Origin of the sequence: Blautia sp. DFI.9.10, assembly GCF_024461705.1 — a bacterium.
GTDB classification, from domain to species: domain Bacteria; phylum Bacillota; class Clostridia; order Lachnospirales; family Lachnospiraceae; genus Blautia_A; species Blautia_A fusiformis.
Genome location: NZ_JANGAA010000008.1, coordinates 57,672 through 115,342 on the forward strand (window position 1 = coordinate 57,672; position 57,671 = coordinate 115,342).

Genomic DNA, 57,671 nt, shown 5'->3' on the forward strand with positions numbered 1-57,671 from the left:
GAACTACCTTTGTTTACGGAACTACCGGATATAGTGAAGAAATGGGAGATGCAGGATTAAACCCTCACGACAATTATTCCGGATGGAGCTGTCTTCGTTATGGCGTAGGAGAAACACTGTTTAAGTACAATGACAACATGGAGGTAGAGCCATGGCTTGCTACAGACTATGAATTTACAGACGATAATACAGTAAAGATCACCCTTCGTGATGGTGTGAAATTTTCCAGCGGAAGAACCATGGACGGAGAAGCGGTAAAGGAATGCCTGGAGGATCTGATCGCAAACCATGACCGTGCACCTTACGATATGAAGATCGATAAGATCGAAGCAGATGGAATGACAGTAACGATCCATACTTCCGAACCATGTCCGGCACTGATCAATTATCTCGGTGATCCATATGGTGCTATCATTGATATGGATTATGGCGTACAGGGAGAGGGAGGCTCTGCAAATGTGGCAGGAACAGGCCCTTATGTTGCAACAGAGGTATCTCCTACAGAGATCAAGCTGGTAAAAAATGAGGATTACTGGGGCGGAGATGTAAAGGTAGACAACGTTATCGTAAAATCCTTCTCAGACGGAAGTGCCCTGACAGCAGCATTACAGACAGGCGATATACAGGGAACCTATGGACTTCAGTATGATAACTATGCGCTTTTTGACGGAAATCCGGACTATCAGATCAGCTCTGTAGCAACAAGCCGATGTTTCTTCGGACAGTTTAATATGAAGTCTGAACTGATGCAGGATCAGAATGTGAGAAAAGCCATTGAGATGGGAATCGATAAGGACGGCTTCTGCAGTGTGATCATGGAAGGACGAGGTGTTCCGGCAGTGGGAGCCTTCCCAAGCAGCTTTTCCTATGGAAACGATGCAGTAAAGGCACCGTCCTATGATCCGGAAGAGGCGAAAAAGCTTCTGGAAGAATCCGGATGGACAGATACGGATGGAGATGGCTATGCAGATAAGGACGGAAAGAAGCTGTCCATCACATGGCTGACCTATCCAACCCGTCTGGAACAGCCTAAGCTTGCAGAATATGCACAGTCCACTTTAAAGGACATCGGAATTGAGGTCGATGTCAACAATACAGCAGACCATGCGACGTATGCAAAGAATGGAGAATTTGATGTATATGTAAGCTCGCTTACAACTGCACCTACCGGCGATCCGGAATATTTCTTCACAAGTACAGTTGTATCTGACGCTGCCAAAAATTATGGCAAATACAGCAATTCGGATCTTGATGATATCGTAGCGAAGCTGCATGAGACCTTTGATACAGATGAGAGAGGCAAGCTTGCTGTGGAAGCACAGCAGACCATTCTGGATGATGATGCGTATTTCTTTGTTTCTCATCTGAATATGGGACTTGTGTCAAAGTCAAATGTATCAGGGCTGACTGCTCACCCATGTGATTATTACGAGATCACGGCAGATCTGGAAGTGAAATAAGATGGAATTATTGTTGAAGCTTGAGCATGTGACGATCTGTTACAACGGAGAACCGGTTGTACATGATGTGGATCTGGAACTGAATAAAGGGGAGATCCTGGGGGTGGTAGGCGAATCCGGAAGCGGAAAAAGTACCATCATCAAGGCAATCATGGGACTTCTGGGAAATGAAGGCACGGTGACAGAAGGGGATATCTGGTACAAAGGAAAAAATGTGGTGGATATGCCGGAAAAAGAATTATGCAGACTTCTGGGTCCTGAGATCGCCATGGTCTTTCAGGATTCAGGAGCAGCCCTTTGTCCCATCCGCACCGTAGGCGATCAGATCTATGAGAGTATGCGGGAGCATGAAAGGATCAGCCGTAAGGAATGTGCGGAGCGTGCCGTCCGGATGATGGCTAAGATTGGTCTCAAGGATGGGGAACGTGTTTTGCAAAGCTACCCATTTGAATTGTCCGGCGGTATGAATCAGCGTGTGGGAATCTGTATTTCCATGCTGCAGAATCCGTCGCTTCTTCTGGCAGATGAGCCTACCAGTGCCCTGGATGTAACCATACAGAAACAGGTGGTTGAGGAAATGCTGCTGATGCGTAAGGAATACGGAACAGCCATGATCGTTGTCACACACAACATCGGTGTGGTGGAAAAAATGTCAGATAAGGTTCTGGTACTGAAAAACGGAAAGGTGAGGGAATACGGAAAAACAGCTCAGGTTCTGACAGATCCGGAGGATCCCTATACAAAAGAGCTTATGAGTTCGGTACCTCGTTTGAAACGTACAGGTACCGGAAATGGAGGCAGATGATGACAGAAAATAAAAATATTCTGGAAGTACATCATTTGAAAAAAAGCTTCACCACCGGTAAAAAATCCTTCACGGCTGTAGAAGACGTAAGCTTTTCTCTGAAAACGGGGGAAGTATTAGGAATCGTAGGTGAATCCGGCTCAGGAAAAAGCACTGTGGCGAAGATGATCACACATCTGACAGAACCCACCGCCGGAGAAATTTTTCTCATGGAAAAGGATATCACACATGCAAGGGGAAAAAATCTCCGGGAAATCTACCGGGAAATGCAGATGATTTTTCAGACACCGGCAGAATCCTTTGACCCCAGATGCACTCTTGGGGACGGAATCGGGGAAAGTCTCCGGAATATGGGGATAAGTAAGAAGGAAACCAGGAACCGTGTGGAAAAGCTTCTGCTTACCTGCGGACTGACTCCGGAATATGCAGATCGGTATCCCCATCAGGTCAGCGGAGGGGAGTGCCAGAGAGCGGCTATTGCCAGAGCCCTGGCTGTGGAACCCAGAGTGCTGATCTGTGATGAAGCAACCAGCGCCCTGGATGTGACTGTGCAGAAACAGATCATGGAGCTGCTTCAGAAGTTAAAAAAAGAAAACCAGCTGTCCTTTCTTTTTATCTGCCATGACCTGGCCCTTGTCCAGCTGTTCTGCGACCGGGTGATCGTGATGCATGACGGACATGTGGAAGAGGAAGGGACACCGGAAGAGATCATTGAGCATCCGAAGACAGAGTATACGGAGCAGTTGATCCGGTCGGTGCTGTGATAATGACAGATAAAAACAAAAGAACGAAGCCCTCAGTAGTGCGAATACTGAGGGCTTTTTTGCAGGTTACACGTTGACGCATTTTCCCTCACCCGATATAATTAAAAAAGAATCGAAACCGGATGAAAACGGAATAAATATAGAGGAGAACACAAAAAATGGCAGAAAATTTACAGATCAGACTGGCAGATCCCGGTGAGGCGGACCGTCTGGCAGAGATCGAGGCAATCTGTTTTCCACCTGCGGAGGCAGCAAGTCATGAGGAAGTTGTGAAACGTATGGGAGCATTCCCGGAGAATTTCGTTGTAGCAGTAAAGGATGAGCAGATCGTAGGCTTTATCAACGGAGGAACCACAGATAAACCAGTACTCCCGGATGAATTTTATCATGATATCACGCTTCACAGAAAGGACGGGGAAATCCAGACGGTATTCGGACTGAATGTGATCCCGGAATACCGTCATCAGGGGATCGCCGGAGAGCTTGTGGAATATTTCAAGGAGCTTGCGAAAGAGCGCGGAAAAAAAGCTCTGATCCTTACCTGCAAGGAGCATATGATCCCATTCTATGAGAGCCACGGACTGAAGAAGCTGGGTGTGGCAGATTCCTGTCATGGCGGAGCAACCTGGTATGATATGCAGATCTGGTTCTGAGAAATGAAGACAGTAACAGAAGAAAAAAGAAGAGTCAGCTGCAGAAACAAAGGTCAGCTGAATAAGAAACCAGAGGAAAAATAAATGAGAATACGAATGTACAATGTGGGATTCGGAGACTGTTTCTGTATCCGTGACAGAAAAAGCAGCCTGCTTGTGGATTTCGGGGCAGCCAACAGCAAGATCGAAGGGCGGCCACGGAGAGAGGTCTTTGATGTGATCATCTCAGACCTTACCACTATCCGCAAAAAAAATCTGCTACTGACACATTTTCATCCGGACCATGTTTCCGGATTGCTTTATATGATGCGTTACCGAAGAGATGCCTACGAATTTGAAAAGATCTATCTTCCGGATGTATTTTCCGGTCCGGAAATGAAATACACACTGGCGCTTCTGCTCCTTGCGGATGTGACAAAAAAGGCCAGTCTTCCCGGAAGACGTGTCAGCCTTTTTGCCCTTGCAGAAGCTCTTTGCGCCAGAAGGGTAAAGATCGACCTTTTATCCAGAGGCTCAGAGTTTGAGGGGAAATATACAGCGCTTTGGCCGGATCTCAGTGAAGTCAGCCGGGAAACGGAGGACGTATTTAATTCCCTGATCGAGAATCATGAAAACGCAATGACCGAGCTTGTGAACATTGCGGAGGAGGTACGTCAGCTGTTCCTGTCCATGACAGAGGAGATGCCGGAAGCAGAGCAGAAATCTGCTCCACTGTCTGAGGCATCTTTGGTGGAAGAGGATACAGAGGGATCCGAGCGCTCTTTGACAGGACAGACAGAGCCTGGTGGGGAAAACGAAGGATATACGCAGGAGAAGCTGGAGCTTATAATGGAAGATACAGGCGCAGCAGCTGAGGATACAGCAGAGGCTCCGGAAGAAGCCGAAAAAGAGAGAGCACGTCGCCTTAAACCGGAAAAGCTGGAAAAGAAATTCCGTGAATTACAGGCAACCGAAGAATTTCAGGCACTTCTGGAAAGTGCGGAAAAACAGGGGCATTTTCTGCGTCAGTTCCGCCACAAGATCAGTCTGGCATTTCAAAATACCGGCGACGGAGAGCTGAATCTTCTGTTTACCGGAGATGTACAGCCACAGTACATGAGGATGATCGCAGAAAACTATGATGGGAGGATTCCGCTTCATGAGCATTACTGGTGTATCAAGGTACCACATCATGGTACGGAATCCCATTTCTTTGATTTCAGCAGCTTCTCCCCGGAGAATATGATGATCCCCAACGGAGCCTACTACGACAACAGCAAGAAGAAATCCAAGAATCAGCGCACTTCCATGCAGTACGGCGGTTTATTTTATATTAATGACGCGCATATGTATTGTTCCAACTGTGACTGCTGTGACAGCTATGAGAACGGATGCTCCTGCAGGGAGTATGATGTGATATCACCATCGTATTATAAAGATATCTGATCATGTTACAGATAGATTTCTGGTGAGTTATATACGATCCGGTCATTCAGGCAGACAAAGAAGACGGTAATTTCTTTGTCTGCGTTTTTGTTAAAAAAGACAGGATGTACATGTGGACAGAGGAAAAGATGATACAGGAGGAAAAGTTTTGAAACAGATCGCAGACCTGCATATACATTCCAGATATTCCATGGCAACCAGCAAAGATGGCACGCCGGAGATGCTGGATCTCTGGGCGCGGAAAAAAGGGATCACACTCCTTGGAACCGGAGATATGACACATCCCATCTGGCGGCAGGAGTTGAAGGATAAGCTGATCCCTGCGGAACAGGGACTGTTCCGGCTGAAAGAGGAATATGTTTTGCCGGAGGCAGCGCATTATCCGGGAAAAGCACCCAGGTTCGTACTGTCCGGTGAGATCAGTTCCATCTATAAAAAAGGCGGAAAAACCAGGAAGGTGCACAGCCTGATCCTGCTTCCGGGATTCAATGAGGCAGATGCTTTTGCCGCAAGGCTGGAAAAGATCGGAAATATCCATTCAGACGGACGTCCTATTTTGGGGCTACCCTGTCATGATCTTCTGGAACTGATGCTGGAGGTCAGTGAGGAGGGTATCTATATCCCCGCGCATATCTGGACCCCACATTTTTCTCTGTTCGGGGCGAAGTCCGGATTTGATACCATAGAAGAATGCTTTGAAGAACTGACACCTTACATCCATGCCCTGGAGACAGGACTTTCTTCAGATCCGGCGATGAACTGGCAGATCTCGGCGCTGGATGGCTATCAGCTGGTGTCTCATTCGGATGCACATTCACCGTCGAAGCTGGGAAGGGAAGCGGATCTTCTGGATATAGAGCTTTCCTATCAGGGATTGTGGGATGCAGTGCAGAACGGAAAGGGGCTTGAAGGGACGATTGAATTTTTTCCGGAAGAAGGAAAATATCATTTTGACGGGCACCGGAAATGCGGCGTGTGCCTGAGCCCGAAAGAAGCAGAGATGTATAACGGTATCTGCCCGGTCTGCGGAAAGAAGCTGACTATGGGTGTGAATCACCGGATCCTGCAGTTATCTGACCGTGATGAGAGTTCAGCGGCCATGCCGGAAAGCGGCCGTCCTTATGAAAGCCTGATGCCGCTGCCGGAGGTGATCTCCGCCTGCATGGGATTTTCCACGGCAAGCAAAAAAGTTCAGGGACAGTACGAGGCGATGCTTGAAAGACTGGGTGCGGAATTTACCATATTGAGAGAGGTTCCGCCGGAAGATATCCGAAAAGTCAGCGGAGAAGTTCTGGCGGAAGGCATCCGGCGGCTCCGTGCAGGAGAAGTGGTGCGGAAACCGGGATCTGACGGAGAATATGGAAAAATAGAATTGTTTTAAGTGAATCAGGTAAGTCCTCTGCGGGGTTGCGAATATCGGCTTGATCCAATTAAGAAAATTTCTGAAATAGTGTGAAAAGAAGCAGCTGTTAAATATTTATGTATTGTGAAGAGTATTGCCGGTCATAGCGTGAGCTGCAAAAGGTAAAAGGCGATAATGATAAAGGATTGGAGCAGGATAGAGATCATGAAAGAAAAAATCGGCATTATATCAGACACTCACGGTCTTCTGCGGCCTGAGGTACTGGAAATCTTAAAAGACTGCAAATACATTCTTCATGCCGGAGATGTCAATAAAGATGAGATCCTGGATGTACTGCGTTCCATGGGGAATCTCTATGTGGTCCGTGGAAATAATGATAAAGACTGGGCGGAAAATCTCCGCACCAGTCTAAGCTTTACCATTGGCGGCGTGAAATTTTTTATGGTCCATAACAAAAAAGACGTTGTGTGGGAGCTGGGGGACACACAGGTGGTCATCTTCGGGCATACTCACAAATATTTTGAGAAGATGATCGATGGCAGACTGTGGCTGAATCCGGGAAGCTGTGGAAGAAGCCGTTTTGGCGGAGAGGTTACCATGGCGGTGATGACTGTGGAGGATGGCAAATATCAGGTGGAAAAAATCATTTTGGCGGAAAATTCCAGGAAATGATCATAACCCTGTTTATAGATCCTTTTATGCAGATCTGTTTCTGTAGATTACTGGAATACGCTGATGCATAAAAGGATTTTTTGTATTTTATTGGATACAATCCTTGTAATTTTGGATTTGTAGCGTATAATAAAAAAACGTTTAAAACAAAAGTGGTCTTACCACTTTTGAAAAATTCGTTTGAGCGCAGACTGTGAACGCAGCTGCGTTCATGAGTATGCAGTAAAGCAAAATATGAATATGCGCTTTACATGAATCAGGAGGGATGCAACATGAAGCATGTGCAGCAGTTCAGCATCATCCTGTTGATTTCCGTCATTGGAGAATTACTGAAAACCTTTCTTCCGCTTCCGGTACCGGCCAGTGTCTATGGATTGATCATTATGCTGGTGGCTTTGCTCACAGGTATTCTGAAGCTGGATCAGGTCAAAGGTGCGGCAGATTTTCTGGTTGAGATCATGCCGGTGATGTTTGTGCCGGCTGGTGCGGGACTGATCACAGCCTGGAGTACTCTGAAACCGATCTGTGTACCGGTTCTCATCATGACGTTTATCAGCACGGTGATCGTAATGGTCGTAACAGGAAAAGTAACACAGGGAGTGATTCGTATGGGAAAGAGAGGAACTGAAAAATGATGGAATTCATAAAAAACTCCGCATTTTTCGGAGCAATGATAAGTCTGATCGCCTATGAGATCGGTCTGATCCTGAAAAAGAAGTTTAAAATGGCGATCTTTAATCCGCTTTTGATCTCGATCATCTGTGTTATCGGTGTTCTTTTGATCTTCCATATTGATTATGATGATTACAATGAAGGTGGAAAATATATCAGCTATCTGCTGACCCCGGCAACAGTCTGTCTGGCAGTGCCCCTTTATGAGCAGATCCATTTGCTGAAAAAAAATCTCAAGGCAGTGGCTGCCGGGATCTTTTCCGGAACGCTGGCCGGGCTTTGCAGCATTCTGCTTATGGCGAAATTGTTTGGCTTTGATCATCAGGAATATGTCACTATGCTTCCGAAGTCTATCACAACCGCTATCGGAATGGGTGTTTCCGAGGAGCTTGGCGGTATCGTGACCATCACCGTTGCTGTGATCATCATCACAGGAGTTCTGGGAAATATGCTCGCAGAGGTTGTCTACAAGATCGCAAAGATCGAGGAGCCGATCGCAAGAGGTCTTGGACTTGGAACATCTGCCCATGCTATCGGAACAGCCAAAGCCATGGAGCTTGGCCCGGTAGAAGGAGCTATGAGTAGCCTTGCCATTGCCGTAGCCGGATTGCTTACGGTTGTAGGAGCGTCTGTGTTTGCGGGAATGATGTAAAAGCAGATATCATAGGATTTCAAATGCCCTTTCAAAGTGTTACATTTTACAAGTCTGTCGTTTACGGCAGGCTTTTTTTGTGGATCTTAAAGGCGAACATATTTTTGTATAAAATAAACAAATGTTCGGAAAAACCATATTTGTACCGTTTTATTGGACTAAAAATGAGCTATAATGCAAACATACAGAAAATATGTTTGGAAAATATGTTCGATAAATCGTGAGACGAACATAGGACAGAGAGGATGGATCTTATGTGGAATACAGAGAGCAGCAGGAAGGCAGTATTGGCAGAAGGAAGATATGTGGAAGCTGAGAACGGACATTGCGGCAGACAGAAGCTTTCCTCAGGAATGGCAATGGTATTGGGCGCACTTCTTACAATGGAGATCATGCTTGGCGGGGCGATGCTGTTTAATTTTGATTTCCGCGGAGCAGATATCGTTGCTGTTGTATTGTCATTCATGGTATTATATTTTGCAGTGGTAGCATCACTGACAGACAAGTAGCAGAACGGAGGAGAAAGGATGCCAAGGGTCTTTAACCAGAAGATTAAAATTTTATATCTGATGCGCATTTTTCTGGAGCAGACGGACGAAGAGCATCCGATGTCCGTGAAGGAGCTGATCGCCTATCTGAATAGTCTGGGGATCAGTGCAGAGCGTAAGACTGTCTATGATGATATTGAAACCCTGCGTAATTTTGGAATGGATATCCTGAACCGTCGGGAGCACCCGGCCGGTTTTTATCTTGCCAGTCGGGAATTTGAGCTTCCTGAGCTGAGACTTCTGGTGGATGCAGTACAGTCCTCCAGATGTATCACCAATGGGAAATCCCGACAGCTGATCAGGAAGCTGGAGAGCCTTGCCAGTGTTTATGAGTCCAGACAGCTGCGGCGACAGGGATTTGCAGAGAATCGTATCCGGACTATAAACGAGAATGTGTATTACAGTATTGATATGATCCAGCGTGCATTAACTGAGGACAGGCAGATTTCTTTTCAATATTGTGAATGGACTGTGGAGAAGAAGCTGCGTCCGGAGAATGAGGGAGAACGATATTCGGTCAGTCCCTGGGGACTTGTATGGCAGAATGAGGAGTATTATCTGATCACTTACGACGAGAAGTGTGGAAGGGTTAAGCAGTATCAGGTAGATAAGCTCCAGCAGATCCGTATAGAGAAGGAGGTGCGACGCGGCAGAGAATTTTTTGAGAATTATGATATAGGGGAGCTGACATCCAGGACCTTCGGGATGTTTGGCGGCAGAGAAGTAACCATATGTCTGGAAGCACATAACCGCTTGATCGGGGTGGTGCTGGATCGGTTTGGCAGAGATATTATGATACACAGGAAGGATCCTGAACATTTCAAAACACTGGTTCGTGTAAATATCAGTGACCAGTTCTTTGGCTGGATAGCCAGTCTTGGCCCGGATGCGGTGATCGCGTCACCGGATGAGATTCGCGATAAGTACCGGGAATTTCTTGAGAAAAGTCTTTCTAATTACAAATGATAAATATATGATAAAGAAAATCTGTATATAATAAAGATTCAGGAAAATTCACTCCTGAGTCTGCAGGTTTTCAACAGAAATAATATATAAAAAAATAAATGAAAACAGACAAAAATGAGAAAAATCATATAATAGCTGTATCTGAAATATAAAAATAATATAGATAGCATATGTAAAAAAGATAATAGACATCGCGATGTTTAAGTGCTATAATGCTTTCGACTCTTAGGAGGGAATAAATTTTGCCATTTCAGGCAGAATACGGACGGTGAAGATATGACTGTAAAAGCAAGAATGCTGAAGCTTCTGGAGCAGCACGAGAACGAACTGATATCCGGAGAGGCGGCAGCAGCAGAACTAAACTGCACACGGGCAGCCATCTGGAAAGCTGTGAAATCCCTTCGTGAAGAGGGATATACCATAGAAGCTGGACCAAACAAAGGCTATGTGCTTCGAGGAGGCAGCCGTTTATCGGAAGAAGGAATACGGCTTTACCTCGATCATCCGGATGTCCCTGTAAAAATATACAGAGAACTGGATTCTACAAACCGGGCAGCCAAGGAGGCTGCATTTTCAGGAGAAGCAGGTCATGGTGCACTGATACTGGCGCGCAGACAGAAAAGCGGAAGAGGCCGAAGAGGCCGAAGTTTTTATTCTCCTGAAAATGCAGGACTTTATATGAGTATCGTTCTAAGACCTGACCGAACTCTGAAGGAAGGACTCCTGATCACTACAGCTGCGGCAACTGCAGTGTGCCGTGCAGTGAAGAAAATCTGCGGGATCGACCTTGGGATCAAATGGGTCAATGATCTGTATCTTCATAATAAGAAAGTGTGTGGGATACTGACAGAGGCTGTTACAGACTTTGAAAGCGGGAACATTGAGTTTGCAGTTGTAGGAATTGGTTTGAATCTGTATATGCCGGAAGATGGGTTTCCTGAAGATATACAGGAAACGGCTGGAGCATTATTTGAAAACAGGAATGACGCAGAGCATATAAACTGCAGTATTCTTGTGGCTGAGATCGTCAATCAGCTTCTCATGGAAGTGGAGACTCCGGGACTTTCCAGAGAATATACAGAAAATAATATCATTCCTGGAAACATGATCGTGATCACAGACGGACAGTGTACAAGGGAAGCTTATGCAGAATCCATAGCACCAGATGGAAGGCTTCTTGTGAGAGAACAGGATGGTTCAGAAACCCTGCTTTCTTATGGAGAAGTATCTGTACGCAGGAAGTCGGATCAAGGTTAATTGAAATGAATTGTATATTTTGTATAAAAAACAGATTCTTTTTTGTGCAAAACAGGCAAAAATAATATTGACATTCTGGAAATGCGGAGTAAAATAAAGTCAACTACAAGGCGTGGTCATACCAATTATAAAAAGATACGATCAGCGCCAAGAGAAAAGGAGGGAGAAAAACGGGAGATTTATCAAGTACACTGGCAGAAGAACTAAACAGTAAGACAGCCTTTACCATTCCGGCGTTTGGTGGAATACCAATTGCAGAATGCGTGGTAGTCACATGGGTCATCATGGCGGTTCTTGTGATTCTGTCTCTGATCTTAGTTCGGAATCTCAGTGTGGAAAATCCGGGTAAGAAGCAGTTGCTTCTGGAGACCGGGGTAAGTTTTCTTCAGGATTTCTTCATGGGTATCCTTGGAGAAGAAGGCAAACAGTATGTGCCTTATTTGATGTCAACCGTAATTTACATCGGAATAGCCAATATCGCAGGCGTATTTGGTTTTACACCACCAACGAAGGACATGAATGTTACCATTGCGCTGGCGCTGATGAGCATTATTCTGATCGAGTATGCAGGCTTTCATAAAAGGGGACTGAAGGGTTTCCTGAAAAGCTTTGCGGAGCCGGTTCCGATCATGCTTCCGATCAACATTCTGGAAATAGCGATCAGACCTACATCTCTCTGCATGCGGTTGTTCGGTAATGTTCTGGGAAGCTTCGTAGTTATGAAGCTGCTGGAGTTTGTTTGTCCGGCCATTCTTCCCATACCATTCAGCCTGTATTTTGATTTCTTCGACGGATTCATACAGGCGTATGTATTTGTATTCTTAACATCCTTGTTCATTAAGGAAGCAATTGAGTAGTGAAGCGGAAGATCCGCTTGATCTAAAAATGAAAAAAATTGTATTTTACAGGAGGAAAAAACTATGTTAATCGCAATTGGTGCAGCTATCGCAGTTCTTACAGGTATTGGAGCAGGTATTGGTATCGGTCTTGCAACATCTAAAGCAGTAGAAGCTATCGCAAGACAGCCAGAGGCAGAGAGCAAGATCAGTAAAGCACTTCTTCTTGGATGTGCTCTTGCAGAGGCAACAGCTATTTACGGTTTCGTAATCGGTCTTCTGATCATCATCATGCTTGGCTAATAGGTAAAGACGAGATACTAATTCAGGATTAAGAGAGGCAGGTGGACCAGGTGATTAAAATTGATATCAACCTTGTCTTTACTATTATAAACCTGATCGTTCTTTATCTTTTAATGAAGAAGTTCCTTTTTGGCCCGATCATTGGTGTTATGGAGAAGAGAAAAGCTATGATCGATGAGCAGTTTGCTTCAGCAGAGAAGACAACTACTGAAGCAAACCAGCTGAAAGGACAGTATGAGGATGCACTGAAATCTGCGAAGGAGGAATCCTTCAGTATTGTAGAGCAGGCTAAGGACGAGGCAAAAGTACAGGCAGACAGCATCGTGAAGAGAGCTAATGATCAGGCTGGTCAGATTCTTGAGAAAGCAAGAAGAGATATCAGCACTGAGCAGGAAGCTGCTATGAAAGCGATGGAAGGCAAAGTGGCTGAGCTGGCAATGGATGCAGCATCCAGAATCATGGGAAAAAAGAACGACGAAGCACAGGATATGTCCCTATATGACCAGTTTTTAGAAGGAGCAGGTGATCCTCATGACAGAGACGTCCATTAATTATGCAAAAGCATTATACGGTCTTTCTGTCCCGGGGGAGGCAATCTGCGAAACAGGAAGGATTTTTAAGAATACACCTGAGATAGGTAAGATGCTTGAAAATCCACTTGTTTCCCTCAAAGAAAAAGAACAGGTAATAGAGCGGGTTTTTCCGCAGGAAATGAAGAGTTTTCTTAAAGTAACGTGTAAGTATCAGAAGATTGACAGAATCGGAGAGATCCTTGAAGCTTATGATGCTTACAGCCGGGAACAGAAAGGAATTCTCAAGGCAGAGCTTCTTTATGTAACACGTCCTGCCGAAGAGCAGGAAAATAAGATGAAGGAGTTTCTCCGTAGCCAGTTTTCTGCCAGAGAAGTGGAACTTACCCTTACAGAGGATAAAAGCCTTGTAGGTGGATTTGTTCTCAGGGCAGGAGATCGTGAGTACGACTGGAGCCTCATCGGACGTTATAAGAAACTGAAACAGAAATTAACCCGGAGGTGAAATTGAATTGGGTGCAATAAATCCAGATGAAATCATTTCGATTCTCAAGGAAGAAATAAAGAACTATGACGAAATCAGCAAGGACCAGGAAGTAGGCACTGTCATCTCCGTGGGAGATGGTATCGCAACTGTTTATGGCATCGATCATGCCATGTACGGTGAGGTCGTGACCTTCGAGAATGGTCTGAAAGGTATGGTACAGGATGTCCGTGCCAACAGCATGGGATGTATTCTTTTCGGAAAGGATACAGGAATCAAGGAAGGCACCAAGGTTGCCAGAACTGGCAAGCAGGCAGGTATTCCGGTAGGGGATAAATTTATCGGAAGAATCGTGAACGCACTTGGTGAGCCTATTGATGGAAAGGGAGAGATCCAGGCAGAGGAATACCGCCCGATCGAGAACCCGGCTCCTGGAATCATCGACCGTAAGTCTGTAACTGTACCTCTGGAAACAGGAATCCTTTCCATTGATTCCATGTTCCCGATCGGCCGTGGACAGCGAGAGCTGATCATCGGCGACAGACAGACAGGTAAAACATCCATCGCAACCGATACGATCATCAACCAGAAAGGTAAGGATGTGATCTGTATCTATGTTGCTATCGGACAGAAAGCTTCTACCGTTGCAAAGGTAGTTTCCAATCTTGAAAAATACGGTGCAATGGAGTATACAACCGTATTCTCCGCAACAGCCAGCGACTGTGCACCGCTTCAGTATATTGCTCCTTATGCTGGTACTGCTCTTGCAGAGTATTTCATGTATCAGGGTAAAGACGTACTGATCGTATATGATGATCTTTCCAAGCATGCAGTGGCATATCGTGCATTGTCACTTCTGCTTGAGCGTTCTCCGGGACGTGAGGCATATCCTGGTGACGTATTCTATCTTCATTCCAGACTTCTGGAGCGTTCCAGCCGTCTGAGTGAAGAGGCAGGCGGCGGATCCATTACGGCACTTCCGATCATCGAGACACAGGCCGGTGATGTATCTGCATACATTCCTACAAACGTAATTTCCATCACAGATGGTCAGATCTTCCTGGAAAGTGATCTGTTCTTCTCAGGTATGCGTCCGGCAGTCAATGTTGGTCTTTCCGTATCCCGTGTTGGTGGTGCTGCACAGACCAAGGCTATGAAGAAAGCTTCCGGTAGTGTACGTATCGACCTGGCACAGTACAGAGAGATGGAAGTGTTCACCCAGTTCAGTTCAGATCTGGATGAGGCTACAACTGCACAGCTGAAATACGGAAGCTGTCTGATGGAGCTTCTGAAACAGCCGCTCTGCAGCCCGTTAAGTCTTCATCAGCAGGTAATTACTCTCTGCGTTGCGACTCACAAGCTGATGGTAGATGTAGAAAAGAAAGAGATCAAGAAATATCAGAAGGATCTTCTGGAGTACTTTGATAATGTATATCCTGAGATCGGCAAAGAGATCGAGACTACAAAGCAGCTCTCTGATGAGCTTGTAGAGAAAATCGTAAAGGCGGCAGAAGAATTCAGAGATAAGAGCAGGTAGGTGTTGATATGGCAAATGCAAAAGAAATACAGACTCGTATGAAAAGCATTCAGGACACCATGAAGATCACCAATGCGATGTACATGATTTCTTCTTCCAAGATGCAGAAGGCCAAGAAGATCCTGCAGGACACGGAACCATATTTCTATAATATGCAGGCTGCCATTGCCAGGATCCTCCGTCATATGCCGGACATCCAGCATCCTTTCTTCAGTGAGCGTCATCTTGTTCCGAAGGATGAAAGAAAGGTAGGTACCATTGTCATTACAGGTGATAAAGGTATGGCTGGTGCATACAATCATAATGTACAGAAAATGACAGAAGATTTCATGGAAGAGGTACCGGGACATCACAAGCTGTATGTCCTTGGTATGGTAGGGCGTCAGTATTTCGGCAAGAGAGATGTGGATATGGACGGCGGTTTTCATTATACCGTGCAGAAGCCGACTATGCACAGAGCACGCCTTATCACGGAAGAGATCGTACGGGCATTTCTTGAAAGAGAGCTGGATGAAATTCACATTGTCTATACACAGATGCTGAATGCGATGGCAATGGAAAATGTGAATATGCAGCTTTTACCGCTGAAAAAGGCTGATTTTAAGGTGGGTCAGATCCCGGCAGATATTTATCAGGAGGAGATCGTGTTATCTCCGTCTGCAGATGTACTTCTGGATACTATGATCCCCAACTATCTTACAGGTGTGATCTATGGATGTCTTGTAGAGGCATATGCCAGTGAGAACAGTGCGAGAATGACAGCAATGCAGTCCTCTACAGATAGTGCAAAGGCGATGCTGAAGGATCTTTCCATTCAGTATAATCGTGCACGTCAGGCTGCGATCACCCAGGAGATCACAGAGGTTATCAGCGGTGCTAAAGCACAAAAAAGGAAGTGATGACTATGAATAAAGGTAAGATCGTACAGGTTATGGGACCTGTTGTAGACGTTGTTTTTGAAGACGGACAGCTTCCGGATATCAAGGATGCCCTTGAAGTCGAGAACAACGGTAAGAGATGCGTTATGGAGGTGTCCCAGCACCTTGGAAATAATATCGTACGCTGCATCATGCTGGGAGCCAGCGAGGGCCTGCAGCGAGACAGAGAAGTAACAGCTACCGGAAGCGGTATCAAGGTTCCGGTTGGAGATAAAACACTTGGTCGTCTGTTCAACGTTCTTGGAGATACCGTAGATGGCGGTGATTCCCTGGACGGTGAGGAGCATTGGGTCATCCATCGTGATCCGCCTTCATTTGAGGAGCAGAAACCGGCAGTTGAGATCCTGGAAACAGGTATCAAGGTTATCGATCTTCTTGCTCCATATGCAAAAGGTGGTAAGATCGGTCTGTTCGGTGGTGCCGGTGTTGGTAAGACAGTCCTTATCCAGGAGCTGATCCAGAATATCGCTACCGAGCATGGTGGATATTCTATTTTCACCGGTGTCGGTGAGCGTTCCCGTGAGGGTAATGACCTTTGGACAGAGATGAAGGAATCCGGTGTTCTTGAAAAGACAGCCTTAGTGTTCGGACAGATGAACGAGCCGCCTGGAGCACGTATGCGTGTTGCTGAGACAGGACTTACCATGGCAGAGTATTTCCGTGATCAGGAGCACAGAGATGTACTTCTTTTCATTGATAATATCTTCCGTTTTGTACAGGCAGGATCTGAGGTTTCCGCTCTGCTTGGACGTATGCCGTCCGCAGTAGGATATCAGCCTACACTGGCAACTGAGATGGGTGAGCTTCAGGAGAGGATCGCATCTACCAAGGAAGGTTCTGTTACATCTGTACAGGCAGTATATGTACCGGCCGATGACTTAACTGACCCGGCTCCGGCAACAACATTTGCCCATCTGGATGCAACAACCGTTCTTTCCCGTAAGATCGTTGAGCAGGGTATTTATCCGGCCGTAGATCCGCTTGAGTCTACTTCCCGTATCCTGGAGGCAGATATTGTTGGTGAGGAACATTACGAGGTTGCACGTAGAGTACAGGAGATCCTTCAGAAATATAAAGAACTTCAGGACATCATTGCTATTCTTGGTATGGAGGAGCTCTCAGAGGAAGATAAGCAGACAGTATTCCGTGCAAGAAAGATCCAGAAGTTCCTTTCCCAGCCGTTCCATGTAGCTGAGAACTTCACCGGTATCAAAGGTAAATATGTACCTCTGAAAGAGACGATCCGCGGATTTAAGGCGATCATTGACGGCGAGATGGATGATTATCCGGAGAACGCATTCTTTAATGTTGGAACCATTGATGATGTAATTGCAAAAGCAAAAGCCGAGGAGAACCGGCAGTAAGGAGCAGCTATGAGTGAGACATTTGGCCTGGAAATATATGCCAGCAATAAACTGGCTTATGCAGGACGTGCTCAGAAGCTTATTATCCCGGCAGTGGATGGTGAGCAGGGATTTCTTGCCCATCATGCGAATGTTGTAGCTGCCATCATTCCCGGTGAGATGCGTTTTGAGGATGCTGACGGTAATGAGTATGTGTTTGCTGTGAGCAGCGGATTTGTTGAGATGATCAATAACCGTGCCAAGCTGTTCTGCCTCAGCGTAGAGAGTCCGGACGAGATTGATATCCGCCGTGCTCAGGAAGCAAAGGAACGTGCAGAAGAGCAGCTTCGTCAGAAACAGAGCATCCAGGAGTATCATATGAACCAGATGGCACTTGCGAGAGCGATGACACGTCTTAAAGTAACACATAAGCAGTAAATTTAAATCATATAAAAAGATCCATTGTCAGGAAACTGGCAGTGGATCTTTTTTTTCTCTGTTATTTTGTGGATGAAGCAGGATCAGATTCGGTATTTTCCGGATCAGTAATGGAAGAAGCTGTATCTTTGTCTGAGTTATCAGAAGTATGAACAGGCTTTTCTGTCAGCTGCTGATATGGACGATAGGGTTCCCAGTAATGTTCATCTTTTGTTTCGGTTTCCTGTTTCAGTTTCTTTTTCTGCTGAGTAAGAAGATAAATACCTGCAGCAATGATACCTGCAGCAATGACGATCTGCGGAAGGCTGTTGCAGATATTGTATACATAGTCGGCCATATTATTCGGTACAATGAAGTACAGAAGACTTGTGAAACGACTCCACAGGATGCAGATACCAAACAGGATCAGAACCCATGCAGCTGCACTCTGATGCTTTTGTAAGAATTTTCCCATATCACCGGAAAACTGATCCATGTGAAGAATGTAATTATCCTCTACAGAGTAGAATTCTTCTTCTGACAGGGATTTCAGATTATGGACATTAAAAAAACTATAGAACCATATCACCGGGAGAAACATGGCCAGCCATCCAAGACCGGTTATGGATGCCAGTGCGATCGATCCCCAAAACAGCAGCATAATGCTAAGTCCCTGTTTTTTAAATCCCATGTACATTTCCCCGGCACCGGGGATCAGGGAAAAGATAAATACCCAGAAACCATGTTTTTGTTTTTTCATAAATTTACTTGCCTCCGTTTATAATTTTATTCGTAAGATCGTTCAGATTATTACTGATCTTCTGAGAATGTTCACTGAGCTGGGAACCTACCTGCATGGAAAGCTGGTTTAGGCCGGAACCAATGTCAAGGGATGAAGAAATCTTAACTTTTGTTTCCGGTGAAGGATGAAGAGCCGTAAAATCTGTCTGAGATACAGAAAAAAGCATGATCAGCGCAACACCCATGCCTACGGCAGTCCGTAAGCCTGCACAGAGAAGCTTCATCCAATAAGCAGTTTCATGTATTTTTCTGGAAGCCTGAACTTCCGGAGAAGCTGCTTTTTTCAGAATTTCATCCTGCAGATAGGATGGAGCATATTCAGAAGCGGCATCTTCATTCTGAAGAAGTTCATCCAGACAGAAGTCACATTGCTCCATATGCTCCAGAAAATGGATCATTTCATCCGTATTCATGGTTCCGTCCTGGAATTTCTGTAATTCATCTTGTGGTATGTGCATCTAATCACTCCTTTCCAGCAGTGCTTTCAGCATAGATCTGGACCGGTAGATCTGCGTCTGGACTGTTTTGATATTTTTATTCTGCGCTTTTGCAATTTCTGCGGCGGTTTTTTCTTCGCAGAAATGATCAAGGGCAACCTCCCTGTAGGGGCTTTTCAGCGCTGAACATAAATGCCGGATCCGATCCTTGAAATCTTTGTCCAGAAATGCCTCCTCCGGGGAAAACTCTTTATCATGGAGCTGTTCAAAATAGGTGTCCTCTGTGGGAATGGTACGTCTGCCGGCTGCTTTCAGATGATCCAGACATTTTCTGACTGCGATCTTGCTGAGCCAGGCTTTTTCGTAGGTGCCATCAAAACGGGAGAGATTTTTGTAGGCGGAAAGAAAAACATCCTGTGTCAGATCCTCGGCGTCAAAGGGATTGCCCACCGATTTCAGACAAATGGAAAATATTAAGTTTTGGTATGTATGTATCAGATATTCCAGATATTCTTCCCGTGTAATGCAATCAGCTCCCTTCTCTTCCCGCTTCATTTATTATAACGCGGAACTTGAAGGAAAGCCTTCAGCTTTTATAGAAAAATATGTAAATCATTGGATAAATGCCGCTTTTATATAGCGGGGAGAGAAAATTTGGTCTATACTATAAGTCGTCAAAGCAGAGATGCAGAAAGGATGAGACAAATGACAGAGACGAAACGTTTATATTATGAAGATGTATATAAAAAAGAATTTACAGCCAAAGTCCTGGAGTGCAGAGAAGCAAAAAAAGGCTTTCATATCATTCTGGATGAGAGCGCTTTTTACCCGGAGGGCGGTGGACAGCCAAGCGATACCGGATATCTCAACGATGTGAAAGTAAAGGAAGTGCATGAAAAGGAGGGAGAACTTCTTCATTATACAGATCAGCCGATGGAAGCCGGAACAGAAGTACAGGGACGCATCGATTGGGCAAGAAGATTTGATCTGATGCAGCAGCATTCCGGTGAGCATATGGTGAGCGGACTGATCCACGAGGCTTACGGATACGATAATGTAGGCTTTCATATGGGAAGCGATACCATTACCATAGATCTGAATGGCCCGTTGGATGAGGCGCAGCTTGCTGAGATCGAGCGGAAAACAAACCAAAAGATATGGGAAGATACGCAGATAAAGATCATATATCCTACAGCGGAGGAACTGGAAAAAATCGACTACCGAAGCAAAAAAGAGCTCACCGGTCAGGTGCGGATCGTAGAATTTCCAGGGGTGGATATCTGTGCATGCTGCGGAACTCATGTGACACATACCGGAGAGATCGGAATGGTGAAACTTCTTTCCGTGGAAAAATTTCGTGAAGGTGTCCGTATTGAGATGATCTGCGGAAAACGTGTGCTGGATTATCTGAACATGGTCAATGACCAGAACCACCAGATTTCTGTAAAGCTTTCCGCAAAAATGGATAAGACTGCGCAGGCAGTGGAACGCCTTCAGGAAGAGAATTTCCGACTGAAAGGACAGGTTGGGCAGCTGGTAGACGACATGTGCCGGAAAGAGGCAGAGCGTTATGCAGGAAGCGGAAGCGTTCTCATCTTTATGGATGGAATGGATGCAGACAGTGTGCGGAAGCTTGCAGACGCCGTGACACAGACCTGCCAGGGCTGCTGTGCGGTTTTTTCCGGAAATGCAGACGGAAGCTACAAGTATGCAATAGGTGAAAAAGATGGCGATCTCCGTCAGTTTACAAAAGAGATGAATGCGAAATTAAACGGACGCGGAGGCGGAAAGCCGTTCTTTGTACAGGGATCGGTGCAGGCATCTGAGAAAGAGATCCGAAACTTTTTTGAACAGTGATGAAAATGTTTGGGGAATGTCATGCACATATATTTCTCAATGGCTATGATTACCGGAAAGCCGTTGAGACACAGAAAAACGGGCCCCGGGATACACTGATCCGTGCTCATTTTGAGGAATACCGGAAAAGAGGAATCCGTTTTGTGAGAGACGGAGGAGATCATTACGGTGTGTCAAAACGGGCTGCCAGATTGGCCCCGGAATATGAAATTGACTATCGCACACCGGTTTTTGCCATTTATAAAGAGGGTCATTACGGGAAGATCGTTGGAAAAAGCTTTTCAGACATGAAGGAATATCACAGAAGAGTTCTGGAAGCTGCCGCTGAAGGGGCGGATTTTATCAAGATCATGACTACAGGGCTTCTGGATTTTGCAGATCACGGGAAAATTACGGGAACGCCGCTTTCAGCAACGGATGTGAAAGAAATGGTACATATTGCTCATGAAGAGGGATTTGCCGTGATGAGCCATACGAATGGATGCTATGGCGTACAGGCAGCAGTGGAGGCTGGTGTTGACAGTATTGAGCATGGGAACTATATGGATGATGAGACGATTTCCATGCTGGCAGACAGCGAAAGCGTGTGGGTTCCGACACTTGTAACTGTGCGGAATCTTAAAGGATGCGGCAGATTTGAAGATACGATCCTTGCATCTATTATAAAGACAGGCGAGCAGAATCTGAAGAAAGCTTTTGAAAAGAAGGTTCATGTGGCAGTAGGAAGCGATGCCGGTGCATATCAGGTTCTTCACGGCCAGGGTGTACAGGATGAAAGCAGAGCTTTTTTTGATATACTGGGTGATACGCAGGCAGTACGAAGCTGGATGGAAGATGGAGAAAAAAGGATCCGTACCATCTTCTGTCACGGGTCTTCGAATTTAATACAGGTATAAATATTGGAGGTGCGTGATTTCGCAGGGTTGAAAGTAACCCGGAGATCGGCACCTTCTTCCATTCCGCTTGAGGAAAGGTCCGGAACGTTTTCACGGCTGCAGAGGATCTTTACGCCGTCGTATGTCTGGAGCAGCACGGTATTGGCGGTTGTGCCCAGGATCGTGCCGGTTACAGTAGAAGTAATGTTGCGTACTGAAAGTATGTCCGGATCCTCCCCGGTGATTCCACGGATCTTCATGCCGCTGGTGGATTCACCATTAAATTTACCGGTATAGATAATGTTTACATAAGATCCCGGAGCCATTCCTCCTTTGAAATATACAGGAACCGAGGAAAGTGAAACAGTCAGTTCCGATCCTGTGGTCTGCGGAATGACAGTCATTGTGCCGGTGCTGACATTTACGATCTTTGCACGGAGATGCTGCTCTTTTTTTTTCGGTTCAGGGGAAGGCGTAGGAGTTGCTGCAGGTACTTTCAGTGGATCCGTATCGGAGACACTGATCACTTTTGTGAAACTGCCGTCATACTGCTTGTCACCCACGAGTGTTTCGTTGATGAATTTACCGCGAAAATGGACATAGACCCACTTGCCGGCCTTGATGCCTTTTTTGTAGTATTGTCTGACACCGGTGACAGGGAAGGTTACGGTATTTCCCTTTTCTGTAACTATCACAAGGGCATTGGAGGTGAGTGATTTCACTTTGCCCTTTAAAGTGCGGTCCTCCAGAGGAGTTTCATTATGATATTTGTCGGTTATTTTGATGGGGGAAATGGCGCTGATATCTGTTCCGGAAAGCTGTCCCTGGTAGATCACACTGACCTGATCACTGGATACAACGCCGTATTTGCATTCAAGCCTTGTCTGGGAAACATCAAATACATAGGTTTCTCCATTGCTGGAAATCGTCAGGTGTGTACCGTCAAAATCCAGCAGTGTGCCGGTAAGCTCATCCATATAAACACGTTCTTCCGTGGAAGGCTCCTGATCTTCCTGTTCTGTGGAATCTGAAGCAGTAACGTCTGAAATTTTATCCTGAAGAGAAATAATATGATCATCGATCTGATCATTGCTGCAGCCTCCCGCAAAAAGGGAAAGGCCGAGAATCATACATGCAGCAGACAGTTTTTTCATTTGTGTCCTCCGACCCGGGATAACGGTCAGTCCTGTTTATCTGTAAGATCATGGGTTTCCGACGCCGGTATAAAGTCAAATATCTGGCGGAAAGAATCCCATTGCTCACGGCTGTCGATTCCATGGTTGATCAGACCCGTGCATTCAGTACAGGCATTGGTATCCAGATAATTATCGTAATAAATATGATAGGGATTTTGGGTGTTTTTTTCCTGCGGATCGTTCATCGGATCAGTCTCCTTATTGATTGATAAGGATCAGTATATGAAGGCAGGAAAGATTTTATACATATTAAGGGTATTATAGCAAAAAGATTTTTTGATTTCTACAGGGATTTACGGAAAATCCATGCATTTACTGAAAACGTGTTCCTACAGGCTGAACACGGAACCAGTAGGTATAGGAATACTGAAATCCAAGAGAGCTGTAAAGCTTTTCTGCGGAAGTATTGTTTTTTACCACCTGAAGATAAGCGTGGCTGGCGCCTCTTTTTTTGCCCTCATTGAGAAGACCGGTACAGATCTGACGGGCATATCCTCTGCGGCGATAATCTTCACGCACATGAATGGCATAGATACCGATGTAGTCGCGATCCAGGATTCCAAGACCTGTGGCAATGATCTCGCCGTTTTTTGTTATGGAAGCGCAGACAGTTTCCTTAAGAATGGCACGGTACATGGAAGGAACGACGCTTCGATGGATCGGATTTGTAGTTCTTTTCAAGTCAAAAAGGCTGTGGATCCAGAAATCCGGAATTTCATTGGAAAAAAGCACATCGGTGACAGGCGCATCCAGAACGGCATTGTCCAGGTCTACAGTCATAACATTTGTTATGTGCTGAACGGAATAGCCCCTGTTTTCCAGCATATAGTCAAAATCCGGGGATACAAGGGGGCTGATCTTAAAGATCGCAGGAGTTCCCAGACGCTTATAGACCTGTTCGCAGTAGGGGATTTTTTCGCGCCATGGAAGTGTGGAGGTTCCGAACTGTTCCACACTGTTGGTCCTGTGCGTATAGAAATAAGAAAAACGTAAGATCCATCCGTCATAAAGTTCCATTTTATGGGAAGGCCATGCGTTCAGTGACATATCTTCGATTTTTTTGATCGTTGTTTCCATAGTATTACCTTTCTGATATGATCAATTTATAAAGTTTATCTGCCAGGATCTGATGCCCCTGTGGTGTGAGATGGATACCGTCAGAAGTTATTGATGCAGGCCCGGACCGTGCAGCTTCCTGATCCAGATCGTTCTGCAGCGGGAGAAAAACGACGCCATGATCCTGACTGATCTTTTTAATATGCACGGACATCTGTGAAAGAAGGGGAGCCCAGGAAGCGTAGCAGCGTGGCCATGGAAAAACAAAGGGTTCCAGGAAATAGAGCGTTCGTTTCCTGGAGTTTGTGCAGGATAGCTTTTTTGCAAGGAGCTCATAACGGGTGACAAATTTGTTCATCAGATCCTGCTGTTGTGCAGATGAACGGCGGGTGTTCATCATGATCCCCACATCATTGATCCCGATCAGGACGGTAACAATATCCGGATCAGAGCTTTCCAGCCAGAAATCTGTGTTCTGAAGAAGCCGTTCCAGGGTGAAACCATCAATACCTCTGTTTTCAATGGAAAATCGGTGATCTGTGTTATGAAGCAGACAGGAGAGCTGCTTCACATATCCTTTTCCAAGAGGATCTGCGGAGAAAAGCCGTCCGCAATCTGTGATACTGTCTCCGAGACACAAAATGCGAGTCATCCAATTCCTTCTTTCTGTTATACCGGGCGGATCATTATCCGCAGTCGATTATTTTCGTATTGGTGCTTTGATAGTAGCACTTACACCAGCAGTGGTCAAGCGTACGAAATACCGGAAAATGGGTAAAAAACGAATAAACGTGAAAAACATGAAAATTTTTTAAAAAAATTAAAAAAAGTACTTGCATTTTGAAAGAAAGTGTTATATACTAACGAAGTCGGTTGAGGGAAACAACAAAAAACGAAATCAAACGACAGAAACAAAAGAATATGGCCAGTTGGTCAAGGGGCTAAGACGCCGCCCTCTCACGGCGGAAACACGGGTTCGATTCCCGTACTGGCTATTAACTGAAAGCAATCAGAACATGTTTCTGGTTGCTTTTTTGTTTATGATCACAAATGGGGATTTTGGGAGGTTTTACTATGATCATTGATAATGTGTATGTTTTTACACCGGACAAAGCATTTGTAAAAGGCGGGATTATCCTGGATGGGGATAAGATCCGACAGGTTTATGAAGAAAAGGATGCGCCGCAGCTTAACGGGGATGTTCTGGACGGAAAAGGCTGCTACGCCATTCCGGGACTGATCGATCTGCATTTTCATGGATGCAAGGGAGATGATTTCTGCGACGGAGACAAGGCTGCGATCGGAAGGATCGCGGAATATGAGGCATCGGTAGGAGTTACAGCGATCGCACCGGCTACTATGACTTTACCGGTAGAGGAACTGGAGCAGATCCTCCATACAGCAGCAGAATATAAAAAAGAAACAAAGGACTGCCGTAAGGCGGATTTTCTGGGGATCAATATGGAAGGGCCTTTTATCAGCCCGGCGAAAAAAGGGGCACAGGACGCAAGAAATATCCTGCCATGTAATGTGGAAATCTGTGACCGTTTTTTAAAGGCCTCGGAAGGTCTGGTAAAATTTATAGGGATTGCACCTGAAGAAAGTGAGCATGCAGTAGAATTTATCCGGGAAGTTCATGAAAGGGTCAATGTTTCTCTGGCACATACCAATGCAGATTACGATACAGCAATGGAAGCATGCAGAGCAGGGGCAAACCATGCAGTCCATCTGTATAACGCAATGCCTGCGTTTACGCATCGTGCACCAGGCGTCGTAGGTGCTGTTTTTGATAATAAGGATGTTATGGCAGAGATCATCTGTGACGGGATCCATATCCATCCGTCTGTTGTTCGAGCTACCTTTCAGATGATGGGAGCTGACAGGATGATCCTGATCAGCGACAGTATGAGAGCTACCGGTATGCCGGACGGCCAGTATACACTGGGCGGACTGGATGTTAAGGTTGTGGGAAGACTTGCCACGCTGGTATCTGACGGTGCGATCGCAGGATCTGCCACAAATCTGATGGATTGTATGCGTACAGTTGTTAAAAAGATGGATCTTCCGCTGGAAACAGCCGTGGCCTGCGCGACTATAAATCCGGCCAGAAGCCTTGGTGTGGAAGAACAGTACGGATCTCTGGAAGCAGGTAAAAAAGCTCATGTGGTACTGCTGGATCAGGATCTGGAACTGAAAGCAGTGATCAAGGACGGAGTAAAGATCCGATAGGATCATAGAAGATAAAACGATAAAAAATAAAAAGATAAAAAGAATTTCAGGAGCAGATGACAGCAAAATTCGTGTCAGAATTTGTCGAACGAAAATGCTGGACAAAATGCTCCTGAAATTCTATAATTAATTTCACCAGAGATCTTCTGGTATCGATCACCGCCAGGTCAGGCGGGAAATCCCATTTTTATCATAACTGAATAAACATATATTTTAAGAAGGAAAGGGGGCGTGTATGTTTCTTTATGGAGAATTATCCGTGGTGATATCTGCGATGGCGGTCTGGATGGATCTTAAAGATGCATCTGTAGACAATGGATGGATCCTTTTTTCTTTTATGATTGGTTTCCTGATCCAGATCACAGAAAACGGGCCGAAAGGTGGAGTGATCTTTTTGGCAGGAGTGGCCGTGCCGGTGCTTCTTTTGGGAATCCTTTTTATATTCCATATGATCGGTGCCGGAGATATCAAGCTTCTGTGCGCACTTGGCGGAATCATGGGGCCGCGGACAGTTATGGAATGTATTGTTTATTCTTTGCTTGCAGGTGCAGGCATTTCTCTGGCAATTCTTATTTCTACAGGCGGTATCCGCCGACGATTCCTTTATTTATATCAGTATATGAATGAGTTTTACTGTACCGGTGAGATACGTCCTTATTACAGAAAGGGGATGAGCTTTCCGGAGAACTTTCATTTTACGGTACCCATATTTTTGAGTGCGGTGCTTTATGCAGGAGGTGTGTATTGAAGAAAAACATATTTGCAGTCTGTGATCTGGAGGTGGATTATGCTTTCAATTTTATGGATTATCTGAACCAGAAAAAGAATCTTCCGTTTGAGATCCAGGCATTTACCACGGCAGAAAGTCTCATTGCCTACGGAAAAGAAAATCATATTGAGTTGCTGCTGATTTCCGATAAAGCAATGCGAAAAGAAGTCCGTGACCTTGGCATCGGAAAGATCATCATTCTTTCAGAGGGTGTGCATCCTCCGGAACTGGATCAGTATTCAAGCGTGTATAAATATCAATCTTCCTCAGATGTGATAAGGGAGGTGATGGCCTGCTATGGAGAAGAGAAGTCTCTTGATCCGGTAACTTTTCCTGTGTTGAAAAAGACAATGGAGATCATCGGTGTTTTTTCTCCTCTTGGCAGATGTCTGAAGACATCCTTTGCACTTGCGCTGGGACAGATACTGGCGAAAGAACGTGCCGTTCTTTATCTGAATCTGGAATCCTATTCTGGTTTTGAGGAACTTCTTGGGAAAAAATTTCCGGCTAATCTGAGTGATCTGTTTTATTATGTTCGCCAGGGAAATGAAAACCTGATCCATAGAATGAACGGAATGATCCAGACAGTAAACAATCTGGATTTTATACCGCCTGTAAGAACACCTTCAGATATCCGGACCGTGGACTGGGAAGACTGGGAGCAGCTGTTGCAGGAGATCGTACTTCACAGTTCCTATGAAGTGCTGATCCTGGATATGGGAGAAAATGGAGATGAGGATTTCCGGCTTCTGGAAATGTGCAGAAAAATCTATATGCCGGTTTTGAATGACACACTTTCTGTCTGTAAGGTGACACAATTCGAAAATCTTCTGCGTATCTGGAATAAAGAAAAGATCTTGGAAAAAACAGAAAAGGTGCATCTGCCCTTTCATATGGATAGGATCTCTTCTGACGCTTACGTAGAACAGCTGGTCTGGAGTGAACTGGGAGATTATATCCGTGAACTTTTGAGAAAGGAGCGGTCATGAACAGAGAAAAATTCCGGGAAATGTATGATCTGCTCATGGAACAGCTGGATGTTTCCAGAGAGCTGTCCGATGATGAGATCCTGGGGGTGATCGATGAATTGATATTAACTCAGGCAAGGGAACTGTTTCTTTCACTGAAGGAGAAAGTAGAGCTCAGACAGGAGCTGTTCTGTTCTGTGCGCAAGCTGGATGTTCTGCAGGAACTGATCGATGATGAAAGTGTTACGGAGATCATGGTAAATGGTCCGGATCATATTTTTGTGGAACGGGGAGGAAAACTGACCAGATGGAATAAGGTCTTCACGTCAGAAGAGAAGCTGGAGGATGTGATCCAGCAGATCGTAGGGCGCTGTAACCGGGTTGTCAACGAGTCCATGCCCATTGTAGATGCAAGGCTGGAAAACGGAGCACGTGTGAATGCAGTGGTTTATCCGGTTGCTCTGAATGGTCCGATCCTGACGATCCGTCGTTTTCCGGATGATCCTATCACAATGGAAAAACTGATCGCTTTTGGAAGCATCACCGAAGAATGTGCACAGTTTTTAAAAAAACTTGTTCAGGCAAGATATTCTATTGTGATTGGTGGAGGTACAGGCAGTGGAAAAACAACATTCCTTGGAGCTGTTACAGAATATATTCCAAAAGATGAGCGCCTGATCACCATTGAAGATAATGCGGAGCTTAAGATCCGGGGAATTGATAACCTGGTATGTCTGGAGGCAAAAATGGCCAATATGGCGGGCGCGGTGTCAGTAACGATCCGAGATCTGATCCGGTCAGCCCTTCGAATGAGGCCGGACAGGATAATTGTAGGGGAAGTCCGTGGAGGAGAGGCAGTGGATATGCTGCAGAGCCTGAATACGGGACATGATGGAAGCCTTTCAACACTTCATGCAAACAGCAGTCAGGATATGCTTTCCAGAATTGAAACGATGACATTGATGGGGATCGATCTTCCCCTGGAAGCAATCCGAAGGCAGATCGCTTCCGGGGTAGACATTCTGGTACATCTCGGGCGTATGCGGGATAAAAGCAGAAAGCTGTTGGAAATCACAGAAGTATGTGGATTTGAAAACGGAGAGATCCAGACCAGGCCGCTGTATCGCTGGGAAGAAGGAAAGGGACTTGTAAAAACCGGAGAACTTTTGCATTGTGAAAAAATGAAACGGGCAGGAATCAGACTATGAAAGAGCGGAAAGGAAAGAATCAGAAATGGAGATCTACGAGGAAAGATTACAGGATGTATCATTTTACGGGGAAGGAGACCGCAAAGTATCTTCTGGAGGGAGCTGCCGTATGCGCTGCAGCCGACTATCTGTTTTATCAGAGCCTTCCTGTGTTGCTGTTTATGCTTCCAATACCAGTGCTTTTTCTGAAAATGCAGAGGAAAAAATGCACTGTACGGCAGCAGAGGGAGCTGAATTACCAGTTCCGGGATGCTCTGACGGCCATGAATGTGGCGGTACAGGCCGGCTATTCCGCGGAGAATGCGGTGCGTGCCAGTGTAAAGGATCTGGGGAGACTTTATGAAAAGGGAAGTGATATCCTAGATGAATTTCGGTATATCGAAAGCCAGCTGCGTCTGAGTGTTCCGGTGGAAGAGCTGTTCCTGGATCTGGGAAAACGCAGCGGAGTGGAAGATATTGAAAATTTTGCAGCAGTATTTTATACAGCAAAAAGAACAGGCGGGGATATGACGCAGGTGATCCAGAAAGTAGCCAGAATGCTTAGTGATAAGATTGAGGTAAAAAAAGAGATCGAGGCAACGCTGGCCGCAAAGAAATCGGAACAGATGGTTATGAGTATCATGCCGGCCGGTATCATCTGCTATCTGAAACTGACTTCGCCGGGATTTTTGGATGTACTTTATGGGAATCCTTTCGGAATCTGTGCCATGACAGTTTGCATGATGATCTATGGCTTGTCTTACTGGCTGGGTGTGAAGATTGTAGACATAGAAGTGTAGGTGAGGATAATGTGGATACATATTTTGATATTTATGGTGATCCTTGGGGTGTTTCTGGCAGGAAAAATGGGGCGGCTGCCTCCGGAAGCCGGAAATCCGGAAGAAAAGAAACTGTTTATACGGATAGCGCTTACCGGAAATATCATCGGTATGCTCCTGACATTTCAAAGTGGCGGAGATAAGGTTTATTCATCCGGATACCGTATGGAAAAAGAGGAGACAGGTGCTTATGAAGAGAAATTCAAAGTATCTGTAGACGGAGAAGAAGCCGGTTCCCTGTATGTGCAGGTGCCGGAAAAAGAAACAGAAGGATCCGAAGAAGAACCGGAAATAGAACTTAGCGAAGAACAGCAGCGCGAGAAAGAGCTGCAGGACATGATCGTACAATATAATCAGAAAAAAAACGATCCGCAGTACTATTATCTTCCAGATGAATGGAATGGAAAACATCTTGAATGGGAGCAGCCAAAAGACAAAACAGGAAACCTGCTTTCAGCTCTTGGTCTGGCAGCAGCGGCAGCAGCTGTCATTGCAAAAAAACGGGAAGAACAGAATGCTCAGATAAAAAGAAGAGAACAGATGCTGATGGATTACCCAGGACTGATCATGAAATTTACCCTTCTGGTGCAGGCAGGCTTAACTGCCAGAAAAGCGTTCCAGAAAATAGCACTGGATTACGGAAAGAGAGAAGATGGTAAAAAACGTGAGGCTTACGAAGAAATCCGAGTAGCCTGTTATGAGATGGACAGTGGGATTTCCGAAGCAGAGGCTTACCGGAGATTTGGAGAACGGTGCGGACAGGTAAAGTATAAAACTCTGTCAACACTACTGATCCAGAACCTCCAGAAAGGAAGCAGGTATCTGGCCGATCTGCTGGAAAAGGAATCCGTGGAAGCCTGGGAGGAGCGAAAAAGAAAAGCAAGAGTGCTGGGAGATATAGCAGCAACAAAACTGCTTCTTCCGATGGTCTTGATGCTCCTGGTGGTGATGGCGGTGATCATGCTGCCGGCATGCCTTTCCTTTTACGGAGGGTAGGACTGGAGAACAGAGAAAGGAAATGTGAGGTGACAAATGAAAATATGTGGAAGTATGTAAAAGAATTTGCGATGGAAGAGGATGCGGTGGGTGTTGTGGAGATCATCCTGATTCTGGTGGTTCTGATCAGTCTGGTCATCATCTTTAAGGAACAGCTTACAGCACTTGTTAAAAAAATCCTTACAAAAATCACAAAACAAAGCAATACGATCTGAAAATAAGAAAAAACGGTGATATCTGCTGATATTTTCGTTTTGGAAAGGAGAGGTACCCCTTGGCAGGAAATGTGAAAAAAGGCAGCATTACGATCTTTCTGGCTCTGATCTTGAGCCTGGTTCTTTCTCTTGTGTGTGCCAGCATTGAATCTGTACGCATGGCAGCTGCCAGGACACAGATACTTAACAGTATGGATATTGGCTTATATTCCTTATTTGGACAGTATGACCGAACGCTTTTGGAAGATTATGAGCTGTTTGCACTGTATGCAGGTGGAAAAGAAGAACTGGATATGGCTTCTGTATATGATGATTTTCAGACTTATATGAAACCTGTATTGAAACAGAACAGTCAGAAACTGGAGCTTCTCCAGGGCGGATTCAATGGTTATCAGCTTCTGAGCGACGGAAAAGGCGAGATTTTTTACCAGCAGGCTGTTCAGTATATGCGTGAAACTCTGGGAAGCCAGGGGGTACAGACTCTTCTCGGAAAACTGAAGGACCAGGAAAAGAAGACAGAGGATGCAGAGAAAAAAGGAGAACAGGCAGAAAATAAAGGAACGTTGGATTCCTATGATTCTGCTATTACGGACGCCGCGCAGAAGAGCGAAGAAGCAAAAAAAGAACAGGAACAACAAAAAAAACAGGGAGATTTTTCGGATGCAGGAAATGGAGGAAATGGGGATGATTTTACCGGCGGTGTTGATGAAAGCGTGGAAAATCCTATTCCAATCATCAGAAGAGTCCGTAAAATGGGACTTCTTGATCTGGTAGTACCATCCGAACGGGGAATATCGGATGCGGTTACAGACAGAAAAAGCCTTACATCCGGAAGAAAGCTCCAGACAGGACTAATGTTGGATACGGATATACGATCCGATAATTCGTATACGTCCGGAATATTGTTTGGACAGTATCTGCTAAAGAAACTGGGAAATTATCGAAGACCGGCAGCGGCGGGGTTGAATTATCAGGTGGAATATATTCTTGGAGGGAAGAACAGTGATCGGGAAAATCTGAAGTCCGTGGCAGGAAAACTTCTGGTGATCCGTCAGGGGGTTAACATGGCGTATCTGCTTTCAGATGGTGGAAAACGGATACAGGTCGAAACACTGGCGCTGGCGATTGCATCAGGTTTTCTGATCCCACCGGCGGCAGCAGTGATCGAAGCGGCACTGATCTTTTGTTGGGCATTTGCGGAGAGTATTCTGGATGTCCGGGAACTTTTTGCAGGAGGACATGTACCTCTTATAAAAAACTCCTCAGACTGGCAGCTGTCTTTGCGTAATCTGCCCAATATCCTGGACAAACTGGATTCTTCAAGAAAGGATGCAGGGAATGGAATGTCTTATGAGGATTATCTTCAGGTTCTGCTTATGGCGAAAGGAAAACAGGATAAAGTTCTGAGAGGAATGGACATGATCGAGTGCTCTGTACGTGAAAAGGGAAAAAGACCGGGTTTTCAGATGGATCACTGCATCACTGCCATGGAAGCGTCTGCAGATGTAAAAGCAAACAGACGGAAAATATTTACAGTTACACGTCAGTATGCGTATGAATAGAAAGAGAGGTGTACAGGGATGCTTTTTCAGAAAGAAAAAGAAGATAAAAATCAGATAAACAGACTGGATCAAAAAAGAGAAAGGCGCTCTCGAAGAGCTTTTTTCCTGCTTTCCCCGATAAGCCGGAAAACGCTTTCTGGAAAAGTATCCCTGTGCACCTTTCTGAAAAAAGCAAGTCTCACTCTGGAGACTGCGATGGCTTTGCCTCTATTTTTTTTCGGAGTGCTCACGCTGCTTTCTTTTATGGATATTTACAAGGTACAGACGGAGCATCTGACCGGCTTGTGCCAGAAAGCAAAGGAAGCAGGTATGTATGCGTATGGTGCCGGCGGTTCAGGTACAGAAACGATCACATTGCCGGACGTATATTCCTATCAGCCCATAGGCGGTCTGATCCCGCTTCCTAAAATATGGTTCCATAATACGGTAAAGGTTCATACGTGGAATGGTGTGATATACGAAAATGGAAAGGATACAGTGGAAAGCCAGCCTATGGTGTATGTGACAGAATCAGGAAGTGTGTATCACAGAAAACTGGGGTGCAGTTATCTGAATCTGTCTGTTCAGCAGATATCAGGCTCTTCGGTTAAAGCTTTAAAAAATGCATATGGAGAAAAGTATCAGGCCTGTGAGCTGTGCAGTCGTGGGCAGGAACCGGCCGGAGTGGTATATATCACAAAAAAGAGTAACCGTTTTCATAACAGGGAAAGCTGCAGCGCATTGAAACGATCTGTACGGATGGTGAAAGAAACTGAGGTTTCCGGTGAAATGAGTGCCTGCGGACGATGTGGCTGAAGGGAGAGATCATGAGCAGTGTAAAAATTTGCATGACTGTACTTCTTGTAATTAATACCTGGACAGATATCCGAAAAAAAGAAATCTGTTTACCGGTGCTCTTTATATTCCTGACAGGCGGGATCCTGTGGCGGATCAGGCAGGGGCTTCTCTGGCCGGCAGGGATTATTTCCATGGGAATCGGAGTATTTATAATTTTGACCGCTTTGATCAGCGGAGGAATGGTCGGATTTGGAGACGGATTGTTGATACTGACAATGGGCTCTGTGCTGGGAGCCGGAGAACTGGCAGGGATCCTCTGTGGTGCATTATTGTTGTGCGGAATCTACTCAGGCATTGAGTATCTTATGCTAAAAAAGAGTCGAAGTGAGGAAATTCCTTTTGTACCGTTTCTGCTGATCGGATATTTGGGAGGGATATTTTTGTGAGAAAAATAAAAAAGGGGAGCTTTACAATAGAAGCTGCATTGCTCATGCCTCTGGTGCTTATGATACTGATCGGAGTGCTGTATCTGGATTTTTTTGTACATGACAGAGCATATCTCACTGCGGCAGCTTATGAGGCAGCAGTCAGCGGCAGTATGGAAGGATATAAAAAGAAAGGGAACATATATGAAAAGGCGGATATACAGGGAAGAATGCTGGGAGATATCGGGCTTCCGGGAGGAGAGAATCTGAGCATGCAGACAAATGCAGGAAAAACTGTGAAAGTAACTTACAGACTGGAAGTACCTGCCGGGTTCCTGGGGCAGAAATGGAAGCTGGAAGTCAGTGGTAAGGCAAAGCCTCTGCGGCCTGTGGGATGGATTCGCAAGGTAAAAGGAACTGTGGATATGCTGGGAGAGGTGACGCCATAAAATGAGAACGGAATATAAAAGAGATATGAATCATAATTATCTGATCCTGACAGGAGATGAGAGAATCGATACAGATTCTTACCAGGTAAGGATGATCGTGGCCAATGCTGTGCCTGATCTTCTTCAGTGTCGGATACAGGGAATCGACGGAAAATTCATGGTGTATTATGATATAACTTCCAGGCATTCCATGACTGCGCTTTTTGAGGAAAAAAAGATGGATCTGGAGTCGCTTCAGGTGATACTGGGAGGATTTATACAGATCATGGAAGAAATGTCCGAGTATCTTTTGAATCCCTGTCAGCTGATCCTGGAACCGGAATATATCTATCTGGATGCGGAAAGAAAAAGTGTCCGATTTTGTTATCTTCCGGGATTTCATGGGGAAATACAGAAACAGTTTCAGAGTCTTGCGGAGTATATCCTTCCAAAGCTGGATCATGAAGACGGAAAAGCGGTCATGTTGGGATATAATGTATACAGACGTGCACTGGAGGACAGCTTTCATCTGGAATACATCAAGGAAGAGTTATATAAAATATGTAACAGCGACGAGGAAGATTTTTCTTCATATGAAAAAAAGAAAACAGTGGTCCAGGAAGAAAACAGGATGACAGAGGAGGAAAAAGCAGAGGATCTGTGGCAGGTGGAAGGCTGGGAAAGAGCCAGTGTGTCCGGAAATGAAAAACAGAAAAAATCTTCAGCGGACTCACAGAAGCGAAAAACAAACAAAATATGGAAGCCAGTGGCTGGATTTGGTGCAGCATTGGTGCTTCTTCTAGGAATTACGGCAGGAATGGCCGGCGGATATATTCCAAGAATAAGCAAAGAAATTTTTCTTCTGGGAATTCTTGCAGCAATGATACTGGGGATGCTGAGCTATATTCTGATCAAAAAAGTCTGTGGAAAAAAGAAAAAACTGGATACGCCGGTGCCTGAGCAGAAATATGGTGCGGCGGAAAAAGAGGCAGCTGTATATTCTGAAGATCAGAAAGAATCTGGTACGCTGTCAGGGAGCAATGCCGGTGACAGCAGAAAAGAACTGGAAAAGATCAAAAAAAATATCCCGACAAAAGCGGAAGATTTTTTAGATGGATTTGGTGAAACAGTAGTTCTTTCGGCAGGTGCATCCAAAGGTCCTGCTACATTAGTGAGCCGGGAACCGGGGGAATTGGCTACCATTTATTTGGAAAAAGATATCACAGTGATCGGAAAACTGGAAACTGCGGCGGATGCAGTGATCAATATACCAACTGTCAGCAGGATCCATGCCAAGATCCGAAAAAGGGAGGGGGCATATTATCTGGCAGATCTGAACTCCAGAAATGGGACTTCTGTAAATGGACAGCTTCTGAAAACAGGAGAAGATTATTTGCTGGAGGATGAGGATGAAGTCGATTTTGCACAGGCCCGTTATATTTTTTTGAAATAACAGAGCGAAAAATCCAGTTTTGTATCGTATTAATATGGGACCGTAGGTTGTCCGCCTGATGAAAATCTGTTAAAATAATGAAATAAATTCAAATTTTCAGATTATAACAGCGAGTTATGGGAAATATTTCCGGAACCGCTGTGGAAAGAGGCCGGAATTGGAAGAAATAAAAAAAGAACCTGTGACAGTTTTACTGATCCTCATAAATACGCTGATCTTTCTTGTGGTGGAATTTACCGGCGGCTCGGAGAACGGGCAGCATATGCTGGAATGCGGTGCTGCTTATGCACCGCTGATCCTGGAACAGGGACAGTGGTATCGGATGTTTAGCAGTATGTTTCTGCATTTTGGTGCGCCGCATCTGATCAATAATATGTTGGTTCTGTTTGTGCTTGGCCAGAGGCTGGAACCGGTAACAGGAAAGATAAAATTTTTTCTGATCTATATATTTGGTGGTCTGGGCGGAAATATGCTCTCTTTGTTTTTTGATATGTATGCAGGAAACGCTTCTTTATCTGCAGGAGCTTCCGGAGCTGTTTTTGCAGTCATGGGCGGTATGATCTATGTGATCATACGGCACAGAGGAAGAGTGGCGGATCTGACTGTCAGACAGATGCTGATCATGGCCGCATTTTCACTGTATTTTGGATTTGCAAGTGAAGGCGTGGATAACGTAGCGCATATAGGCGGTTTGTTGAGTGGTTTCCTGATCGCTGTAATTCTTTATCATCCCAGAAAAATATGGAAAACAGTTCCCTGACCGGGAGCGCTCTCAAGCGTGATGTCTCCACTGTGTGCCTGAGCGATCTGTTTTGAAACAGCAAGGCCAAGGCCGGTCCCGGATTCTTTGGTTGTAAAAAATGGCTGAAATATCGTAGCCTGCTGTTCCTTTGAGATTCCACATCCGTTATCCCGGATATCAATGCGGATGCCGGAATTTTCCGGAATGACAGAAAAAGAAATCTTTCCTCCGGGAATAGGAACGGCTTCCCATGCGTTTTTCAGAAGATTCAGAAGCATCTGCCGGACACGGATCCGGTCAAGAGCCATCGATGGCAATGAATCCGGAATATCTGTTTCAAGTGTGATCTCCAGATAATCCAGAGTAGGTTTTATGGAGGAAAGGATCGTTCGGAGGTAGCTGCAGGTGTCAATGTTTTCTCTTTTGACATGGCCTGCATTATTAAATGCAGAAAGTTCATCAAGAAGTTCTTTTACATAATCAAGATTATCCATAACATCATCCCAGTGCTCATATTCTTTGACCTCAGGATGTGCAGATGCGATCATCTGGAGTCCGCTGTTAATAAGAGTCAGAGGATTCCGGAGTTCATGTGAAAATTTTGAAAGTGTATAATGAAAATCGTTTTTAAATTTACTGACTGTAGTATCGTTGCACATATTATCACCTCGAAAAAATATTAACATCAGAAATTTCAAATATCAACAAGAACAGTATTGAAAAATTCGAGAAAATACGACAAAATAAGAATATAGATAAAATAATTTTGCAAACAAGGAGGACAAAATAATGGGAGATTGCATATTTTGTAAAATCGCAAATGGAGAGATTCCATCAGCAACACTTTATGAGGATGAGGAATTTCGCGTGATTCTGGATCTGGGACCGGCAAGCAAAGGACACTCATTGATCCTGCCGAAAAAGCATGCAGCGAATATTTATGAACTTCCGGATGAGACTGCTGGAAAAGCAATGATCCTGGCTAAAAAAATGGCAGGAAAGCTGAGAGATGCACTGAACTGTGATGGATTTAATGTTGTGCAGAACAATGGAGAGATCGCAGGACAGACTGTGTTTCATTTTCACATGCATCTGATTCCGAGATATGAGGGAGATGGTGTTGGTTTAACCTGGAAACCCGGAGAACTCAGCGATGAGGTGAGAGATGAAATCTTAAAGAAAATTAAAGAATGACAAATAGCCACTAAAGAGGAAAAATGAATAATCAGACATTTGAAGAGTTTTATCTTAAATACCGAAAAATATCCAGAGGGTATGCGTATGGGGTTCTCCATGACTGGAGTACTGCTGATGATGTCAGTCAGGATGTACTTTACAAAATGTATACTATAAAGGATGGCCTGAATATTGATAATGAAAAGATGATGTTTTCTCTGATCAAGAGGGCATCTATGAATAAGGCTTTGGATTATATAAAGAAATCAAGCTCCAAGCATGAGTTTGTCTGTCAGGAAGAAGTGCGGCATTTCTGGAAGAACAGAATTCGGTCGATGCGGAAGAGGTATTTCTGCGTAAAGAGAAGAAAGAATTTATGTATATGGTGCTGAGAAGATTTCGAAAGGAACAGCCGATAAATTATGAGATCTTAATTCAGGTCAAATATCTGGAGATTTCCGTTGAAACAGTTGCAGAAGAATATGGTCTGACGAAAAGTGGTGTCAATAACAGGATATATAAAGCGAAGCGCTGGCTGCAGGAAGAATTTCGCAAAGTATACGAATAAAAGAAAACCCTGCCAGCCCGGAAGGGAGTGGCAGAGTTTTCATATGGCTGTTGTGGAAATATAGTCAGGCTCTGGCGCATTCTTCAATAAGATCAGTGATCTTACTGATGGAATCTACCTGGCCGTTTCCTGCCATAGCATCTGTATATTTCTGATGATCGGTATAGAGCTGGCGGATGGTTTCCAGAAGCTTTTCTTCTGTAATCTCCTCTTCTTCCAGCACTTTACTGAAGCCCTGGCGTTCGAAGGATCGAGCGTTAAGGATCTGGTCACCACGACTGGCTTTGGCAGAAAGCGGGATCAGAAGATTTGGCTTATGAAGTTCGCGGATCTCACAGATTGCGTTAGCGCCTGCGCGGGAGATCACGATATCAGCCATGGCAAACAGATCCGGAAGCTCGTCCTGGATATATTCATACTGGACGTATCCGGCAGTACCGTTGAGAGATTCATCGGTTTTTCCCTTTCCGCAGAGATGAACAACCTGGAATTCCTTCAGAAGTTCAGGTAGGATCTTGCGGACATTATCATTGACAGAAGCAGCTCCCAGACTACCACCGATAACCATAAGTATCGGTTTGTCAGCAGTGAAACCACAGAATTTACGACCGTTTTCCGCATTTCCGGAAAGAAGTTCCTGGCGGATCGGAGTTCCTGTAAGAACTGCTTTGTCAGCAGGAAGATTGGCGACTGTCTCAGGAAAATTACAGCAGATTCTAGATGCAGAAGAGAGACAGAGTTTATTGGCAAGACCTGGAGTCATGTCGGACTCGTGGATCAATGCGGGGATTTTTAAACGTTTGGCCGCGATTACAACGGGAACCGTAACGAAACCGCCTTTAGAAAAAACAACGTCCGGTTTCAGCTCTTTCAGAATCTTTCTGGCCTGGCTGAATCCCTTCAGTACACGAAACGGGTCAGAGAAGTTTTTGAGATCGAAGTAACGTCTCAGTTTTCCGGATGAGATTCCATAATATGGGATTCCAAGTTCTTCGATCAGTTTTTTTTCGATTCCTTCGTAGGAACCGATGTAGGAAATCTTATAACCAAGCTCCCTGAGCTTTGGAATCAGGGCAATATTTGGAGTTACATGTCCGGCAGTACCACCGCCGGTAAGTACGATGTGTTTCATTTGGATTCCTCCTGAATAGTCATATACTATCATTAAATATGAACTCTAACGGAGGAATTGTCAAGGAAAGATAGGATTACAGGAGAAAAATAATGGAAAATTTCAGGGATGCCGAACTGAAAAAATGGTTGGCAGAAGAATATGAAAAAGAAACCGAAGAGATGGAAAAAATCCTGTTTCCAGATGGAGTGATTCCTGATGATGGAGAAACAGAAGAGGAGGCAAAGGCTGCTTATCAGAGGCTTGTAGAAAAACTGAAAGCAGATGGTGTTTACAAAGAAGACGAAACTGACAGTATTAAAACTGATGATCATAAAGAGAATGTAAAAATCGTTTATCTGCCCGAAAAGAAAAGTCATAAAGCAGCTCGCGTAGCGGCAGCAGTACTTGTATGCTCAGCCGGTATCTTCGCCGCAAGCATGACCAGCCAGGCGAACAGGAGGTATTTTATTGATTCTGTGAGGTATTGGGTTGGACATGATACGAAGATTGTGGTAGATAATGATAGAACGAATGAGAAAGAATGTGAAGATGAGCAAAAGGCAATTGATGATATAGAAAAAGAGTTAAGTGTTGATATTCCACGCTTTTTATATCGGCCTGAGGGACTTGAATTCAAAGATTACAATATAAGTAAAGATTTTGAATATGCTTTATTGCAGTATGATTATAATGACACAATTATGACATTATATATTAATAAATATGATAAGGAAACCAAAAGTACTGGTGCGAGTTTAGATGGAAAAGAAATAGAAACAATCAAATTACCGGAGGGAGAAGCGAGCATTCAGGTGAAAAGAATAATGGCTAAAGGAGATAAGAAAGCCAGTTATGTTGCATATTGGAATAATTCCACAGAATTTTATCAAATAGAATCCCAAATGGAAGAAAAGGAGTTTATAAAATTAATCAAAAATATAAAATTTTGACGAGATAATGTTTTTTTTTCATCGTATATATAATGTAATGAAAGTTTAAAGGAGAAAGGCATTATATGAAAGAGAAAATGAAAAGAATAATAAGCATGTTGTTTTTGGCATGTTGCTGCAGTATATTATTTGTAGTTCCTGCAATGGCAGAAGGCTTATCAGATGATTTTTCAGTGGAAACAGATACGGATGGAGATTATGCAGAGGATACGACTTACAGTGTTCTTAGAGGCAATAACTTAAGTTTTGGAACAACAACGATAAAAAAGATGGCAAGTAATAAAGTTGGAATCTCTGGAATAACTCAGTGCCATCATGTATGCAGTAAAGTTTATTTGGATGTTTACTTGGAAAGAAAGGTAAATGGAACATATTCTACATATAAAAGCTGGAGTTTTACAGCATCAAACGCAAGTAATTTAGTTAAAGATCTTACGGTAATCGTACCAAAGGGTTATTACTACCGTGTACGAGGCTATCACGCAGCTAAAGATGGCAGTAAAGAATCAACCACAACCTTAACCAATGGTATTCTTGTAAAATAATAAATCAACAAAATAACACACCCCCCAGCGATGCCACTCCCCCAAAAAAAATAAAAAATCCAGTAAACTTTACATTACCTTCGCTGGGGAATGTCTAAAAATTCTGAATAATATCAAAAAATCTAAAAAAATCCCCTTAAAAAAAGAAACATTTTTCACAAAAAGACTGTCAAAAAACATATATTTCGTGTATAATAAATACAATAACAAACCGTTAATAAACAAAAAGTCGATTATTTCTTCTTGGAATTGTATATCACAGCGTTTCTGGACGATCGGATATCACAGAGAGATCCTTCAGGCTTTTTTGATATGGAAATTTCAGAACGTGGGACGGAAAAGGGGGCTTGTGCATGAAGATAACATTTATCGGTGCTACGCATGAGGTGACTGGAAGCTGTTATTATCTGGAAGCGGCAGGACGGAAGTTTCTGGTGGATTATGGAATGGAGCAGGGACCGGATTATTATGAAAATAAGGAGCTTCCGGTGGCTCCGGGTGATCTGGATTTTGTGCTTCTGACACATGCACACATGGATCATTCCGGAAATCTTCCGGCCTTGTATGCAAAAGGCTATCAGGGGCCGATCTATGCGACAGAGGCAACTTGTAATCTCTGCGATATCATGCTTCGTGACAGCGCACATATCCAGATGTTCGAGGCTGAGTGGAGAAACCGAAAGGGGCGGAGAGAAGGAAAACCGGAATTTATTCCTGCATACACGATGGAAGATGCCATGGGTGTGCTCCGGAACTTCGTCAGATGCCCATATGATAAGATCATCAAACCGGCAGAGGGAATCGAAGTAAGATTTGTGGATGCAGGACATCTTCTTGGCTCCAGCAGTATTGAAGTCTGGATGACGGAAGAGGACAAAACAGAAAAGATCGTTTTTTCCGGCGATATCGGAAATATCAATCAGCCGCTGATCAGGGATCCGGTATATATCCGAGAGGCAGATTATGTTGTGATGGAATCTACCTACGGAGACCGCAGTCATGGAGAACGTCCGGATTATCCGGCAATACTGGCAGAGATCATCCAGAGGACCTTTGACAGAGGCGGCAGTTTGGTAATCCCGTCCTTTGCAGTAGGCCGTACTCAGGAAATGCTGTATTTTATCCGACAGATCAAAGAACAGGGACTGGTTCACGGCCATGATGGTTTTACGGTATATGTAGACAGTCCCCTTGCCAATGAGGCAACTACGATCTTCAGTGAGAATGCATATACCTGCTATGATGAGGAAGCAATGGATCTTTTGAATAAAGGTATCAATCCGTTATCCTTCCAGGGATTGAAGACCTCCGTTACTACCGATGATTCCAGAGCTATCAATTTTGATGAGGACTGCAAGGTGATCATTTCCGCCAGCGGTATGTGTGATGCTGGTCGTATCAAACATCATCTGAAACACAATCTGTGGAATCCCAGAAATACCATTCTTTTTGTTGGATACCAGGCTATCGGAACTCCGGGACGGGCATTATTGGAAGGTGCTGTGGAGATGAAGTTGTTTGGTGAGACTGTGCAGGTAGCTGCTGAAATATGCAAAATGCCGGGAATCAGCGGTCATGCTGATGTAAACGGACTTATAGAATGGGCGAAAGCCTTTGAGACGAGACCAAAACACGTATTTGTTACGCATGGTGATGATACGGTGACGGAGATTTTTGCCCAGAGGCTTAAAGAAGAGCTTGGGTATGATGCAACAGCACCCTTTAGTGGAACTGAATATGATCTTCTGGAGAACCGGTGTATCCATGAGGCTGTCGGTGTTCGGATCGTAAAGGCAACTGCTTCGCCGAAAACAACCAAGGCTGCCCGTGCATATGAGAAGCTGCTGGCTATGGGACGTCGCCTGATGTCCGTGATCCGGAAGAATGAAGGTTGCCCCAATAAAGATCTGGATCGTTTTGCAAGAGATATCCAGTCACTGTGTGACAAGTGGGATAGAACGGACATTTAACCGGATAACAAAGATAACATTGAAACAATTATTTTGTCAGATCATTCTAAAATCACCCTGCGGAAATTTTTCGCAGGGTGATGATAAATACGATATACAAAATAAGATTATGTGAGATCAGCCTTCGTTCAATGCCTGGCGGATGGCTTTTGCAAGCTGATCCGGACATGAAGTTGGTTTGAATCCGCAGCGGATGCCTTCCAGACGGGAGATCACTTCATTTGCATCCATTCCCTCTGCAAGCTGTGCAACACCCTGTGTGTTTCCGGAACATCCGCCTGTAAACTTGATATTGTGAACTTTTTTATTATCGTCGATCTCGAACTCAATTCCTTGAGCACAGACGCCTTTTGTCTTATAAACCATTCTGGTTACCTCCTGTTCTGTTTATTTATCGATTATAGCATCTCTCAAAAAAAGTTTCCATAAAAAATAAAATTTGTTATAATGAACAATGTAGAAAAAGAAAAAGATACTGCTGAACGAAAAAAACTGTGAAATTCAGCGGGATATCATATTGAAAGAGAGGATTTACAGATCATGAAATGTGTTGGAATCATAGGAGCAATGGAACAGGAAGTAGCAAGACTGAAAGAGGTTATGGAGAATGTATCCATTACTACCAGAGCCGGAATGGATTTTTATGAGGGTGTTCTGGAAGGAAAGAAGGTAGTTGTGGTACAGTCCGGGATCGGTAAGGTAAATGCCGGCATGTGCACCCAGATCCTGGCAGATCTCTTTCAGGTGGAAGCGGTGATCAATACCGGTATCGCAGGAAGCCTTAACAATGATATCAATATTGGAGATATCGTACTTTCCACAGATGTTCTTCATCATGATATGGATGCAACCGGATTCGGATATCCGAAGGGACAGATCCCGCAGATGAAAGAGTTTTCCTTCCAGGCAGATGAGTGCCTTCGTAAGATCGCACATGATGTATGCGAGGAAGTAAATCCGGAGATCAGGGTTTTTGAAGGAAGAATTGCTTCCGGAGATCAGTTTGTATGTGATCAGGGTGTAAAAGATAATATTGTAAAGGAATTCAGCGCCTATGCTGTTGAGATGGAGGGCGCAGCGATCGGACAGGCAGCAGCTCTTAACGGGATTCCATTCCTGATCATCCGTGCTATCTCAGATAAAGCAGATAATAGTGCAAACATGGATTATCCGGCTTTTGAAAAGCTTGCAATTGAGCACAGCGTACGTCTGACCCAGGGAATGCTGAAACGGATGGCCTGATCGGAACTTTGGAGGGAACCGTCATTTTTCTTCTGCATATACTGTAAGAGATAGCAGAGAGAGGACAGCAGAAGAGTTATGATCTATCCAGATTTTTATCCGTTTTATGCTACACAGGGAAGTCCTGGTTTTTATAATGAAGAGAGAGAACAGGAAAAGGAATTTGATCTGATGAGATCATACTATCCGGATACAGCCCGAAGGATCCAGGAAAAAGCGGAAGCACAGTGTCAGCTTTTGGATTATGAGGGAAGCCGGCTGTATGATGAATATCCGGATCGTTTCATGCTCTATCACATCTGTCACCAGGTGAAAGGACAGATGGAAGGAGATACCAGTGTACAGGAGATTCCAGGAGGGTTCCTGGATGATCTGATCGAAGTGCTGGTGTATCAGGAGATTTCCAGACGAAGATGCAGGAGGAAAAGGTGCAGAAAATGTTTCCGCACTGAGTATTAAAATGGCGGTTTACCCATGAACGATACAGTGATACTGGCAGAAGCGACCAAAACTGGTTCGCACAACATCTGTCCATATACAATAAAACAAAAAGTGAATATAATGGAAGTATGATGAAAACAATAAGGGAATTTTTAGAAGAACAGATTAATGAACAGCTGATACAGGCTGTTGTCAGTGGCCGCAGGACTGGCGAGGGACCTTCCAAGGTGAAGCTTCGTCCTGTGGAGCTGAAGGGTCAGATTTTTTACCAGGCGTCCATGACAGAAGGGACGAAGGTTTATCATAAGAATTTTACCAGGGAAGAGATGATCGCTTATCTGGAGCATGCCATGGAGGAATTTCGTCAGCTTCAGGCAACCGGACGCAGTCAGGATGGAAGTATCCTTATCAGCAAGAAAGGGAAAGCAACCATCAAAACAAAACAACACGGGCCTGCACAGAATGAGAAGATAAAGATCGCTCCTCATAACCGGGTGAAACAGTACATTCTCAGAGAGGGAACGGCAGCTCCGTTTCTGGTGGATCTGGGAGTTATGACAAAGGATGGAAAGATCGTTGCTTCCAGATATGACAAGTTCAGACAGATCAATCGTTTTCTGGAGTTTATCAGGGATATCCTTCCGAAGCTTCCTAAAGACAGAGAGATCACAATCCTGGATTTTGGCTGCGGAAAATCCTATCTTACTTTTGCTATGTATTATTATCTCAGAGAACTGGAGGGTTTTGATGTAAACATCATAGGGCTGGATCTTAAGGAAGATGTGATACGGCATTGCAGTGAATTGGCCAGATCTTATGGTTATGACAAGCTGCATTTTTACCAGGGAGATATTGCAGGGTACGAAGGCGTTTCTTCTGTGGACATGGTGGTGACACTTCATGCCTGCGATACAGCAACAGATTTCGCTCTGGCCAAGGCAGTGGAATGGGGGGCTCAGGTGATCCTGTCTGTTCCATGCTGTCAGCATGAACTGAATCGTCAGATCCGAAACGAAATGCTCCAGCCTGTTATGCGTTATGGGATCCTGAAGGAAAGAATGGCAGCTCTGATCACAGATGGTCTTCGTGCCGAGCTTCTGGAAAGCAAAGGATATGAAACCCAGCTTCTTGAATTTATCGATATGGAACATACACCAAAGAATATTCTGATCCGCGCAGTAAAAACCGGAAAGAAAAAGAGCAGGGACAGTTTTTCGGATACCATGAAGGCTCTTCATGTGGCTCCTACCCTGGACAGGCTTCTTTATCCGGAAGAGTCAGCCTCACAGAAGGGAGAATGACATGATGAAGATCCTACGTAAGGGAGTGATACTGCTGGTGATCTTTGTGGCAGTAGTAGCCGGGACCTCATTTCTGATGAACAGTCAGTCTACAGATAACCGCTCAGATATGAACGATGCCACACTTCCGGAGGTTATGGTAAAGATCGGAAGTACCCAGGCAAATAAGATGTATGGATACAGACAGCAGATGCAGACCGATTTCATGAGAGGAAGTATTACTCCGCTGGATACGACCAAAAAAGTGTCGTTTGAGATCAACCCATATGCTGATACAGTAACAGGGCTTGCTTATGAGGTACGGACTTCAGATGGAAGCAAGGTTATGGAGAACCGTAAGATCAAGAATCTCACGAAAGAGGACAACGGCTGTTTAAGTACAGAGATTGAGATCGGCAGTGACCTTCGCATGAACCAGGAGTATTCCATGCAGATCACGCTGGATACCAGTGAGGGGGAAGTTTACTACTATACAAGAGTGGTTTCCAGAACCCAGTTGAATACAGAAGCGTATCTTCAGTTTGTCAAGGATTTTTCCACAAAGTGTCTGGACAAGGAACAGGCAGATACGCTGACCGGATATCTGGAAGCGGAGGATATTTCCGGCGGAACGAATTACAATAATATTTCCATCAGTTCCGGACTTTCCAATATCAGCTGGGGATCCCTTTCTCCGAAGCTCTACATGGAAGGCGTTCCGCTGATCGATGATATCAATGAAACGACTGCAAGTATCACGCTGGATTATCAGGTTTCCGCACAGGATGATGAGGGTAAAACCGAAATTTATGATGTTACGGAATTTTACCGTATGCGTTATACAGAAACAAGGATCATGCTGCTGGATTTTAAACGTTCTGCAACGAAGGTATTTGATCCGTCTCAGCAGGTAGTTTCCGATGCAGGCCTGCTTCTGGGTGTCCGTGACAAGAATGTCACCTATGCTTCAGACAGCAGTGGAAAGATCGTTGCTTTTGAGCAGGATGGGGATCTCTGGTCTTATGCACCGTCCAGCGGAAAGATCACAAGGATCTTCAGCTTCCGCAAAGAGGAAGATAACGATTCCAGATATGTACGCAACGAACATGATATCAAGATCATCCGAGTGGCAGATAACGGGGATGTGGACTTTGTATTGTACGGTTACATGAACCGTGGTGTTCACGAGGGATACAGCGGTGTCTGTGTTTATCACTACAACAGCGACCGTAATGTGGTAGAAGAAAAAGTATTCATACCAAGTACAGAATCCTACGAGTTCCTGAAGGAAGATCTTGGAACACTCACTTATGTAAACAAAAACAATCAGCTGTTTCTGCTGTTTGCACAGAAGCTGTATCAGGTAGATATTGAGACAGGAACCTCACAGGTTCTGGAAGAAGGGATCAAACAGAACCATTTTGTTGTGTCAGATACCAAGGCACATGCAGCATGGCTGATCGAATCCGGAGATGATGCAGGGAAGATCCGGGAAATTGAATTTGATTCTCTGAAAACAAGAGATATTTCGCCGGAAAGCGGAAAAAATCTGAGAGCTCTGGGATTTATGAATGAAGATCTGGTATATGGGATCCTTTCCGATGAAGACATTCTTACGGATGCCAACGGACATGAAACAGAGGGAATCAGTACATTCCGCATTGAAAGCTTTAAAGGAAAGGTGAAAAAAGAGTATCGTCAGGATGGCCTTTATATCACCAACGTAACGGTTGGCAGTACCATGATGGAGTTTGAACTTTCTGCAAAATCGGGGAATGCTTATACAGTCCAGAAAAAGGACAATATCATGAATAACAAAAAAGCATCCGGAAGCCAGATAGATGTAGCATTGATCACTACAAACCGTGCAGGAACGCTGATCCGCCTGACCATGACTCAGAAACCGGAGACAGACAGTCCGCTGCTTGTTTGTTCCAAGATCGAGAGTACTGAAGACTCATCGGTAACATTGGATACTACCGTTCCACAGGGAGAACTTTATTATGTTTATGCATATGGTTCTCTTGACCGTATCTATACCGATCCGGCTGCAGCTGTGAAACGCGCGGATGCGCAGACTGGAGTGGTACTTAACCGTGCGCAGCAGTATGTCTGGGAACGTGGAAACAAAAAAACAAAGCTCCAGATGAATATAGAGGATGTACCGGAAAGTATACGTACAGCCAACTGGAAGAAAAAAGAACTTCAGGATAGCCTTGGTGATATGGGAACGGTGATCGATCTGACCGGCTGCACTCTTGACAATGTTCTTTATGAGGTCAGTGCCCAGAGACCGGTGATCGCCAAGACAGGAGAAAATTCCAGTGTGGTGATCGTAGGCTATGATGAATATAATACCTATCTTTATGATCCGGCAACAGGGCAGATCAGCCCGTATGGAATGAATGACAGTACAGCGCTGTTTGAGAGTGCCGGAAATGTATTTCTCACCTATATAGAAAACGTCATAGAGTGATGCTTACAGAGCAGGCCGGATGAAGGCCATGGGGTTACAGCAGGATGGCAAGACGGGAGTTCCCGTTTGGCATAAATCGGAAAACAGGAAAAAAGTTCCTGTTTTCCGGGAAAAGCGCGACAGGAAAGGGGAAAAATCAATGTTAAGTGAAAGTATTAAAAAACTGGTACAGTATGGGGTGGAGAGTGGTATTACTCCAGAATGCGAAAGAATTTATGCAACCAATCTTCTTCTGGATGTCTTTGGGGAAAGCGAATATACAGAACCGGAGATAGAGTATGCTAAAATCAATCTTGAGGAGACTCTGAACGAACTTCTTGATGAGGCTGTAAAGAGGGGCATCATCGAGGACAGTATTGTGTACAGAGATCTCTTTGATACAAAACTGATGAACTGTCTGATGCCGCGTCCTGCCCAGGTGCAGAGAGAATTCTGGGATGCTTATAAAGAAGATCCGGAAAAAGCTACAGATTATTTTTATAAGCTGAGTCAGGACAGTAACTATATCAGACGTTATCGCGTAAAAAAAGATCAGAAATGGACAGTAGACAGCGAATATGGCAAGATCGATATCACGATCAACCTGTCCAAGCCGGAAAAAGACCCAAAGGCTATCGCAGCTGCCAAGCTGGTAAAATCCAGCAGCTATCCAAAATGTCTGCTTTGTCCGGAAAATGAAGGCTATGCAGGAAGAGTCAATCATCCGGCAAGGGAGAACCACAGGATCATCCCGATCACCATCAATGACAGTCCATGGGGCTTCCAGTACTCTCCATATGTTTACTACAATGAACATTGTATCGTATTTAACAGTCAGCATACTCCGATGAAGATCGAGAGAAATACATTTATCAAGCTGTTTGATTTTGTAAAGCTGTTCCCACATTATTTCCTTGGCTCCAATGCGGATCTTCCAATCGTAGGAGGTTCTATCCTCAGCCACGATCATTTCCAGGGCGGGCATTATACCTTTGCCATGGCGAAGGCAGAGATTGAAAAGCATGTGACGATCCCGGGATATGAAGATGTGGAAGCCGGCATTGTAAAATGGCCTCTTTCCGTACTGCGTATCCGCAGCAAAGACGAGACGAGACTGATCGATCTGGCAACACATGTACTGGCAGGCTGGAGAGGATATACGGATGAGGCTGCATTTATCTTTGCAGAAACAGACGGAGAGCCGCATAACACCATCACACCGATCGCACGTAAAGTGGGAGATACCTTTGAACTGGATCTGACATTACGTAACAATATCACAACAGAGGAGCATCCGCTGGGGGTTTATCATCCGCATGCATGCTATCATCATATCAAGAAAGAGAATATCGGTCTTATCGAAGTTATGGGACTCGCTGTTCTTCCGGCACGTCTGAAAGAAGAGCTGGAGCTTCTTGAAGAATACATTTTAAGCGGCAGGGACATCGCTTCCAATGAGAAAATCGAGAAACATGCTGCATGGGTTGCAGAATTTCTACCAAAATATGAGAAACTTGATAAAGATAATATCCAGGAAGTCCTTCGCAGGGAAGTGGGCAATGTATTTGTTCATGTACTGGAGGATGCCGGTGTTTATAAATGCACACCAGAGGGCAGGGATGCATTTATGAGATTTATCAATACTCTGTAAAAAAAAGTACGGAGGCACCCGGGGATGGATATGTATTTCAGGAGGAGTTTGTTTATATGAAAAACAGAGAAAAAACCGGAAAGGCCTTTCGGATAAAATGGCTTTTGCTGGCACTTGTGGCAGCTGCACTGATCTTTGTGCCGGCTGCATCGCATAAGGTGTCGGCGGCGAAGCTTGTTTATACCGTTAAGTTCAATAATAATTCAGGGACCAGCAAAAGTAAGACGTATACCGCACTGACACGGAACGTGACATTAAATACTACGATCCGGCTTCCGGCAGTACCCAAGGCTGTGGGATATCAGAATCTCGGATGGACCACACGGAAGGGGAGCAGTAAGGTAGTATATAAAGCAGGTGCCAGCGTAAAGGTCAGAAAAGATATGACTCTGTATGCGGTCCGCAGAAAGAGCAGATACTATACCGTAAACTTCTATCTTGGAAATGGAAGCACCAATTCCGCATATAAGAAGCTGCAGAAAAAAGTAGAAGAGGGTACATATTACACATTGCCTGCAGTTCCATCCAGATCGGGATATGTAAATCTTGGCTGGTCAACAGCAAAGAACGGCAAGGCATCTACTGCAAAAAAAGTAGGAACGAAGATTAAAATCTCCGGTAATATCAGATACTATTCCGTACAGATGCAGTCAGTAAAAGTAAATCTCCGCAAGGCAAACGGAACCGTATGGAAGACAGTAACACTTGGAAAGGGCGGTTACCTTAAGCTCCCATCTGTATCCAATGCGACAGGTTATACGTTTATGGGCTGGTCTAAGACCAGACGGACCGGTTCTTCCACAGATCCGGATTATGAAGCCGGTGAACTTCTGCGGATCAGCAAAAACACCAATCTGTATGCGACGGTATTTAACCGTGCACTGGAGAAGGAAATCAGTTCCGATGAGATGGCTCATCCGGCGATCGGTATGATGTACAGTAAGGTCATTTTTGTGGGAGATTCCCGTACTGCAGGAATACAGGCGACACTGAAAAAACAGATGAGCAGTTCTGTAACAAATGGGGTTTCTTTTGTTGCAAACCCAGGAAAGGGCTTGAGCTGGTTCCGGGATACAGGATATGCACAGCTTATAGAAGAGATCGACAAAACAGAAGGTTTCAAACCAATCGCCGTTATCTTTAATCTGGGTGTCAATGACCTGGGAAATGCAGGCAATTATGTCAGCTATATGACCAGTATCGCATCCACATTGAAAAGTAAGAACTGTAAGCTCTTTTACATGTCTGTAAACCCGATCAACAGTACCATGATCACAAAAGCAGGAAGAGGCGCCCGTACAGAGGCACAGGTAAGAGAATTCAACAGCAAGATCCGTTCCGGTCTTTCTCTGGATTACAAGTACATCGATATGTACAGCGTACTTATGAAAAAAGGCTACGGGACCAATGCTTCCTACAATGGCACAGACGCTGACAGTGATGACGGACTTCACTACACAACAAAGACATTCAAGAGGATCTACTATTACTGCATTACTTATCTCAACACAGGAAGTATCAACGCATCTTATTATTAATGGTATAACAGACAGAAAAATCCCGTCTGCCGGAGACATTCCGCCAGGCGGGATTTTTCTGTTCGGCGGCCCGCTATTTTTCTGTCCGACAGGGCAATTACTCCTTGCACGAACCATGAGAATAGTCTATACTTAATTCGATACGGACGTTTGGAGGTCCGCAGGGACGTGTGATCCTGAATATGAGGAATGAGGTATAGATTATGAAACTGACAACAGTGAAAGAGATTTACAGAAACCGTGAACAGTATCTCGACAAAGAGATCACCGTAGGTGGATGGGTACGAAGTGTTCGTGATTCCAAGGCGTTTGGATTCATCGTACTTCATGATGGAAGCTTTTTTGAAACTCTTCAGATCGTATATCACGATAACATGGAGAATTTCGCAGAGGTTTCCAAGCTGAACGTTGGAGCGGCCATCATTGTTAAGGGAACGCTGGTAGCTACCCCTCAGGCGAAGCAGCCATTTGAGATCCAGGCAACAGAGATATCTGTAGAGGGAGCTTCCGCACCGGATTATCCACTTCAGAAGAAGAGACACAGTCTTGAATACTTAAGGACTATGACACATTTAAGACCGAGAACAAATACTTTTCAGGCTGTATTTCGTGTACGTTCTCTCTGTGCATATGCGATCCATAAATTTTTCCAGGAGAGAGGCTTTGTCTATGTGCATACACCGCTGATCACAGGAAGTGACTGTGAAGGTGCAGGAGAGATGTTCCAGGTAACAACACTGGATCCGAAGAATATTCCGCTGACAGAGGATGGAAGTGTTGATTATTCACAGGATTTCTTCGGAAAGGAGACAAACCTTACCGTAAGCGGACAGCTGAACGGAGAGACTTATGCACAGGCATTCCGCAATATCTACACATTCGGACCGACCTTCCGTGCTGAGAATTCCAACACTACCCGTCATGCAGCTGAGTTCTGGATGATCGAGCCTGAATGTGCGTTTGCAGACCTTCAGGACGCTATGGAGCTTGCAGAGGCTATGCTGAAATACGTGATCCGTTATGTCTTTGAGAATGCACCGGAGGAAATGAACTTCTTCAATTCCTTCATTGACAAGGGGCTTCTTGACAGACTGAACCATGTGCTTAATTCTGAATTTGCACATGTGACCTATACAGAGGCTGTTGAGATCCTTGAGAAGAACAATGACAAATTTGATTACAAGGTATTCTGGGGATGTGATCTTCAGACAGAGCATGAGCGCTATCTGACAGAGCAGGTCTACAAGAGACCGGTATTTGTTACAGATTATCCGAAGGAGATCAAGGCATTCTACATGAAACTCAACGAGGATGGAAAGACAGTTGCGGCTATGGACTGTCTGGTGCCGGGAATCGGAGAGATCATCGGAGGAAGCCAGAGAGAGGATGACTACGACAAGCTGAAAACACGTATGGATGAGCTGGGTCTGAAACCGGAGGATTACGATTTCTATCTGGATCTTCGTAAATATGGTTCCACACGTCATTCCGGCTTTGGTCTTGGATTTGAGAGATGTGTCATGTACCTTACAGGTATGGGCAACATCCGTGACGTGATCCCATTCCCGAGAACTGTAAAGAACTGCGATCTTTGATCAGAACACTTTTGCACAGCAGGACGTTCTGTGCTCCTGAGATCAGAGAACAGCAGGGAGAAATTGGCAACAGGTATTGATATGTGTGACTGACACACAAGGGAGAACATTATGAGATTTATTCATCTTGCAGACGTGCATCTGGGCGCGGTTCCCGACAGGGGCTGCCCGTGGAGCAAAGAGCGGGAGGAAGAAATCTGGAGCACTTTCCGCCGGGTTATTGCGGGCATCCGCGAAGATCCGGTGGATTTGCTATTTATATCCGGAGATCTGTTCCACCGCCAGCCTCTTATGAGAGAGCTTAAGGAAGTAAATTATCTGTTTTCCACCATCCCAGATACCAGAGTGTATCTGATGGCAGGAAATCATGATTTTATAAGCAGAGATTCTTTTTATAATACGTTTGAGTGGAATTCCAATGTTATATTTTTCAGAAGCAGGGAACTGACCTGTGTTAAAGATCCCAGGCTTGATGTCTATGTATATGGACTGAGTTACTATGACCGGGAAATAAAAGACGGACTTTATGATCAGGCTGTCCCTGTCCAGAAAGAAGGAATCCATATTCTGCTGGCCCATGGCGGCGATGAGAAGCATATTCCTCTCAGTGCAGCAGCTCTGGCGGCGTCAGGCTTCGATTATGTGGCGTTAGGGCATATCCACAAGCCGCAGATCCTGATCCGTGACCAGGCGGCCTTTTCCGGGGCTCTGGAGCCCATTGACAGGAATGATACAGGGGAACATGGATATATGGAGGGACGACTGATCAACGGAAGGATCCGTACAGAGTTCGTTCCCTTTGCCTGTCGTTCCTATCAGCAGCTGGTAATGACACTTCACGAGGAAACTACACAGATATCTCTGGAAGAAGCGGTAAAATCCCAGATTTTCCGCAGAGGAGGAAGGAATATCTACAGGATCGTTCTTCAGGGAATGCGTTCGCCGGATCTTCTTCTGATCCCTGAGAAACTGAAAAGTCTTGGAAATGTTACCGATGTTGTGGATGAATCCTGGCCGGCGTATGATCTTGGTGAGCTCTACAAACGCTACAGCGGTACTCTGATCGGTGATTATATCGGCTATTTTCTGGCCAAAAAGGGTATGGATACCGTGGAAAAAAAGGCGCTGTATTATGGGCTTCAGGCATTGCTTGAGACAGGCAGCCGGCGATAAAGGGGCAGCACAGGAGGATAGCATAAGATGGTTATCAGACGTTTAAAAATAAAAAATTTCGGGAAGATCCGGGACAAGGATATGGAACTTTCACCTGGGATCAACGTACTTTACGGTGAAAATGAGAGTGGAAAAACTACCACACATACATTTATCCGCTCCATGTTTTACGGCGTTCGCAGACTGCGAGGAAAGGCTGCTCTGAACGATACATATACAAAATATGAACCGTGGGAAAATCCGGCAGAATATGGTGGGATCATGTGGTTCACAAGCAAGGGGAAGAAGTATCGTCTAACCAGGAATTTTTATAAAGAAAAGAAGCTGGGAGAGCTTCTCTGTGAAGATGATGGCAGCCTTGTGGATGCGGAACAGGGAGCTCTTGGGACTATTCTGGGAAATGTAAGTGAGGCAGTTTATGATAATACGGTGTCTGTGGCACAGCTGAAAAGCGTTACAGGAAAAGATCTCGTACGTGAACTGCAGAATTACATGGCCAGCTATCAGGGAACCGGTGACAGTTCCATTGACATGGGACGAGCCATGCAGATGCTGAAAATGTCCAGAAAAGGATATCTGACAGAAGCGGCTCGGCGAAAAAAGGAGCTGGAAAAGGAAAAAGAAAAGATTTCCGCAAACATGGAATATATCCGCAGAGAGATCCGTGAACTGGATGAGAAGCGTGATCGGATCATGCAGCAGCAGGACGGGATGAACATAGGGACCAGAGAACGGAGTACAGAGGATCTTCTTGAGCTTCGGATCGATCGTGTAAAAAGAAGGCGGGAGCTGACAGATGCAGTTCTGGCAGTTGTGCTGCTTGGCGGGATTGCCGGTACCGGCTGCCTGGCAGCCTTTTCCGGGCAGGTTATTTTCAGTGTTCTGGCAGGCGTGGCAACTGCGGCGATTTCTGTAGCGGCATTGTTTTTTCGCATACGGCTCAGCAGGGAGCTGAATAAGAGAGAACGTCAGAGAGAGCGCTGGCATTCCAGACATGAGGAGCTGACCTGGAACCGGAACAGTCTGGACAGTGACTACGAAGAGAAGCATACAGCGCTGGAGAACCTGCAGGCAGAGTTGACGGAATGTGAAGAAAACACAGAAGTGATCACTCCGGAGGAAACGGAGATCCAGGCGCTGAATATGGCCATGGAGACGATTGAGGCACTTTCCGGAAACATTACGGATCAGGTAGGGGTCCGTCTGAAAAAACGTACATCTGAGATATTAAGTGAGATCACCGGTGGCAGATACCAGGAGGTTCTGATGGATGAGGCACTGCATATGTCTGTGAACACAGGGGAGCGTATCGTATCCATTGAGAGACTGAGCCGCGGGACACTGGAGCAGATTTATTTTGCCCTTCGTATGGCAGCAGGAGAGCTTTTCTGCAAAGAGGAACCGTTCCCTGTGATCCTGGATGATGTATTTGGCATGTATGATGAAGAACGTCTTGCAGCGGCTCTCAGGTGGCTGCATAAAGAAAACAGACAGGTGATCATAAGTACCTGCCATAAAAGAGAAATGGAGATCCTGGATAAAGAGAGGATTCCCTATCAGAAGCTTCCTATGTGAGCTTTTGCAGGAAGATTTCAGCATAAAGATCAAAAGCAAAGCAGACAGCAGATGCGGATCATGGATATCCGTCTGTTACAGAAATATAAAGCGGCTGCGCTTTCTGAGAGACTGTTATATCGTTCTCAGAAGGTGCAGCCGCTTTGCGTGCGTTATGATTTATTTATTTCTCATGCTGGCTCATGTAATTTGTTACGCAGCGTTTGATTCTGTCTACCGGATTCAGGAGGTGGCTGACAGAGGTATCATGGTTCAGCGTATCAATGATCAGAGCAATATATTTGCTCATATCGCAGCTGATGTAGTATGGCTTCTCAAGAAGCTCCGGTGACTGATAAACCAGGTTAGTAGTAAGGAGCTTGTCGAAGTAGCCCTTCTTGTAAGCATCGTCAAATTTATCAAGACCATCGGTAAAGAATCCGAAGGTAGAGCAGATGTAAACTCTGCCTGCTCCTTTCTCTTTCAGGAGAGACGCGATCTTAATGATCGTATCACCGGAGGAGATCATATCATCGATCAGGATCATATCCTTGCCCTCGATCTTTGGTCCGAGGAATTCATATGCTGCGATCGGATGACGGCCGTTTACATATCTTGAGTAATCCAGACGTTTATAGTACATACCCATATCAACACCGAGGACATTGGCGAGATAGATCGCACGGTTCATGCTTCCTTCGTCCGGGCTGATCGTCATGAAATGATCCTTGTCGATATGAAGTCCCTTTTCATTATTAAGAAGAGCCTTGATGAACTGGTAGGATGGCTGTACAGTCTCAAAACCATGAAGAGGAGTCGCATTCTGTACACGGGAATCATGTGCATCAAAGGTGATGATATTCTCAACACCCATATCGATCAGCTCATGAAGTGCATTGGCACAGTCAAGAGACTCTCTTCCGACACGTTTGTCCTGGCGACTCTCATAGAGATATGGCATGATCACGTTGACTCTGCGGGCTTTTCCGCCTACAGCGGCGATAACACGCTTCATATCCTGGAAATGATCATCCGGGGACATAAGATTCGTGTAAGGTCCGATCGGATAGGATAAGCTGTAATTTGTCACATCTACCATTACGTAGATATCATCACCGCGGACAGATTCGTTGATGGTGCATTTACCCTCACCGGAGCCGAAACGTGGAGTTTTGGCGTCAATAATGTAAGAATCGCGCTTGTATCCCTCGAATGCAAAGGAGTCCATTCCAGGATACTGTCTTTCGGCACGCCATTTGACCAGCCAGTCATTCACCTTCGCGCCTAATGAGCTGCAGCTCTGAAGGGGAATCAGTCCAAGTCTTCCTACCGGGAGTGTGGAAAAATCTTTTGTATTTACCTGTGCCATTTTAATTTCCTCCTAAAAATATTTTCTGTATACGGATGTCCTTCCCGATCAACGATATCATCTGATAGTTGCTGGCAATTCGGGAAAATGTTCTCTCGGAATAGGTATCCGAGAAATTTTTGAGCGTCAGATTCGTGGAAATGATCGTGGATTTCCTGCGCATGATCCGCTCATTGAGACAGAGAAAAAGCTGTGAAGATACGAAACTGTTGGTAAGCTCCGTTCCCAGGTCATCAATGATCAGAAGATCACAGTCATAGATCAGTTCCTCGTCTGTGCCGGTATCTTTTCGGGAAAAAGAATTCGCAGCCATCATATCAAAAAGATCGTAGGCGGAAAAGTACAGGACACAGTGGGTGGATCTGAGAAGCTCTCGGGCGATGCAGTGTGAAAGAAAGGTTTTTCCCACACCGGTATCACCATATAAAAACAGGTTTTCAAATTTATGGTCGAAGTTCTGCACAAAGCGCTGTGCAGTGTCATAGGCCCGTCTGGCTGTTTCCAGGGCAGACAGTCCCGTGGCTTCGTTTTTTATTGTAGCAGAATAATAGTCAAATGAAAAGCTGTCAAAATTCTCTTTTTCGAGAATTTCATTCAGATTGGACTGTGCATA

General features: G+C 44.9%; 61 protein-coding genes, 1 tRNA gene and 1 pseudogene (2 of these 63 cut by a window edge). 51 read left to right on the forward strand and 12 right to left on the reverse strand.

What is annotated here, in order from left to right; all coding sequences use genetic code 11:
- From NE671_RS06785 to atpC, 20 genes and pseudogenes are all read left to right on the forward strand, one after another.
- On the forward strand, positions 1–1,460 hold the 3' portion of the coding sequence (locus tag NE671_RS06785; RefSeq protein WP_021652799.1) for an ABC transporter substrate-binding protein. The gene continues 97 nt to the left of window position 1, outside the view; 1,460 of the gene's 1,557 nt are visible here — the last part of the coding sequence; its start codon lies beyond the left edge, outside the window; its stop codon occupies positions 1,458–1,460.
- A 1-nt stretch (position 1,461) separates the two neighbouring features.
- Entirely contained in the window at positions 1,462–2,265 is an 804-nt protein-coding gene (locus NE671_RS06790) for an ABC transporter ATP-binding protein (RefSeq protein WP_129975105.1), read from the forward strand.
- Positions 2,265–3,029 carry an ABC transporter ATP-binding protein gene (locus tag NE671_RS06795; protein WP_129975103.1) on the forward strand — a complete coding sequence of 255 codons (765 nt, stop codon included), beginning with the start codon at positions 2,265–2,267 and terminating at the stop codon, positions 3,027–3,029. Before NE671_RS06790 ends, NE671_RS06795 begins: the two co-directional genes overlap by 1 nt.
- A gap of 158 nt (positions 3,030–3,187) precedes the next feature.
- On the forward strand, positions 3,188–3,682 hold the full coding sequence (locus NE671_RS06800) for a GNAT family N-acetyltransferase (RefSeq protein ID WP_015525566.1): 495 nt from the start codon (positions 3,188–3,190) through the stop codon (positions 3,680–3,682).
- Positions 3,683–3,766: 84 nt separating this feature from the next.
- A complete protein-coding gene (locus NE671_RS06805) occupies positions 3,767–5,107 on the forward strand; it encodes an MBL fold metallo-hydrolase (protein WP_244095941.1) in 1,341 nt (446 codons plus the stop codon).
- A gap of 190 nt (positions 5,108–5,297) precedes the next feature.
- Positions 5,298–6,485 (forward strand): annotated as a pseudogene (locus NE671_RS06810) (endonuclease Q family protein); the annotation flags it as partial.
- A gap of 189 nt (positions 6,486–6,674) precedes the next feature.
- On the forward strand, positions 6,675–7,142 hold the full coding sequence (locus tag NE671_RS06815; RefSeq protein ID WP_173740377.1) for a metallophosphoesterase family protein: 468 nt from the start codon (positions 6,675–6,677) through the stop codon (positions 7,140–7,142).
- Between the two features lie 272 nt (positions 7,143–7,414).
- The gene (locus NE671_RS06820) at positions 7,415–7,777 is read left to right on the forward strand and encodes a CidA/LrgA family protein (RefSeq protein WP_015525571.1); all 363 of its coding nucleotides are present in this window, start codon (positions 7,415–7,417) and stop codon (positions 7,775–7,777) included.
- Positions 7,774–8,466: an LrgB family protein gene (locus tag NE671_RS06825; RefSeq protein WP_022427148.1), complete on the forward strand. Its 693-nt coding sequence runs from the start codon at positions 7,774–7,776 to the stop codon at positions 8,464–8,466. The genes NE671_RS06820 and NE671_RS06825 overlap by 4 nt, the downstream gene beginning before the upstream one ends.
- A 254-nt stretch (positions 8,467–8,720) precedes the next feature.
- Positions 8,721–8,975 carry a hypothetical protein gene (locus NE671_RS06830; protein WP_059086214.1) on the forward strand — a complete coding sequence of 85 codons (255 nt, stop codon included), beginning with the start codon at positions 8,721–8,723 and terminating at the stop codon, positions 8,973–8,975.
- An 18-nt stretch (positions 8,976–8,993) separates the two neighbouring features.
- Positions 8,994–9,980, forward strand: coding sequence for a helix-turn-helix transcriptional regulator (locus NE671_RS06835; protein ID WP_173740378.1), 987 nt, complete (start codon positions 8,994–8,996; stop codon positions 9,978–9,980).
- Positions 9,981–10,256: 276 nt separating this feature from the next.
- Positions 10,257–11,237: a biotin--[acetyl-CoA-carboxylase] ligase gene (locus NE671_RS06840; protein ID WP_022427146.1), complete on the forward strand. Its 981-nt coding sequence runs from the start codon at positions 10,257–10,259 to the stop codon at positions 11,235–11,237.
- A gap of 191 nt (positions 11,238–11,428) precedes the next feature.
- Positions 11,429–12,094, forward strand: coding sequence for a F0F1 ATP synthase subunit A (locus NE671_RS06845; protein WP_084449196.1), 666 nt, complete (start codon positions 11,429–11,431; stop codon positions 12,092–12,094).
- Positions 12,095–12,157: 63 nt separating this feature from the next.
- On the forward strand, positions 12,158–12,376 hold the full coding sequence (gene atpE / locus NE671_RS06850) for an ATP synthase F0 subunit C (RefSeq protein WP_021652814.1): 219 nt from the start codon (positions 12,158–12,160) through the stop codon (positions 12,374–12,376).
- A gap of 50 nt (positions 12,377–12,426) precedes the next feature.
- On the forward strand, positions 12,427–12,927 hold the full coding sequence (atpF, locus tag NE671_RS06855) for a F0F1 ATP synthase subunit B (protein ID WP_022427145.1): 501 nt from the start codon (positions 12,427–12,429) through the stop codon (positions 12,925–12,927).
- Positions 12,908–13,411, forward strand: coding sequence for an ATP synthase F1 subunit delta (gene atpH / locus NE671_RS06860; protein WP_015525579.1), 504 nt, complete (start codon positions 12,908–12,910; stop codon positions 13,409–13,411). Before atpF ends, atpH begins: the two co-directional genes overlap by 20 nt.
- A gap of 7 nt (positions 13,412–13,418) precedes the next feature.
- Entirely contained in the window at positions 13,419–14,927 is a 1,509-nt protein-coding gene (atpA, locus tag NE671_RS06865; RefSeq protein ID WP_021652816.1) for a F0F1 ATP synthase subunit alpha, read from the forward strand.
- A gap of 8 nt (positions 14,928–14,935) precedes the next feature.
- A complete protein-coding gene (atpG, locus tag NE671_RS06870; RefSeq protein WP_022427144.1) occupies positions 14,936–15,826 on the forward strand; it encodes an ATP synthase F1 subunit gamma in 891 nt (296 codons plus the stop codon).
- Positions 15,827–15,831: 5 nt separating this feature from the next.
- A complete protein-coding gene (gene atpD / locus NE671_RS06875) occupies positions 15,832–17,229 on the forward strand; it encodes a F0F1 ATP synthase subunit beta (RefSeq protein ID WP_015525581.1) in 1,398 nt (465 codons plus the stop codon).
- A gap of 9 nt (positions 17,230–17,238) precedes the next feature.
- Complete coding sequence (atpC, locus tag NE671_RS06880) at positions 17,239–17,646, forward strand: ATP synthase F1 subunit epsilon (RefSeq protein WP_015525582.1); 408 nt, start codon at positions 17,239–17,241, stop codon at positions 17,644–17,646.
- A gap of 61 nt (positions 17,647–17,707) precedes the next feature.
- On the opposite strand, the gene NE671_RS06885 is transcribed toward atpC, so the two are convergent.
- The 3 genes from NE671_RS06885 to NE671_RS06895 are packed head-to-tail and all read right to left on the reverse strand — an operon-like array spanning position 17,708 to position 19,418.
- A complete protein-coding gene (locus NE671_RS06885; protein WP_173740379.1) occupies positions 17,708–18,385 on the reverse strand; it encodes a hypothetical protein in 678 nt (225 codons plus the stop codon).
- Positions 18,386–18,389: 4 nt separating this feature from the next.
- Positions 18,390–18,884 carry a hypothetical protein gene (locus tag NE671_RS06890; RefSeq protein ID WP_022427141.1) on the reverse strand — a complete coding sequence of 165 codons (495 nt, stop codon included), beginning with the start codon at positions 18,882–18,884 and terminating at the stop codon, positions 18,390–18,392.
- Complete coding sequence (locus NE671_RS06895; protein WP_173740380.1) at positions 18,885–19,418, reverse strand: RNA polymerase sigma factor; 534 nt, start codon at positions 19,416–19,418, stop codon at positions 18,885–18,887.
- Positions 19,419–19,559: 141 nt separating this feature from the next.
- Between NE671_RS06895 and NE671_RS06900 the strand changes: the two genes are divergently transcribed.
- Together NE671_RS06900 and NE671_RS06905 are read left to right on the forward strand one after the other, a co-directional pair.
- A complete protein-coding gene (locus NE671_RS06900) occupies positions 19,560–20,720 on the forward strand; it encodes an alanyl-tRNA editing protein (RefSeq protein ID WP_129975095.1) in 1,161 nt (386 codons plus the stop codon).
- A 5-nt stretch (positions 20,721–20,725) separates the two neighbouring features.
- Positions 20,726–21,616, forward strand: a complete 891-nt coding sequence (locus NE671_RS06905; RefSeq protein WP_092071766.1) for an amidohydrolase family protein — start codon at positions 20,726–20,728, stop codon at positions 21,614–21,616.
- Here NE671_RS06905 and NE671_RS06910 read toward each other — a convergent pair.
- The 4 genes from NE671_RS06910 to NE671_RS06925 form a co-directional block, all read right to left on the reverse strand.
- Positions 21,586–22,749: a hypothetical protein gene (locus tag NE671_RS06910; RefSeq protein ID WP_022427139.1), complete on the reverse strand. Its 1,164-nt coding sequence runs from the start codon at positions 22,747–22,749 to the stop codon at positions 21,586–21,588. The genes NE671_RS06905 and NE671_RS06910 overlap by 31 nt on opposite strands.
- A gap of 26 nt (positions 22,750–22,775) precedes the next feature.
- On the reverse strand, positions 22,776–22,976 hold the full coding sequence (locus NE671_RS06915) for a hypothetical protein (protein WP_021652824.1): 201 nt from the start codon (positions 22,974–22,976) through the stop codon (positions 22,776–22,778).
- Positions 22,977–23,103: 127 nt separating this feature from the next.
- On the reverse strand, positions 23,104–23,868 hold the full coding sequence (locus NE671_RS06920) for a GNAT family N-acetyltransferase (RefSeq protein ID WP_022427138.1): 765 nt from the start codon (positions 23,866–23,868) through the stop codon (positions 23,104–23,106).
- 4 nt (positions 23,869–23,872) lie between these two features.
- Positions 23,873–24,499 (reverse strand): SGNH/GDSL hydrolase family protein, encoded by a 627-nt coding sequence (locus NE671_RS06925; RefSeq protein ID WP_022427137.1) that lies wholly within the window; start codon positions 24,497–24,499, stop codon positions 23,873–23,875.
- Positions 24,500–24,770: 271 nt separating this feature from the next.
- On the opposite strand from NE671_RS06925, the gene NE671_RS06930 reads away from it, so the two are divergent.
- From NE671_RS06930 to NE671_RS06995, 14 genes are all read left to right on the forward strand, one after another.
- A tRNA-Glu gene (locus NE671_RS06930) sits at positions 24,771–24,842 on the forward strand.
- A 79-nt stretch (positions 24,843–24,921) separates the two neighbouring features.
- Positions 24,922–26,076 (forward strand): N-acetylglucosamine-6-phosphate deacetylase, encoded by a 1,155-nt coding sequence (gene nagA / locus NE671_RS06935; protein WP_173740381.1) that lies wholly within the window; start codon positions 24,922–24,924, stop codon positions 26,074–26,076.
- Positions 26,077–26,311: 235 nt separating this feature from the next.
- Positions 26,312–26,824, forward strand: coding sequence for a prepilin peptidase (locus tag NE671_RS06940; protein WP_021652829.1), 513 nt, complete (start codon positions 26,312–26,314; stop codon positions 26,822–26,824).
- Positions 26,821–27,834 carry a hypothetical protein gene (locus NE671_RS06945; protein ID WP_147603215.1) on the forward strand — a complete coding sequence of 338 codons (1,014 nt, stop codon included), beginning with the start codon at positions 26,821–26,823 and terminating at the stop codon, positions 27,832–27,834. The genes NE671_RS06940 and NE671_RS06945 overlap by 4 nt, the downstream gene beginning before the upstream one ends.
- Positions 27,831–29,021: a CpaF family protein gene (locus tag NE671_RS06950; protein WP_092071684.1), complete on the forward strand. Its 1,191-nt coding sequence runs from the start codon at positions 27,831–27,833 to the stop codon at positions 29,019–29,021. Before NE671_RS06945 ends, NE671_RS06950 begins: the two co-directional genes overlap by 4 nt.
- Positions 29,018–29,800 (forward strand): type II secretion system F family protein, encoded by a 783-nt coding sequence (locus NE671_RS06955; RefSeq protein ID WP_173740382.1) that lies wholly within the window; start codon positions 29,018–29,020, stop codon positions 29,798–29,800. The genes NE671_RS06950 and NE671_RS06955 overlap by 4 nt, the downstream gene beginning before the upstream one ends.
- Positions 29,801–29,809: 9 nt before the next feature.
- Positions 29,810–30,835, forward strand: coding sequence for a type II secretion system F family protein (locus NE671_RS06960; RefSeq protein WP_173740383.1), 1,026 nt, complete (start codon positions 29,810–29,812; stop codon positions 30,833–30,835).
- A gap of 44 nt (positions 30,836–30,879) precedes the next feature.
- Positions 30,880–31,050 (forward strand): Flp1 family type IVb pilin, encoded by a 171-nt coding sequence (locus NE671_RS06965; protein ID WP_044962312.1) that lies wholly within the window; start codon positions 30,880–30,882, stop codon positions 31,048–31,050.
- 59 nt (positions 31,051–31,109) lie between these two features.
- Positions 31,110–32,612: a DUF5702 domain-containing protein gene (locus NE671_RS06970; RefSeq protein WP_180214218.1), complete on the forward strand. Its 1,503-nt coding sequence runs from the start codon at positions 31,110–31,112 to the stop codon at positions 32,610–32,612.
- A 195-nt stretch (positions 32,613–32,807) separates the two neighbouring features.
- Positions 32,808–33,407, forward strand: coding sequence for a hypothetical protein (locus NE671_RS06975; protein ID WP_242981814.1), 600 nt, complete (start codon positions 32,808–32,810; stop codon positions 33,405–33,407).
- Between the two features lie 11 nt (positions 33,408–33,418).
- Positions 33,419–33,835 (forward strand): prepilin peptidase, encoded by a 417-nt coding sequence (locus tag NE671_RS06980; RefSeq protein WP_146207138.1) that lies wholly within the window; start codon positions 33,419–33,421, stop codon positions 33,833–33,835.
- Positions 33,832–34,263: a TadE family protein gene (locus NE671_RS06985; protein WP_021652838.1), complete on the forward strand. Its 432-nt coding sequence runs from the start codon at positions 33,832–33,834 to the stop codon at positions 34,261–34,263. The genes NE671_RS06980 and NE671_RS06985 overlap by 4 nt, the downstream gene beginning before the upstream one ends.
- A 1-nt stretch (position 34,264) precedes the next feature.
- Positions 34,265–35,695, forward strand: a complete 1,431-nt coding sequence (locus NE671_RS06990; protein ID WP_110102755.1) for a DUF6382 domain-containing protein — start codon at positions 34,265–34,267, stop codon at positions 35,693–35,695.
- A 157-nt stretch (positions 35,696–35,852) separates the two neighbouring features.
- Complete coding sequence (locus tag NE671_RS06995) at positions 35,853–36,455, forward strand: rhomboid family intramembrane serine protease (protein WP_021652840.1); 603 nt, start codon at positions 35,853–35,855, stop codon at positions 36,453–36,455.
- Here the strand turns inward: NE671_RS06995 and NE671_RS07000 are convergent.
- A complete protein-coding gene (locus NE671_RS07000; protein ID WP_110102756.1) occupies positions 36,422–37,096 on the reverse strand; it encodes a two-component system sensor histidine kinase NtrB in 675 nt (224 codons plus the stop codon). The two genes, NE671_RS06995 and NE671_RS07000, sit on opposite strands and share 34 nt — an antisense overlap.
- A gap of 130 nt (positions 37,097–37,226) precedes the next feature.
- Here NE671_RS07000 and NE671_RS07005 point away from each other — a divergent pair, with 130 nt between their 5' ends.
- The 3 genes from NE671_RS07005 to NE671_RS07015 are packed head-to-tail and all read left to right on the forward strand — an operon-like array spanning position 37,227 to position 38,181.
- Complete coding sequence (locus NE671_RS07005; RefSeq protein ID WP_015525628.1) at positions 37,227–37,631, forward strand: HIT family protein; 405 nt, start codon at positions 37,227–37,229, stop codon at positions 37,629–37,631.
- A 23-nt stretch (positions 37,632–37,654) separates the two neighbouring features.
- Positions 37,655–38,005 (forward strand): RNA polymerase sigma factor, encoded by a 351-nt coding sequence (locus NE671_RS07010; RefSeq protein ID WP_256163809.1) that lies wholly within the window; start codon positions 37,655–37,657, stop codon positions 38,003–38,005.
- A complete protein-coding gene (locus tag NE671_RS07015; protein WP_256163811.1) occupies positions 37,990–38,181 on the forward strand; it encodes a hypothetical protein in 192 nt (63 codons plus the stop codon). The genes NE671_RS07010 and NE671_RS07015 overlap by 16 nt, the downstream gene beginning before the upstream one ends.
- A 64-nt stretch (positions 38,182–38,245) precedes the next feature.
- On the opposite strand, the gene NE671_RS07020 is transcribed toward NE671_RS07015, so the two are convergent.
- Positions 38,246–39,313: an undecaprenyldiphospho-muramoylpentapeptide beta-N-acetylglucosaminyltransferase gene (locus tag NE671_RS07020; RefSeq protein WP_173740384.1), complete on the reverse strand. Its 1,068-nt coding sequence runs from the start codon at positions 39,311–39,313 to the stop codon at positions 38,246–38,248.
- 92 nt (positions 39,314–39,405) lie between these two features.
- On the opposite strand from NE671_RS07020, the gene NE671_RS07025 reads away from it, so the two are divergent.
- From NE671_RS07025 to NE671_RS07035, 3 genes are all read left to right on the forward strand, one after another.
- Positions 39,406–40,245: a DUF4367 domain-containing protein gene (locus NE671_RS07025; RefSeq protein ID WP_015525631.1), complete on the forward strand. Its 840-nt coding sequence runs from the start codon at positions 39,406–39,408 to the stop codon at positions 40,243–40,245.
- Positions 40,246–40,310: 65 nt separating this feature from the next.
- Positions 40,311–40,790: a DUF6147 family protein gene (locus NE671_RS07030; protein ID WP_015525632.1), complete on the forward strand. Its 480-nt coding sequence runs from the start codon at positions 40,311–40,313 to the stop codon at positions 40,788–40,790.
- Between the two features lie 353 nt (positions 40,791–41,143).
- Positions 41,144–42,760, forward strand: a complete 1,617-nt coding sequence (locus NE671_RS07035) for an MBL fold metallo-hydrolase RNA specificity domain-containing protein (RefSeq protein WP_059086203.1) — start codon at positions 41,144–41,146, stop codon at positions 42,758–42,760.
- Positions 42,761–42,877: 117 nt separating this feature from the next.
- On the opposite strand, the gene NE671_RS07040 is transcribed toward NE671_RS07035, so the two are convergent.
- The gene (locus tag NE671_RS07040; protein ID WP_110102758.1) at positions 42,878–43,126 is read right to left on the reverse strand and encodes a TIGR03905 family TSCPD domain-containing protein; all 249 of its coding nucleotides are present in this window, start codon (positions 43,124–43,126) and stop codon (positions 42,878–42,880) included.
- Between the two features lie 174 nt (positions 43,127–43,300).
- On the opposite strand from NE671_RS07040, the gene NE671_RS07045 reads away from it, so the two are divergent.
- From NE671_RS07045 to NE671_RS07085, 9 genes are all read left to right on the forward strand, one after another.
- Positions 43,301–44,002: a 5'-methylthioadenosine/adenosylhomocysteine nucleosidase gene (locus NE671_RS07045; RefSeq protein WP_015525635.1), complete on the forward strand. Its 702-nt coding sequence runs from the start codon at positions 43,301–43,303 to the stop codon at positions 44,000–44,002.
- A gap of 78 nt (positions 44,003–44,080) precedes the next feature.
- A complete protein-coding gene (locus tag NE671_RS07050; protein ID WP_015525636.1) occupies positions 44,081–44,461 on the forward strand; it encodes a hypothetical protein in 381 nt (126 codons plus the stop codon).
- Between the two features lie 113 nt (positions 44,462–44,574).
- Positions 44,575–45,744, forward strand: a complete 1,170-nt coding sequence (locus tag NE671_RS07055; protein ID WP_015525637.1) for a class I SAM-dependent methyltransferase — start codon at positions 44,575–44,577, stop codon at positions 45,742–45,744.
- 1 nt (position 45,745) lies between these two features.
- Positions 45,746–48,199 carry a hypothetical protein gene (locus NE671_RS07060; protein WP_173740386.1) on the forward strand — a complete coding sequence of 818 codons (2,454 nt, stop codon included), beginning with the start codon at positions 45,746–45,748 and terminating at the stop codon, positions 48,197–48,199.
- 139 nt (positions 48,200–48,338) lie between these two features.
- Positions 48,339–49,829: a UDP-glucose--hexose-1-phosphate uridylyltransferase gene (galT, locus tag NE671_RS07065; protein WP_173740387.1), complete on the forward strand. Its 1,491-nt coding sequence runs from the start codon at positions 48,339–48,341 to the stop codon at positions 49,827–49,829.
- A 56-nt stretch (positions 49,830–49,885) separates the two neighbouring features.
- Positions 49,886–51,367 (forward strand): InlB B-repeat-containing protein, encoded by a 1,482-nt coding sequence (locus NE671_RS07070; protein WP_173740388.1) that lies wholly within the window; start codon positions 49,886–49,888, stop codon positions 51,365–51,367.
- Positions 51,368–51,570: 203 nt separating this feature from the next.
- Positions 51,571–52,962, forward strand: coding sequence for an asparagine--tRNA ligase (gene asnS / locus NE671_RS07075; protein WP_015525643.1), 1,392 nt, complete (start codon positions 51,571–51,573; stop codon positions 52,960–52,962).
- Between the two features lie 111 nt (positions 52,963–53,073).
- Positions 53,074–54,135, forward strand: coding sequence for a metallophosphoesterase family protein (locus NE671_RS07080; RefSeq protein WP_015525644.1), 1,062 nt, complete (start codon positions 53,074–53,076; stop codon positions 54,133–54,135).
- Between the two features lie 27 nt (positions 54,136–54,162).
- The gene (locus NE671_RS07085; RefSeq protein WP_092072242.1) at positions 54,163–55,710 is read left to right on the forward strand and encodes an ATP-binding protein; all 1,548 of its coding nucleotides are present in this window, start codon (positions 54,163–54,165) and stop codon (positions 55,708–55,710) included.
- A 163-nt stretch (positions 55,711–55,873) separates the two neighbouring features.
- Here the strand turns inward: NE671_RS07085 and NE671_RS07090 are convergent, their stop codons facing one another.
- Both NE671_RS07090 and NE671_RS07095 read right to left on the reverse strand, forming a co-directional pair.
- Entirely contained in the window at positions 55,874–57,058 is a 1,185-nt protein-coding gene (locus tag NE671_RS07090) for a ribose-phosphate pyrophosphokinase (protein ID WP_015525646.1), read from the reverse strand.
- A gap of 1 nt (position 57,059) precedes the next feature.
- Positions 57,060–57,671: the 3' portion of an ATP-binding protein gene (locus tag NE671_RS07095; RefSeq protein WP_015525647.1), read on the reverse strand. The gene runs 375 nt beyond the window's last position; only the last 612 of its 987 coding nucleotides appear in the window; its start codon lies off the right edge, out of view — the gene reads right to left on this strand; it ends in the stop codon at positions 57,060–57,062.

Coding starts and splice junctions, on each gene's coding strand:
- NE671_RS07055 (WP_015525637.1), top strand. CDS start 44,575: ATGAAAACAATAAGGGAATTTTTAGAAGAACAGATTAATGAACAGCTG.
- atpD (WP_015525581.1), top strand. CDS start 15,832: ATGAATAAAGGTAAGATCGTACAGGTTATGGGACCTGTTGTAGACGTT.
- atpH (WP_015525579.1), top strand. CDS start 12,908: ATGACAGAGACGTCCATTAATTATGCAAAAGCATTATACGGTCTTTCT.
- NE671_RS06795 (WP_129975103.1), top strand. CDS start 2,265: ATGACAGAAAATAAAAATATTCTGGAAGTACATCATTTGAAAAAAAGC.
- NE671_RS06925 (WP_022427137.1), bottom strand. CDS start 24,499: ATGACTCGCATTTTGTGTCTCGGAGACAGTATCACAGATTGCGGACGG.
- NE671_RS06990 (WP_110102755.1), top strand. CDS start 34,265: ATGAGAACGGAATATAAAAGAGATATGAATCATAATTATCTGATCCTG.
- NE671_RS06960 (WP_173740383.1), top strand. CDS start 29,810: ATGTGGATACATATTTTGATATTTATGGTGATCCTTGGGGTGTTTCTG.
- NE671_RS06800 (WP_015525566.1), top strand. CDS start 3,188: ATGGCAGAAAATTTACAGATCAGACTGGCAGATCCCGGTGAGGCGGAC.
- NE671_RS07025 (WP_015525631.1), top strand. CDS start 39,406: ATGGAAAATTTCAGGGATGCCGAACTGAAAAAATGGTTGGCAGAAGAA.
- NE671_RS06790 (WP_129975105.1), top strand. CDS start 1,462: ATGGAATTATTGTTGAAGCTTGAGCATGTGACGATCTGTTACAACGGA.
- atpC (WP_015525582.1), top strand. CDS start 17,239: ATGAGTGAGACATTTGGCCTGGAAATATATGCCAGCAATAAACTGGCT.
- NE671_RS07085 (WP_092072242.1), top strand. CDS start 54,163: ATGGTTATCAGACGTTTAAAAATAAAAAATTTCGGGAAGATCCGGGAC.
- NE671_RS07050 (WP_015525636.1), top strand. CDS start 44,081: ATGATCTATCCAGATTTTTATCCGTTTTATGCTACACAGGGAAGTCCT.
- NE671_RS07035 (WP_059086203.1), top strand. CDS start 41,144: ATGAAGATAACATTTATCGGTGCTACGCATGAGGTGACTGGAAGCTGT.
- NE671_RS06920 (WP_022427138.1), bottom strand. CDS start 23,868: ATGGAAACAACGATCAAAAAAATCGAAGATATGTCACTGAACGCATGG.
- NE671_RS07010 (WP_256163809.1), top strand. CDS start 37,655: ATGAATAATCAGACATTTGAAGAGTTTTATCTTAAATACCGAAAAATA.
- NE671_RS07005 (WP_015525628.1), top strand. CDS start 37,227: ATGGGAGATTGCATATTTTGTAAAATCGCAAATGGAGAGATTCCATCA.
- NE671_RS07060 (WP_173740386.1), top strand. CDS start 45,746: ATGATGAAGATCCTACGTAAGGGAGTGATACTGCTGGTGATCTTTGTG.
- NE671_RS06805 (WP_244095941.1), top strand. CDS start 3,767: ATGAGAATACGAATGTACAATGTGGGATTCGGAGACTGTTTCTGTATC.
- NE671_RS07015 (WP_256163811.1), top strand. CDS start 37,990: ATGTATATGGTGCTGAGAAGATTTCGAAAGGAACAGCCGATAAATTAT.
- NE671_RS06835 (WP_173740378.1), top strand. CDS start 8,994: ATGCCAAGGGTCTTTAACCAGAAGATTAAAATTTTATATCTGATGCGC.
- NE671_RS07000 (WP_110102756.1), bottom strand. CDS start 37,096: ATGTGCAACGATACTACAGTCAGTAAATTTAAAAACGATTTTCATTAT.
- NE671_RS06915 (WP_021652824.1), bottom strand. CDS start 22,976: ATGAACGATCCGCAGGAAAAAAACACCCAAAATCCCTATCATATTTAT.
- NE671_RS06895 (WP_173740380.1), bottom strand. CDS start 19,418: ATGAAGCGGGAAGAGAAGGGAGCTGATTGCATTACACGGGAAGAATAT.
- atpG (WP_022427144.1), top strand. CDS start 14,936: ATGGCAAATGCAAAAGAAATACAGACTCGTATGAAAAGCATTCAGGAC.
- NE671_RS06900 (WP_129975095.1), top strand. CDS start 19,560: ATGAGACAAATGACAGAGACGAAACGTTTATATTATGAAGATGTATAT.
- NE671_RS07070 (WP_173740388.1), top strand. CDS start 49,886: ATGAAAAACAGAGAAAAAACCGGAAAGGCCTTTCGGATAAAATGGCTT.
- NE671_RS07020 (WP_173740384.1), bottom strand. CDS start 39,313: ATGAAACACATCGTACTTACCGGCGGTGGTACTGCCGGACATGTAACT.
- asnS (WP_015525643.1), top strand. CDS start 51,571: ATGAAACTGACAACAGTGAAAGAGATTTACAGAAACCGTGAACAGTAT.
- NE671_RS06965 (WP_044962312.1), top strand. CDS start 30,880: ATGTGGAAGTATGTAAAAGAATTTGCGATGGAAGAGGATGCGGTGGGT.
- atpE (WP_021652814.1), top strand. CDS start 12,158: ATGTTAATCGCAATTGGTGCAGCTATCGCAGTTCTTACAGGTATTGGA.
- NE671_RS07045 (WP_015525635.1), top strand. CDS start 43,301: ATGAAATGTGTTGGAATCATAGGAGCAATGGAACAGGAAGTAGCAAGA.
- NE671_RS06940 (WP_021652829.1), top strand. CDS start 26,312: ATGTTTCTTTATGGAGAATTATCCGTGGTGATATCTGCGATGGCGGTC.
- NE671_RS06980 (WP_146207138.1), top strand. CDS start 33,419: ATGAGCAGTGTAAAAATTTGCATGACTGTACTTCTTGTAATTAATACC.
- NE671_RS06840 (WP_022427146.1), top strand. CDS start 10,257: ATGACTGTAAAAGCAAGAATGCTGAAGCTTCTGGAGCAGCACGAGAAC.
- NE671_RS07040 (WP_110102758.1), bottom strand. CDS start 43,126: ATGGTTTATAAGACAAAAGGCGTCTGTGCTCAAGGAATTGAGTTCGAG.
- NE671_RS06905 (WP_092071766.1), top strand. CDS start 20,726: ATGTTTGGGGAATGTCATGCACATATATTTCTCAATGGCTATGATTAC.
- NE671_RS06975 (WP_242981814.1), top strand. CDS start 32,808: ATGGCTTTGCCTCTATTTTTTTTCGGAGTGCTCACGCTGCTTTCTTTT.
- NE671_RS06955 (WP_173740382.1), top strand. CDS start 29,018: ATGAAAGAGCGGAAAGGAAAGAATCAGAAATGGAGATCTACGAGGAAA.
- NE671_RS07080 (WP_015525644.1), top strand. CDS start 53,074: ATGAGATTTATTCATCTTGCAGACGTGCATCTGGGCGCGGTTCCCGAC.
- NE671_RS06815 (WP_173740377.1), top strand. CDS start 6,675: ATGAAAGAAAAAATCGGCATTATATCAGACACTCACGGTCTTCTGCGG.
- nagA (WP_173740381.1), top strand. CDS start 24,922: ATGATCATTGATAATGTGTATGTTTTTACACCGGACAAAGCATTTGTA.
- NE671_RS06830 (WP_059086214.1), top strand. CDS start 8,721: ATGTGGAATACAGAGAGCAGCAGGAAGGCAGTATTGGCAGAAGGAAGA.
- NE671_RS06950 (WP_092071684.1), top strand. CDS start 27,831: ATGAACAGAGAAAAATTCCGGGAAATGTATGATCTGCTCATGGAACAG.
- NE671_RS06885 (WP_173740379.1), bottom strand. CDS start 18,385: ATGAAAAAACAAAAACATGGTTTCTGGGTATTTATCTTTTCCCTGATC.
- NE671_RS07030 (WP_015525632.1), top strand. CDS start 40,311: ATGAAAGAGAAAATGAAAAGAATAATAAGCATGTTGTTTTTGGCATGT.
- NE671_RS06890 (WP_022427141.1), bottom strand. CDS start 18,884: ATGCACATACCACAAGATGAATTACAGAAATTCCAGGACGGAACCATG.
- NE671_RS06910 (WP_022427139.1), bottom strand. CDS start 22,749: ATGAAAAAACTGTCTGCTGCATGTATGATTCTCGGCCTTTCCCTTTTT.
- NE671_RS06820 (WP_015525571.1), top strand. CDS start 7,415: ATGAAGCATGTGCAGCAGTTCAGCATCATCCTGTTGATTTCCGTCATT.
- NE671_RS07090 (WP_015525646.1), bottom strand. CDS start 57,058: ATGGCACAGGTAAATACAAAAGATTTTTCCACACTCCCGGTAGGAAGA.
- NE671_RS06825 (WP_022427148.1), top strand. CDS start 7,774: ATGATGGAATTCATAAAAAACTCCGCATTTTTCGGAGCAATGATAAGT.
- galT (WP_173740387.1), top strand. CDS start 48,339: ATGTTAAGTGAAAGTATTAAAAAACTGGTACAGTATGGGGTGGAGAGT.